The organism is Mycobacterium sp. Soil_C_30, assembly GCF_057656995.1.
This window is the reverse complement of record NZ_JBDGJH010000018.1, coordinates 1-57,671: the sequence shown is the minus strand read 5'-3', so window position 1 is coordinate 57,671 and position 57,671 is coordinate 1. Positions and strand designations below refer to the sequence as shown.

The window sequence follows — 57,671 nt, the reverse complement described above, 5'->3', positions numbered from 1 at the left end:
GGTCGGCGACCTTCTCGACTCCGGCGGCGAACGTCGCGGTGGTGAACGCCGGCCGTGGGTCACGGCCCGGCTTCTCCAGTTCGCCCAGGATGTCGGTGACGGTGGGGATACCGAACCGGTCGTCGGCGAACTCGGCGGGACGCAGCGCACGCAGGGTCCGCTCGTTGCCGATGAGTTCGGCCAGCGTGATCCCGGAGCGGTCCAGGATGCGGCGCACCACCGGATACGCCTCGGGGTGCACTCCCGACTCATCCAGCGGGTCGTCCCCGCCGCGGATCCGCAGGAAGCCGGCGCACTGCTCAAAGGCCTTGGGGCCCAACCGCGGAACATCCAGCAGCGCCTTGCGGTTGCGGAAGGCGCCGGCTTTGTCACGGTAGGCGACGATGGCCTCGGCCAATGATTCGGTGACACCGGAGACCCGCGACAGCAGCGGCACCGAGGCGGTGTTGAGGTCCACCCCCACCGCATTCACCGCATCCTCGACCACGGCATCGAGGCTGCGCGCGAGCGTTCCCGGCGTCACGTCGTGCTGATACTGCCCGACGCCGATGGATTTGGGCTCGATCTTGACCAGTTCGGCGAGCGGATCCTGCAGGCGGCGGGCGATCGAGACCGCACCCCGCAGGGTCACATCCAGTGCGGGTAATTCGCGGGCAGCGTACGCCGAGGCCGAATATACCGAGGCGCCCGCCTCACTGACCATCGCCTTGGCCGGCGCCTCGGCGCCACTGGCTCGGATATCGGCGATCAGCTCGGTGGCCAGGGCGTCGGTTTCGCGGGACGCCGTGCCGTTTCCGACGGCGATCAGGTCGACACCGTGGCGCGCCACCAGCGCGGCGAGCGTGGCTTTGGCCTGGTCCCACTGTTTCTGCGGCTGGTGCGGATAGATGGCACAGGTGTCGACCACCTTGCCGGTGCTGTCGACGACAGCCACCTTCACACCGGTACGGAAACCCGGATCCAGGCCCAGGGTGGTGCGGTTACCCGCCGGAGCCGCCAGGAGCAGGTCTTTGAGGTTCTTGGCGAACACCGCCACCGCGTCTTCCTCGGCCCGCTGGCGCAACCTCAGGCGGGCGTCAACCGAGGCGCCGACCACCAGTTTGGTGCGCCAGGCCCAGCCCACGGTGGCGGCGAGCCACGGCGTGGCCGCGGTCTTGGCCGTCATGTCGATGCCCAGGGTCTGGGCGATCATGTACTGGTAGGCATCGTCGTCGCCGCCGTCGAAGCGGAGCGACAGTGCTTCTTCTTTTTCACCGCGCAGCACTGCGAGCACCCGGTGCGACGGCATGGATTCCAGCGGTTCGGAGAAGTCGAAGTAGTCGCGGAACTTCTGCGCGGCAGGGCTTTTCGCGGCTTCCTCCGACCACGGCACGGTGCGCAGCGACCCGTCGGCCCAGAACTTCTCACGCACCGCGCCCACCAGTTCGGCGTCTTCGGCGGCCCGCTCCACCAGGATGGCCCGGGCACCCTCCAGAGCCTTGGCGGCGTCTTCGACTTCTGCGTTGACGAATTCGGCGGCCACCTGTTCCGGCGACAGTGTGGGGTCGGCCAGCAGACGGTCGGCCAGCGGTTCCAGCCCGGCTTCGCGTGCGATCTGCGCCTTGGTGCGACGCTTCGGCTTGAACGGCAGATAGATGTCTTCGACGCGGGCCTTGGTGTCGGCGCTCATCAGCGCCGACCGCAGCTCGTCGGTCAGTTTGCCCTGCTCGTCGATGGAGGCCAACACCGCCGCCCGGCGCTCGTCGAGCTCACGCAGGTAACGCAGCCGCTCCTCGAGTGTGCGCAGCTGCCCGTCATCGAGGCTGCCGGTGACTTCCTTGCGGTAGCGGGCGATGAACGGCACCGTCGATCCCTCGTCGAGCAGCTGCACCGCGGCCGCGACCTGGCCTTCACGAACAGCCAGTTCCTCAGCCAGACGGGCATTTACAGTCTTGACGGTTGCACTTGTTGTCACGCCGAGACCCTACCGAACCGGGCTGACAACCCGTGACACCCAGTCGGGGGCGTGCCGCCGGGAACACTGCGGCGGGCATCGGCGTTGTGCAGTCGCCAACACCAAATCTGGAAAGGATTTCGATGGCTACTGACTACGACGCACCTCGCAAGTCCGAGTCCGAGGACACCGAGGTCGAATCACTGGAGGCGCTGGCAGGCCGGCGCAACGACGCGGCCACGGCCGTCCTGGATGTCGACGACGGCGAGGATCTCGAGGGTTTCGAGCTTCCCGGCGCTGATCTCTCGGGTGAGGAACTGACCGTCCGGGTGCTGCCCAAGCAGGCCGACGAGTTCACCTGCTCGAGCTGCTTCATGGTCCAGCACCGGCATCGGCTGGCCCGTCAGGTCGGCGACAAGCTGGTGTGCGAAGACTGCGCCTGAGCCGGCGCTGATTCACCCGCCGATCGCCCGCAGCACGCTGATCACCACCGGTCCAGCAGCCTGCGGGCGTCGGCGCTCAGCTCGTCGATGACCTCGGCCGCCGTCCGCACCGAGCGCACCATCCCGACACCCTGACCGGCGTTCACACCCACCGCGGGCGTCATCGCGCCGGTGAACTTCGCGCGGGCCTCGCTGTCTGCGGCGAGTTCGCCTTCTCGGCCGTCCCACGCGCCGAACAGCGGGTCGCGAATCACCCGCTCGGGCAGCCCGGCCGGCCATCGATAGCCTTGCGCGATGTCGAACACCCGGGTGACGACGGTGTCGGTGCCGTCGGCGGCCAGGATCACCCGCCGCGCAGGTTCGGGAGTCAACGTCTCCGCACACGCCGCGAACGCGGTGCCGATCCACGCCCCGGCCGCCCCCGCGGCCAGCACGGCAGCCAGCGCCCGCCCGGACGATATGCCGCCGGCCGCCAGAACCGGAACGGCCACCGCATCGAGCGTCTCCGCCAGCAAGGGCAGGGTGCCCACCCGCGGCGCCCCGTGGCCGCCGCCTTCGGCACCGCGCGCGATCAGCACATCCACCCCGGCGTCCGCCGCATGCCGCGCCGACTGCACGTCACTGATCTGAGCAGCGGCCAGTACCCCCGCGTCCTGCGCGTGACGAACCCAGGTGAAGTCGTCGCCGAAGCTCACCGACAGCAGAACCGGCCGGGCCGCCAAAGCGGTGGTGAGCAGCTGCGGCTGCTGCCGCATCACCCAATCCACCAGCCCGATACCGAACGGGTGTCCGAGCCCGGCCAGTGGGCGCAGCTCAGCCTGCAGGCGCTCGACCGTTCCGGCGCTGCCCATCCCGACCATGCCGAGCCCACCCGCCCGCGACACCGCCGCGGCGAGCGCCCCACCGGCGGCCCCGCCCATCGGCGCGTTCACGATCGGCACCCGCAGGCCCAGCGAGTGCGACCAGTCGGTGGACAGCGCGGTCATGAGCTGCAGATCCGCGCCGCCAGCGCTGCTGCAAGGAACGCGGCCAGCGCCGACCAGCCCGTCACATCGGCCAGGCCGTTCTTGGCGAGCAGCACCAGCAGCACACCGGCGAGACAGATCAGCGCGCCGGCGGCGGCAGACCTGACCCCGGTGGCGCGGGCGGGCGTGTCCCACCACGGCAGCGGCCGGTGCTCCAGCGGTGACAGCAGCTGGAACAGCACGGCCATGACCACCGCGAACACCACCGCACGCAGCGCCAGCAGTCCCCAGAATCCGGGTGCCTCGACGTCGTAGGCGTCGAGTCCCACCGCGTGCAGCGAGAACGCCGCGATCGCGATCGCCGGGATGTGCCACAGGTAGAGCGTCATCGCGCCGGCATTACCCACCGCGACGGCCCGCCAGACCCGTGGCCGCGCCGCCCACCGATTCAAGGCGCCCGCCGCGGTGATGAAGAGGAACGACATCCAGGTGCAGTGCAGGCCCAGCAGCAGCGTCGGCGGTGTCACGTTGGAGGTGTGCTCCGCGCCGGTCACCACCAGAGCCACCTCGTAGGGGCCGAAGACCGCGAGCGCCACCTGCGCGGCGAAGGCAACGGCGGCCGCGGCGAATGCGGCCCGCGGGCCGATCAACCGACGGGCATACGCGACCCCGACGACCACCGGGATCAACCACACGAACAGGAAGTTGGGCACACCGGCCATGGGTTCACCGGAGCTGAACCGGATCATGTCGGTGACCATCGCGGCCACCAGCAGAGCCAGCACCAGGCCGGCGGCGGTGCGCCAGGACCGCAGGTGCGTCAGGGCCGGCACGAAGGCCAGCACCACCAGATACACCCCGAGGAACCACAGCAACGCCACCGATTCGCGGCCCAGCGCGTCGGCCGAGTCAGGGCCCAGGACCAGGCGGGCCACCATCAGCGCAGCGACCCAGAACGCCAGGTACCAGAACGCCGGGCGGCACAGTCGTTGTGCGCGGGTGACTAACCACGAGCCCCACGCCGATCCGGGGTGCCACCCGTAGGCCCCGGCTGCGCCGCCGGCCAGGAAGAACAGCGGCATGATCTGCACCACCCAGGTGATGGGTGCGATCGCGGGCAGCGCCCCCAGCAGGTTGCCGATGCGCACCCCGCTGTCGTCGATGGTGGATAACAGCAGCGCGCAGTGGCCGAACATGACCACAAGTAGTGCGCCGAGCCGGGCGACGTCGACAGCGCGGTCGCGGTCCCGCTTGGCCGGCGTGCCGGCGGTCTGTGCGGTGGTGTCGGTCAAGGGCATGGTTTCAGCATGGCGGCCGCCGGCGCCGGGCGGTTGAGTAGGACTACGCGATTTGTCCTGGTGTTCGCTCACGCCGGTTCACCCGATCATCAGGCGGTCGACCAGATGCTGACGCTGCTGGGGGCGGCCGAAGAAGAAGCCCTGCGCCATGGCGAACCCGACACCTTGCAGCGCGGTGGCCTGCAGCTCGGTTTCGACTCCTTCGATGATCACGGGTAGGTCCAGCGCCCGTGCCATCGCGGCGATGCCCTGCAGCAGCGCCGGTGGCGCGCTGCCGGGGTCCAGTGCGGTCCGTGCGGTGAAGGACGCGTCGAGCTTGAGCAGGTCGATCGGCAGGGTCTGCAACCGGCTCAACGTCGAGTACCCGGTGCCGAAATCGTCCATCGCGACCCGGATGCCGTGCCCCCGCAGTTCACGTAAGGCCGCCTCCGAAGCGGGTGTGTCGACGTCCACCACGCTTTCGGTGACCTCGAGGACCAGCTGCTCGGCGGGCCAGCCCGTCGCTGCCAGGATCTCGGAAACCGTTGCAGCATAGCCCTTTTCGATCAGTTCCAGACCGGACACGTTGACCGTAAGGGTCAGGGGCACACCGTTGCGCTGCTGCTGCATCCACTGCACGTCCATGCAGGCGCGCCGCAGCACGAATCGGTCCAGCGTTGCGATCAGATTGCTGTTCTCGGCCACGGCGATCACCTCCGCGATCGCCAGGTCGGGCCGGGTGGGTGATTCCCAGCGCGCCAGCGCCTCCACTCCGACGATCTGGTGTCCGTCGGCCAGGCTCACGATGGGCTGATACAGCACGTCGACGGCGTTGGCCGCGATCGCTTCGGCCAATTCGGCAGCCAGCGAGGGCAGGCTCGGCGATTCCAGGACGGTGCGGTTGGGGCCCCCGCGTTTGGCCCGGCGCAATGCCACGTCAGCGCGATGCAGCACCGCCACGGTGGCGTCACCGGGTTGCCAGGTGGTCACCCCCGCCGAGCAGTCCGTCGACGTCATCGTCCGCATCTGGTGGCTCAACGCGACCCCGTCGTTCTCGCCGGCTGCGGTGAGCAGAACGGCGAACTCGTCGTCGCCCAGCCGCGCCAGGACGTGCTCGGGACTCAGCGCACCGCGCCACGACTCGACGGTGTTGCGGATCAGCTGATCGCCGGCCTGGTGCCCGAGTCGGTCGTCGATGTCGTCGAAAACCTCGATGCGCAACAGCACCACGGTGGGTCGTGGGCCGCCGGCATGTGCGCGGTCGATTTCCTGGCCGAGCAACCGATCGAAACCCTGCCGGTTGGGCAGACCGGTCACCACATCGCGCTCGGATCGGGACACCAGTTGGCCGAGGCTGGCTATCACCGCTCCCATGACGATCGCGGTGCTGGCGGCAATCAGCGGCGACCACCACGGCACCTGCGGTTCAGCGTTCAGCGCCAGGATGCAGCACACCACTGCAAGGCACAGGTTTGCCACCGCTTGTGGCCACGGCAGGAAGAACGCGACAAAGGCCACGAACGCATACAGCGTGGCAAACGAGATCGTGACCGGCGCCGTCGCGGCCAGGTGCACCACCGCGGTGATCGCGGCGATGGCAATCAAGACGAGGACCTGGAATTGCCACGACCGCATTCGTGGGCCCAACATCCACGCGGCGCTGCCGCCCACCAGCACTGTCGCGGCGATGGCGTGAACCACGCCGACCATCTGGAAGTTCGACGGTTCCAGCAGGGCGAGCAACGTCACCATGACACCGCCGAAGATCAGCAGCGCCCCGGCCACCCGCGCTTCCAACGTGGGCGTCGCAATGCCCGGCCAGCGCCGCGCACCTCTGACCTTGCGCTGCAGCGCCTCAACCCGCCCCACTGTGTGATCGTAGCCTGGCAAACACATCAAGCGCCGACACAACGTTGAATCCAACGACAGTGACGTCGGATCCGGCGAGTGTCGGCGCCTGATGACCCCGGTCAGCTCTTCGCCGCCTCCAGCGCTTCATCGCAACGCGCTACCCGGCGGCGAAAGAAACTACGCTTTCGCCGCCTCCAGCGCTTCATCGCAACGCGCTACCCGGCGGCGAAAGAAACTACGCTTTCGCCGCCTCCAGCGCGGTGTTAAACGTCTTGCTCGGCCGCATCACCGCGGCGGTCTTCTCCGGGTCCGGGTAGTAGTACCCGCCGATGTCAGCCGGCTTGCCCTGTACCGCGTTGAGCTCCCCGACGATGGCGGACTCGTTCTCGGCCAGTGACTTGGCCAGCGGCGCAAAGTGTTCGGCCAGCTCACTGTCCTCGGTCTGACCGGCGAGTTCCTGGGCCCAGTACAGCGCGAGGTAGAACTGGCTTCCCCGGTTGTCCAGCTCGCCGGCCTTGCGCGAGGGGCTCTTGTCGTTGTCCAGCAGCTTGCCGATCGCGGAGTCCAGCGTCTTGCCCAGCAGCGCGGCCTTCTGGTTACCCGACTTGGCACCCATGTCCTCGAAGCTGGCGCCGAGGGCCAGGAACTCACCGAGGGAATCCCAGCGCAGGTGGTTCTCCTCGGTCAGCTGGCTGACGTGCTTGGGCGCCGAGCCACCCGCGCCGGTCTCGTACATGCCGCCACCGGCCATCAGGGGAACGATGGACAGCATCTTGGCGCTGGTACCGAGTTCCAGGATGGGGAACAGGTCGGTGAGGTAGTCACGCAGGATGTTGCCGGTGACCGCGATGGTGTCCTGTCCGCGGATCACCCGCTCGAGCGTGTATCGCATGGCCCAGACCTGCGGCAGGATCGTGATGTCGAGGCCTTCGGTGTCCTCCTCGGCGAGGTACTTCTTGACCAGCTTGCGCAGTTCGTTTTCGTGGGGCCGCTCGTCGTCGAGCCAGAACACCGTGGTCATACCCGACTGACGAGCCCGGTTGACCGCGAGCTTGACCCAGTCCCGGATGGCGGCGTCCTTGACGATCGGCATGCGCCAGATGTCACCGGTCTCGACGTTCTGGCTCAGCAGCACCTCGCCGGTGTCGACGTCGACGATGTTGGCCACCCCGTCCTCGGGGATCTCGAAGGTCTTGTCGTGGCTGCCGTACTCTTCGGCCTTCTGCGCCATCAGGCCGACGTTGGGCACGGTTCCCATGGTGGTCGGGTCGAACTGGCCGTGGGTCTTGCAGAAGTTGATGATCTCCTGGTAGATCCGCGAGAACGTGGATTCGGGGTTGACGGCCTTGGTGTCCTTGGTGCGGCCGTCGGCGCCGTACATCTTGCCGCCGAGCCGGATCATGGCCGGCATCGAGGCGTCGACGATCACGTCGCTGGGCGAGTGGAAATTGGTGATGCCGCGGGCGGAGTCCACCATGGCGAGTTCGGGCCGGTGCTCGTGGCAGGCATGGATGTCGTTGATGATCTCTTCGCGCTGCGAGGCGGGCAGGGATTCGATCTTGTCGTAGAGATCGGACATGCCGTTGTTGACGTTGACACCCAGCTCCTCGAAGAGCTTGGCGTGTTTAGCGAAGGCGTCCTTGTAGAACACCTTGACCGCGTGGCCGAACACGATGGGGTGACTGACCTTCATCATGGTGGCCTTGACGTGCAGGGAGAACATCACGCCGGTCTTGTAGGCGTCCTCGATCTGCTCTTCGTAGAAGGCGATGAGCGCCTTCTTGCTCATGTACATGCTGTCGATGACGTCACCGGCGTCGAGCTTGACCTCGGGCTTCAGCACGAGGGTCTCGCCACTCTTGGTCTCGAGCACCATCTTGACCTTGCGGTCCTTGTCGACGGTCAGCGACTTCTCACCGTGGTAGAAGTCGCCGGTCTTCATGGTCGCGACGTGGGTGCGCGACGCCTGCGACCACTCCCCCATGCTGTGCGGGTGCTTCTTGGCGTACTCCTTGACGGCCTTGGGTGCGCGGCGGTCCGAGTTGCCTTGACGCAGAACAGGATTGACAGCGCTACCGAGAATCTTGGCGTAGCGCTCCTTGATCTTCTTCTCGTCGTCGTTCTTGGGCTCGCCCGGGTAGTCCGGCAGGTCGTAGCCCTTGGCCTTGAGCTCCTTGATCGCGGCCAGCAGCTGCGGCACCGACGCGCTGATGTTGGGCAGCTTGATGATGTTGGTCTCCGGCAGCAGCGTCAGTTCGCCCAGCTCGGCCAGGTTGTCCGGGACCTTCTGCTCGTCGGTCAGCCGGTCGCTGAACTCGGCCAGGATGCGCGCGGCCACCGAGATGTCACTGGACTTGACGTCGATACCCGCCGCGGAGGCGAAGGTGCGGATCACCGGGAGGAACGCATAGGTCGCAAGCAACGGCGCCTCGTCGGTCAGCGTGTAGATGATGGTCGGCTGCTCGGCGCTCATGATGTGTGTTCTCCCACGTCAGTCTTGGTCAGATGTCGGCGAAGCGTCCGCTTGTGGCGGCTGTTGACAAACCTATCGCAGCCGGTTGGCGGCCGGTGTCGCAGGAGGTCAGCCGCGGGGTTCGCATACCGCGATGCGGGACGGGACGTGTCCTCGGCGCCCATCATTTCCCCGCCACCTGCGGCGGTGGCGCCTCGGGCAGTCGGCCGGTACTACCGTGTCGGTCGTGAAACCGCTGGCCTTCCTCACCGTGCTGCTGGTCGCCGGTTGCGGCGGGGCGTCTGCCACGACGATCACGCTTCCGCCGATGGGCGGGGCACCCGATTATCAGCTGGGGTCGGCGTACCCGCCGGCGGGCCAGGTCTCGATCGTCGCGCGCGACCGCACCGCGCCGCCGGCCGGTGACTATGCGATCTGCTACCTCAACGCCTTCCAGACCCAGCCCGGCGAGCTGTCCGCCTGGCCTGATGAGGTGTTGCTGCGCTGGCCGGACGGCGCGCCTGTCCGCGATCCCGACTGGCCCGACGAAGTGCTACTCGATACCAGGACACCCGAGCAACGTGCCCGTATCGTCGGCGTGGTCGGTGGATGGATCGACGACTGCGCCGAAAAGGGTTATCAGGCTGTCGAATTCGACAACCTGGACACCTACACCCGGTCCGGTGGTGTGCTGCGCCGAGACGACGCCGCGGCGTTGGCCCGCGAGCTGGCCGGCCGCGCGCACAGTGCGGGACTGGCCGCGGCGCAGAAGAACGCCGCCGAGGACGCGGGGACATTCCGGGCGGCGGGCTTCGATTTCGCCGTCGCCGAGGAGTGCGCCGCCTACCGCGAGTGCGCCAGCTATACCGGCGCATACGGCGCCCACGTCATTGACATCGAGTACGTCGACAATCTGCCCCGAACGTTCGCCGAGATGTGCGCCGACGCCGGCACTCCGCCATCGGTGGTGCTACGCGACCGCGACCTGGTGGGCCCCTCGACGCCGGGTCACCACTTCCAGTTGTGCCCCTGAGGCGGGGTCACGTCCAATACAGCAGCCGCGCCATCGGCAGGGTCTCTCCGACCGCGGCGGTGAACCACCCGCGCAGCTCGGCCATGGTGTCGTTCGGATAGACGTACTTGGCAGAACCGAACTTGCCGAATTTCCTTGTCCGAGTGGCCTCGTCCATCTCGAGCTTTGTCCGTGGATACCAGCCCGTCAACACGTCCTTGCTGCCGGCGGTGAAGCGGTGCGTGATGCATTCGACGGTCAGGTCCAGATCCGCGACGTCTGCCAGGGCGTCGGCCACGGCGTGCAGCAACGCGCCGTAACCGTCGCGCCACTCGGGAACGGGCATGATCGGCGCGATGGTCAACCCGACCCGGTATCCGGCCGCGGCCAATCGCCGCAACGCCGTGATGCGCTGCGGCAGCCGCGCCGTCCCGCCCTCGAACCGCCCGGCGATGTCCTCGGCGTTCACCGAAACACGAACCCGGGTCCGGCCGCCGTGCGGCAGCCCGACCAGCGGGTCCACATTGTCGTATTTCGTGGTGAAGCGCAGCCCCACCGGACCGTCCCAGTGGTGCTCACCGAAGTGCGCGATCGTGGCCGACAGCGATCCGGTCAGGTGTTCGAGGGCCAGCGGGTCGGTGTAACAGGACGCCTCGAACGTGGTGCCCTCACCGGCGCGATCCGTCGATGCCGACGTGATCGCGCCCCGGCCCACGTGCTCGTCCAGCCCCGCCAGGATCTCGTCGAGGTTGGCATACACCCGGGTGATCGGCGGCCCGGACAACGAGCCCGCCAGATAGCAGTACTGGCAGTGACCCGGACACCCCTCGGCAAGGTCGACCCGCCAGTCCGCGCTCGGCGGGATGGGCTGCAAGCGTCGTTTCGACGGCGGCGCCACCACCACCGCGAGTGTGCGTTTGGCCAGCGCATAGGTGGCTCGCTCGTCGCCGGCCCGCAGGGACGGCAACCGGTCACCGGACAACAGCTCGATGTCCTCGACTCCCGCGGCCTCGCAGCGGGAGATGATCTGCGCGCCGAACGGCAGTGCGGCGGCGGACCGGGTCACCAGGACCCGGGCCGGTCGCCACAGAGTCGGGGGACGAGCTGCCGCGGTGAGCGGTTCAGAGGTCAACTACCGGGCCACTCACCGGTCGCCCGCTCGAACAGCCGGGCGCCCTGGCGGTCGATGATGGTCTTGACCACCGAGAAGATCGCCCCCTGGATGGCGGCCGCTAGCAGGATCTCCTTGAGCGGGTATTCGGTCTCCAGCGGTTTCGGCGGATCGGGCTTGTCGCCCGGCGACAGCCGCTTCCAGATCTGCTTGAAGATGACACCGGCGAGCAGGCCGCCGGTCATCGAGCTCACCAGGCCCACCGGCCGGTACAGCAGTTTGGCCGACGTACTCGATGGCTTCTCGCGCATTGAACTTCCTCCAGAGGGTGTCGAGTGAGTGCCGCGATGGAGCGAGTACCCACTTCGCACGCGCCGACCCGTGCGCGCATCTTTGGCGAAGCTGAACGTTTCCTGGTAGTAAGTACGCAATGTCCGCACACCAGGGTCTGACCAGCCGTCGTGCTGTCGATCTGCTGCGTGTTGCCTCTTCTCTCTGTTGTCTCTGACATAGCGGCGCCCGCGCGCTCACACGCGCCGTCGGCTGCTGCCCGCATTCCTGTCACGTAGACCTACCCGGAGAAAATCAGTGAAGACCCTTGTTCTCATCGGCCTGGTGGGCCTGGCCGCACAGCTCGTCGACGGCAGTCTCGGCATGGCCTACGGCGTCACCACCACCACTTTGTTGCTCGCCATCGGCACCAATCCCGCCGCAGCCTCGGCCACCGTGCACCTTGCCGAAATCGGCACCACCCTGATTTCCGGTGTCGCGCACTGGAAATTCGGCAACGTCGACTGGCAGGTGGTCCGGCGCATCGCGATTCCCGGTGCCATCGGCGCGTTCCTCGGGGCCACAGTGCTCTCGAGCCTGTCCACCGAAGCAGCAGCGCCGCTCATGGCGATCATCTTGCTGGTGCTGGGCCTCTACGTCCTGGTCCGGTTCACCTTCCAGGGCATCCCCCGCCACAACCTCGGCAAGCCCCTGCGCAAACGGTTCCTGACGCCGCTGGGCTTCGTCGCAGGATTCGTCGACGCCACCGGTGGCGGCGGCTGGGGCCCGGTGGGCACGCCGGCCATCCTGGCGAGCGGCCGCATCGAGCCTCGCAAGGTGATCGGCTCCATCGACACCAGCGAGTTCGTCATCGCCCTCGCCGCCAGCCTCGGTTTCCTGGTCAGCCTCGGCTCGCAGGGCATCAATGTCGGTTGGGTGCTGGCCATCCTCGCCGGCGGCGTCATCGCCGCACCACTGGCCGCCTGGCTGGTCCGGCATATCCCGCCCCGGCTGCTGGGCGCCTCGGTGGGCGGCATCATCGTGCTGACCAACACCCGCAGCCTGCTGCGCAGCGACTTCATCGATGCCGGCGATGCGGTGCGGTGGGCGTTCTATGCCGTGATCATCGTGGCCTGGGTGGGCGCCTTCGTGTACTCGTTGCGCCAGTACCTCAAGGATCGCGAGCACGAATCCGCCGACTACGTGTCGTCGATCGCCGCGTCGAACTCCCCCGACCCCGACGACGACAAGGCGGCCGCCCCGGCGTAGTCGCCCAGCAGCGCCGCCAACCGCTGTTCCCGTCCTGTCAGGACGTTGGACGTGATGGCGCCGAACGCTGCGGCGTCGCGCGCGAATCTCGCGGATGCCTCCGGCAGTGCGTCCGGTCCGTCCAGCCGGAAGCAACTCGGCGCCAGCGGTCCGAACAGCAGGGCGCGCTGCAGTTCGGGCCACCGGTGCAGTCGCGGCTCCACACCGGCCGCGCGCGCAAAGGTCAAGGCCGCCAGGTTCATTCGACTCTTCTGCGGCAGCCCTCGGCGCGCGCGGTACTCGGCGACAGCGCGGCGCTGCTCGGTATCGGCCGGCGCGGGCACCGTGCCACCCCAGGTGTAGGCGATCCATCTGGCCTGCAGTTCCAAGGGAACGAAGTAGCCGCCGGACTGGTCCCACATGCCGCAGAAGGCAAGGCCCGGTAGGTCGGGGTGGAAGGTGTAGCGATCGGCGTCCAGGTGCACGTCGTCGAGATCGAGGATGTGCCGGATCTCATCGCTCAGAAAGGGCAGGTGCAACCGGAAACCGGTGCCGAACACCACGCCGTCGAACTGTTCGGTATGTCCATCGGCAAATGCCACCGTCGTGCCCGCCACATGGTCGATCCAAGGCCGCACCGTGATTCGTCCCTCGGCGACCAGTGGCAGGAAGTGCTGGCTCAGCGTCACCCCGGCGGCGAACAAGGACGGATCCGGGGCCGGGGCGCCATACTGTTCTGGACTCCCGCCGGCCTCCAGGACGATCTGCCTGAGCTGCCGGTCGACTTCGGGTGCCGGCAGCGCCTCGTTGGCCAGCGTCCCGTACCGGGTGAAGATCCGGTGATCCGACGGAACACCCGCCGCGAATTTCGGCAGCACATAACGTTGGCGCCGCTGGGTGACCACCACCCGAGCGGCGCCGTGCTGCGCCAACTCGGCGGCGATTTCGAGCGCGCTGACCGCGCAACCGGCCACCAGTACCCGCTTGTCGGTGTAGCGGGCGGGGTCGCGGAAATCGAACGTCGGGATCGTGGACTCCGAACCGGTGAAACTATCCAGGCCATCGATGGCGGGAATGACCGGTGCGTGAAATCGGCCGGTGGCCACCACAACTCGGTCGAACGCTTCCTCACCGTCCGTCGTGCCGACCACCCATCGTTCCCCCGCTCTGCGCAGGCTCTGCACAGCGGTGTCGAAGCGGATGCGTGCGGTGATGGCGAACGCGTCGGCGTAGCGGTTCAGATAGTCGAGCACGTCCTGGTTCGCCGGAAACACGGCGTCCGCCGTGGGCTCGAGGTCGCCGAAGGCCGTCAGCACGCGACTGGTGTTGGTGTGCATACCCGGCCATACGCCGCTGCGGCCCCGGTGACCGGTCCACTGGCCGCCCAGCGTGGGCGCCTGTTCGAAGAGGGTCGGCTCGAAGCCTTGGGCCAGCAGCCAGCGCGCCGTGACCACACCGCCCGGCCCGGCGCCGATCACCGCAACTCTTCCCGTCACCGGCGTATTGTCACCGCGCCGGCCGGTCGGCGTGGGCTATTCAGCGGCAGACGCCGTGTGCCTGGGTGACCTGTCGGAATCGCGTTTGGCGGTTTCGCCGCGGTTCTTGTCGCTGGATTCAGCGTGGGAGGTGGAAGCCTGGCCTGCCTTCTTCTCCGATCGAGACGATTCCGAGGATGACGCCTGTGCCCCCGGCTTCTTGCGCAACGACGTCCTCGAGGCTGGTTGCTCCCGCTCCTTGGGCGTTGCGGGCTCGCTGTCTTCGGATGCAGGCTCGTCGGCGTCGGAGGCGGGCTCTTCCCCTTCCTGAGCGTCGGGGTCTTCACGAGAAGCGAGGTTCCCGCGGTCATCCTTGCGGACCGGACGGCCGACGTCGTCGCGTCGCGGATGCGGACGACTGGTCGACGCGGCCTGATCAACAGCAGGCGTGCTGGTTTCGGCGGGTTCGGAGTTCGTCTGCGCAGCCGCGAATGGCAGCGGGGGCAACGGCCAGAGCCAGAAGTTCCACTGGTCGATGCCCAACTGCACCAGAGCATCCCAGCTGTCTTGCGCGACATTCCCCAGGCCTTCGCCGAACGGCAGCGGGCCCCAGAGCCAGTTGGCCGAGTTGACGACGAGGCTTTCGACGATGTGCTCCCCGAAGTCGTAGAAGATCATGATCTGCGGCGCCAGCCATCCCACCCACGGCACCCAGCCAACACCCCAGGTGACGAGTTCGAATCCGTACCGAACCCACGGCTCGATGGCGTGGTAGGTGTCGATGATGGCGTCTTCGAACTCATAGGCGCCCGGCGTCGGCGACGGTCCAGGGACCTGGGGCGCCACGGGAGCCGGCTGACTCACGCTCGGCGGGATCACGAACCTGTTCAGGTCCAACTCCACCAACGACTGGAAAACACCGGATCGCGGTTCCGGCGGCGGTTGCGCCACGGCCGGTGAAGCCGCCGCCAGTTGAACCACCGGAACCGGTGCAGGTTGCGGTGGGGGTTGCACGGCGGTAGCGCCTGCGATCGCCGCGACGCTCACGAGTGCGATACCTGCTGTCGCGAAGTTCTGTCCCACGATTTTCATCGGAGTCCCCTGCCCACTCGCGATTCCGTGATACCTGCAAGGGACCGCGGACCTGATCGGAGTCTAATCCCGAACGCCGGCCCTGAACTCAGATCCGGCAACTCACTGAATCGGTGAGCGCCCCTTGGCGGCGCGTTCTGCCGCTTCGAACAGTTCGTCGCGAAACGCGGGGTGCGCGATCGCCGCGAGTGCTTCACCGCGTTGTTGCACCGTCAGACCTTCCAACTCGGCGGCGCCGTACTCGGTGATGATGACGTCGACGTGATGGCGCGGCGTCGTGATCACCGCTCCCGGACCGAACCAGGGCACGATCCGCGACTGCAGTTCGCCGTCCTTGTCGTATGTCGAGGGCAGGCAGATCAGGGAGCGATCGGACAGTTCGAGCCCGGTTCCGGCGACGAAGTCCTCGGCTCCGCCGATTCCGCTGAACTGGTCACCGTTGATGGTGTCGGCGACGACCTGGCCGTGGATGTCGACGGCCAGCCCGCCGTTGATCGAGACCATATCGTGGTTGGCGGCAATCACTTCCGGCGAATTGACGATCTCGACCGGCAGGAACGCCACGTCGGTGTTGCCGTCCAGCCACGAGTAGAGCTCCGGCGAGCCGAACGCGAAGGTCGTCACGCTCACCCCGCAGTGGAGGCCTTTGTTGGCGTTGGTGACCTTGCCTGCGCGGTGAAGCTGCATGCAGCCGTCGGTGAACATCTCGCTGTGCAGCCCGAACTCACCGCCATCGCCCTCGGCCAGCAACATGGCGATCTGGCTGGGAATCGAGCCGATGCCGGTCTGCAGCGTCGAGCCGGGGCGGATGAATTCGACGGCGTGCCGCGCGATTGCCGTGTCCGCCTCGGTGGGCGGCGCACTGGGCAGCGACAGCGGTTCGTCCGTCGAGTGCACCATGATGTCGATCTCATCGATGTGCACCGCGTGCCGGTGCTCGCCGCCCACTCCGAAGGTCCGTGGATAGGAATCGGACACCTCGACAACGAGCACCCGGTCGGGATCGGCTGCCGCACGGTGGATTTCGTCGATGGTGCCACCCGCGTGCAGCGACAGTGAGCACCACCCGTCGGCGTCGGGTGGCGCCGCCACCGTTGTCATGACGCGCGGGGCCTGCCGTTCGAGCAGAGGGCCGAACCGCCGGAAATCGGCAGGTGTGAAACCGATGTTGGCGCCGCTGTCGCGCAGCCCGCGTTCGAGCGGGCCGAAAAATCCTGACAGATAGTGCACCCCGGGCCGGGAGAACAGCTCCGTGACGACGGCCAGCAGCGCGCCGTACACCCGCAACTCGGTCCAATCGTCGCGTTGTCCGAGCGCACGCAGAAACGCCGGAGGCTGTCCAGGACCCAACGGCATGCCCAGGGTGTCGGCGGTGCTGAGCCGGGCGGCGGCCTCGTCGGCGGTCAATTCCTGTGGCATGCGGTTACCTTGCCATGCACGCCGCGGACCGCAGTCACTTTGAGTGGGTTGTGGTCAGCACCGTGTCGACAGGCGAACCATCTCCGTGATCTGATGCCGCGCGGCGTCCTCGAGCGTGATGTTCTCGGTGTGGCTGAGGTGCTGAAGCCGCGCCGCTGCGTCCTGCGCACTCAGTCCCCGTCGGGCGATCATCATCCCGATCGCACGGTGAACGATGGCTTGCCGTTCCACCAGGTGCTTCAGGCCGGCCGCCGCGCCTCCGGGAGGCGTGGTGCGCTCGGCCAGGAAATCGCTGATGATGCCGGCGACCTCGGCGGGTGCCTCGATCTGCGGGAAGTGCCCGACCCCCGGAAGCACCTCGAGACGACTTCCCGCGCGCGCCGCCGCAGCTTCGTAGCCGTGCTCCACCGGAATGATCCGATCCTCCTCGCCCCAGATCAGCAGTGTCGGCACCTCAACTCGCACGTGCAACCGGCTGATCGCGCTCACGGCCTGCCCGCGGTAGTCGACGACGGAACGCAACGTCCGCATGAACGCCTGGCGGGTGGGTCGGTCGGTGAACGACGAGTAGGTTTTCCACATCTCGGCGGCGCGCGGCGACGTGAACCCCAGCGCGGCTAGCCCGGAGCGCACCGCGTTGCCGAGGCCGACGACCGGCGGCGGCGCGACGAAGGGGAACACCAACTCGAGCCCGGGCGCCGACAGTAGCCGCAGTATCCACCCCACATCGGGGCCCAATCCGCCGCTGCTGAGCAGAATCAGGCGACGGCAGTATTCGGGATGCTGGTAGATGAACTGCATGGCCACTCCCCCGCCGAGAGAGTGCCCCACCACGGTGGCCTCTTTGATGTTCAGCTCGTCGAGCAGGTCACGCAGCCCGGCGGCGAAGGCCCCCAGTGAATAGTCGGCCCGCGGCTTGTCGGACTCGCCGTGGCCCAGCAGGTCGGGCGCCACCACGCGGTGGCTGCGGGCCAGTGCGGAGAACACCGGTCCCCACGACTCCGAGCTGCCTGCCATCCCGTGGATCAGCAGCACCACTTCGCCGCTGCCGGCCTCCCGGTAGGCCAATCGATCGCCGTGCAGGTTCAGGTAGCGGACGTCGCCATCGATGGTGTCGTTCGTCATAAGAGCTCCTCATGCCGAGGCGCCGCTGAGTTCAACGTCAGGGCCTGGTCAGCAGTTTGGTGTCAGTGCGCTGAGTCGATGGCGACTCGGGCGGCTGACCACACGTATCCGGCTGTTGTGCCGGCGTGCGAAGCGGGTGGTAGGAGCATGTCGTTGATCCTCAGCCTGGGGTAAGTCGAATAGACACTGCCCAAGTCTTGAAGGAGGCCCGACGACCCGGTCCGCATACCCGACTGCGGGCCCGTCAAACGGCGACGACCGGTGTTGGTGATCCGGCCCCTGGCAGCCGCACGAATCTCGTTTGTCGACAGGACTTTTCTCGGTGACCTCGGCGATTTTCGACGAAGTCGGGAGCGTCTCCCGACAGAGGCCAATCCAGGCCTGCGCAAATGCTCACTGTGGTCCGCGCCACCGTTTTCGGGCGCGTTGCGCGGGTATTCTTGAACCAGTCCTAAGGCAGACCGCCGCGGTGTCCTCAGATACCTCGTCTGGTTCCGGATTGGGTCAGGTTCCCAGACAACGTGGAGCCGAAGCTACCTGAAAGGCCGCGATTCGCGTGGCTTCTCCGACCCTAGGGCAGATATGGCCATAACCGACGTCGCGCAGTATGCACACCTCAGCAACACCGATCTGGAGGCGCTGGGCGCTGAGCTCGACACCATCCGCCGGGATGTCGAGGCCTCCCTCGGCACCAGCGACGCGGCCTACATCCGTCGTACCATCGCGTTTCAGCGCTCGCTCGAAGTAGGCGCGCGGCTACTGCTCGCCGCAGGCAGGTCCCGCGCCGGATGGCTGGCCGGAACAGCTGCCCTGGCCTTCGCCAAGAGCGTCGAGAACATGGAGATCAGCCACAATGTCGGCCACGGCCAGTGGGATTGGATGAATGACCCCGAAATCCATTCCACCACTTGGGAATGGGACATGGCGGGGCTGTCCTCCCAGTGGCGTTACTCGCACAACTTCCGGCACCATGTGTTCACCAACGTCATCGACATGGACGACGACCTCGGCTTCGGTGTGATGCGGATGACCCGGGACCAGCCGTGGGAGCCCCGTTTCCTGCTTCAACCCCTGCGAAACATCTTGCTGGCCATCGGATTCGAATGGGGTATCGCGCTGCACGGAGTTCACGCCGCGCACACCCGAGTGGACACGGCACCGGCGAAGAAGGCTCAGACCCGCGCTGTCGTGAAGAAGATCGGCCGGCAGATGGTCAAGGATTATCTGATTTTCCCGGCGCTGAGCGGGCCGAGGTGGCGCCGCACGCTCGGGGCGAACGTCGCTGCCAATGTGCTGCGCAACCTGTGGGCGTACGTCGTCATCTTCTGCGGGCATTTCCCGGACGGGGCACAGAAATTCAGCGCGGCAGTGGTGGACAACGAAAGCAAGCCAGAGTGGTACCTGCGTCAGATGTTGGGCACCGCGAACTTCAGCGCCGGCCCGTTGATGGCGTTCGCCAGCGGCAATCTGTGCTACCAGATCGAGCATCACCTCTTCCCGGATCTGCCCAGCAACCACTACGCCGAGATCGCCGTCCGGGTTCGGGCGCTGTGCGAGAAGTTCGGCTTGCCCTACACCAGCGGATCGCTGCTGGGCCAGTATCTCCAGACCATCCGCACCATTCACCGACTCGCCCTTCCGGACCGATTCACCACCGACAGGGCGACCCCCGGCAGCGGCATCCCCCGGCCGGCGCCGCCGAAGGTGAGCCGCAGCCCCCTCGACCCCGGCCCTGCGAGTACGGTTGAACCATGTCCTGGTGCCCGGCCGGTCACCGGACGCAAGCATCGGGTAGTCACCCCGCAGCCGGGTGTTCTCGCGCGACGCGAGGTGAGGACATCATGAAAGCTGAAAAACAAACACCCGAGCCGCTGTTCACCGCCGCGGGACCATAACGGTGTCCACCATCGATGACCGGTTGCTCTCAGCCATGGGCGACCGGCGCGGGCCCGGCGCCGCCGACCGGCTGTGCGAAGCCTGTGTGAGTCTGCTGGGTATCGACGCGGCCGCGATATCCCTGGTGTTCGACGGCGCCAACGTGGGCACGTTGGGCGCCAGCGCGCCGCACGCACGCAGATACGACGAGGAACAGTTCACCTACGGCGAGGGACCCTGCTTGGACGCCGTGGCCCGCCGCGGCCCCGTGATCGTCGCCGACCTCGCCGACCCTGCCGAAAACCGCTGGCCGGCGTACGGCCCGGCCATGCTGGCCCACCAGATCCGCGGTATCTACGCCATGCCCATCGTGCTGGCCGGCGAATACGTCGGCGCTCTCGACCTGTTTCAGGCCCAACCTGCTGTGTTCAGCGGCGACCAGGTCATGGGGGTGGTGAGCGCTGCCGCGCTGGCGCAGCTCCCCCTTCTGGACGTCCTCGACACCAGCCTGGACCAGGGCGTCGTCCCCGGCAGTGACGCGTGGGCCGAGCTGAACATCCTGACCCGCGCCGAAGTCAGCCAGGCCACCGGCATGTTGATGGCTCAGCTGAACATCGATGCCCCGGCTGCACTGGTGCGGTTGCGTGCCCACGCTTACGCCACCGGCCGCAGCGCCACCGATGTCGCCCGCGACATCCTCGAACGCCGACTGCGCCTGGACCCCCACTGATGCCGGCCCAGCACTTACTGTCAGATGACGCGGCCACGGTCGCAGAACGGATTTCATCATGACTGACACCCCCCGGGAAACCCGAGTTCTGGCTGCGGTCGTATCACTGGTGGACAGCCTGTTCGACGGTTTCGACGTCGTTGACCTCCTCACCGACCTCACGTCGCGGTGCGCCGAACTCCTCGACGTCGAGGCGGCCGGGCTGCTGTTGGCCGATCCACGGCGGCATCTGCACCTGATCGCGGCGACCTCCGAGCAGTCCCGCGAACTCGAACTGTTCCAGCTGCAGTCTGACGAAGGACCGTGCCTGGACTGCTACAACACCGGTGAGGCGATCACGGTGGCCGACTTGTCCGCCGAACGGCAGCGCTGGCCGCAGTTCGTCGCAGCCGCCGCCGACGCGGGATTTGCCTCGGTGCACGCCGTTCCGATGCGGGCCGCCGGCACGGTGCTGGGTGCGCTCGGGCTGTTCGGCAGCATGACCGGTGCGCTCAACGATGCCGACCGCTTGGTTGCCCAGACCCTGGCGCATGTTGCGTGCGTGGCGATCCTGCAGGACCACACGCCCACGCCGGTGTCGGTTCTTCCCCAGCTCCAGTCCGCGGTGACCAGCCGGATCGTGATCGAGCAGGCCAAAGGATTTCTGCGAGAACATTTCGACGTGTCCGTGGAGGATGCCTTCAAAATGTTGCGTCGCTACGCGCGCGACCACGACAACCACCTCACCGAGGTCTCGCGCAGCCTCATCAGCGATCGGGAAGCGCGCCAGAGCATCCTCGCCGATATGCAGGGGGAGAACAGCCGCCCCCCGGCCTCTGGCGCTTGACCCGCTCAGCACCCGAGGGTCTGCGTAATGCACTGCAGTTGAAGATTTTTGAGTTCAAACAATCGAACACTCCGAGTCCTGCGAACCGGGTCGGAGGACCGTTCTCGCGGTGTCACGCCGCGTCCGCGGAGACGACTTGTCGATGCGGAACCCGAACCGGTTCCCCGCCTCGGGGAATAGACTTCTCTCGAATCCGCCCGTGTGTTCACTGGCGGCGGAAAGGCGCCATGACCCACCCATCCGATCCGACGCTGGAGACCTCCGACGGCACCATCTCGGATCCCACCACCCAACTGCAAGCGGCAGAGGACGACGCCGACCTGCGGGAGAGCCTCGCCGGGCTGTCGCGGGTGACGTTGGACGCGGCCGGGCTGACCGAAATGTTGACCCATGTCGCTGAGTTCGCGGCCAAGGCGATTCCGGGCGCGGAAGGCGCCGGACTGACCCTGGTACGTGACGGCAAGGCCCACACCGTGGTGGCCAGCTCCGAGTTCGTACGGCAGGTCGACGAGATCCAGTACCGGCTCGGGCAGGGTCCGTGCATCACCGCGGCCGCCGAAGGCCGCACAGTCCGCTCAGGATCGTTGAGCGGCGACAGCGAGTGGCCCCGCTTCGGGCCTCGCGTGGGCCGACTCCGGGTCCACAGCGTGCTGTCGCTGCCGCTGCGGGGCGCGGGGGCTGTCATCGGTGTCCTGAATGTGTACGCCCACCCCAAGGACGCTTTTGACGACCGCGCCGGCGAACTGGGTGAGCTGTTTGCGATCCCGGCCGGAATATCCGTCCACAATGCCTATCAGCTGGATGAAACGCGCCGTCTGTCAGCCAATCTGAGCACAGCGCTGACCAGTCGCGCGGTGATCGATCAGGCCATCGGCATCGTGATGAGCCGCAGCGGCTGTACCGCATCCGAGGCATTCGACAAGCTGCGGACCGCCAGCCAGAACGAGCACCGCAAACTCGCCCAGGTTGCCCAACAAGTCGTCGAGGAAGCGGTACGACGGGCCCGGAGCCGCCGCGCCGAGCATTGACCACGCCGTCCAGCTCCGAAGCGCAGCCGCAGCAGAATCCGCGTAGCGGATCACTCAGCGGGCCTGCGCTCTTCGAGGCGTTGATGCACCCGAGCCAGCGCCTCGTCGAAGACCTCGACCTTTTCGCTGCGCTTCTCGTTGGCCGGCTGGGCGGCGCCCCGGGCTCCCTCGGCCTCCACCCGGGCTGCGCCTTGGCGTCGCAGCAAGCTGAAGTTCTTTTCGCGCGCGGTCCGCAGCCGGATCTGCAATTCCTTGAGCTGTTTATCGTCAATGTGCGCAAGGGCTTCCGGATGACTCTCGGCGATCAACGAGGTTTCCTGGGGAGTCAGATTCACGTGGTGGTTGCTCACCGCTGATTCATACCGTCCGCCGGGCACACGGCAATAGCGAATCGCCGGGCAGATTGTTCAATCGACATACGGCGGCCATTGCGCGTTCACCGGCGGCCCTGTGGCGCGTCGGCGGCTGACGGTCCCCGCTTCATCGGACGGTACGCACCGGAGTCGGAGCCCTTCGACGCGACTCCGGTGCGTCGGGTTTCCGGCGACGCTAGAAGATGAGTCCTTGAGCTTTGGTGGTGGCCGCGGCGTAGCGGTTCTGGACGTCCTCCCAATTCACGACGTTCCAGAACGCTTTGACGTAATCGGCTTTGACGTTCTTGTACTGCAAGTAGAACGCGTGCTCCCACATGTCGACCTGCAGCAACGGGATGATCCCCAGGGGAACATTGGCCTGCTGGTCGTACAGCTGAAAGGTCAGCAGCCGCTGCCCGAGGGTGTCGTAGCCCAGGACCGCCCAACCCGAACCCTGCAGACCATTGGCGGCGGCGGTGAACTGGGCTTGGAATTTGTCGAACGAGCCGAACTGGTCATCGATGGCCGCGCCCAGGTCACCAGTGGGCTTGTCCCCGCCGTTGGGTGAGAGGTTCTTCCACCAGATCGAGTGGTTGACGTGACCGCCGAGATGGAAGGCAAGGTTCTTCTCGTTGAGGAAGATCGCCCCGTGGTCACCCTTCGCGCGCGCTTCCTCGAGTTTGGCGACCGCGTCGTTGAGCCCTTTGACATAGGTGGCGTGATGCTTGCTGTGATGGAGTTCGTTGATCTGCCCGGAGATGTGCGGCTCGAGGGCGCCGTAGTCGTAATCCAGGTCCGGCAGCGTGTATTCAGCCATGGCGGCTTCCTTTCTGGTGTTCAGTTATCGCGCGGCCCAGGTGCGGGCTGCGGCCGCTGCGCACGCGATGCTGTGCGACGTCAGCGACCTGATGGCCACCTTATGCGATCTGTCTGACGGTTCATGTGAACAGGTGATACCTTGAATGAGGGCCGGCCCTCGGTCTAAGTCGATGCAGCACATCGCTGGCTTCCTCAATCCCGAGGTGGCGTGGCTGAGGGGCCGGCCCGCACCCTGATCCTCGCTGCATCAACCGATACGACCACCGGTTCGATTCAGGCCGATTCGAAAGCCGCGAGTCGCACCTGTCTCCCCGCTGAATGCGCTGACGGGAACCATCAGAGAAACGGCCGCAGCTGCCTCGACCCCCGGCGACATTGGAGGCGGCGGCAGCCCCGTTGTGCGCTAGTTTGCTGAGTGCGCCTTCATGCTCAGTTCCCAGCCCCACTCTTCGTCAAGCAGTAGATCCGGTAAGAGAGCTCGCCACGCTCGAGGTCCTTGTAGAACATCGAGCCGTCCACCACCGCGAATTCACGGCCGAAGCGGCGCAACAACGGCGGCGAATAGCGATCGATCAGTTCACTCGAGCGGGGTGAATTCAAACGCAAGCCACGCAGCACCTCGTCGCTGATGATCTTTTTAGAAATAAGACGCAGCGGAGGCCGATTCAACCCCGATTCCCAGCTGTCGAAATTGTCACGGTTACGGAAATCGGCGTGCAGAAAGTGCCCACCGGGGCGCAGGACGCGCGCCACCTCGGCCACGAAAGCGTCGAAGTCCGGGTAGATATGGGAAGCCTCGACGTTTATCACCGCGTCGAACGATTCGTCCGGAAACGGCAAGTTCTGGGCGTCGCCCTGAACGAACGTCAGGCCGGGTAGTCGGTGTCGCTTGCGGCAATATTCTATGGCCGAAGCGTTGAAGTCCAGCCCCACGTAGGCAACGGGTTTCAGTGTCCGCACCACGAAGGACGCTCCGCCGCCATGTCCGCAGCTGACCTCCAGCACCTCCTTGCCGCTCAGATCGACCTGGCTGGCAGTCTGATGGTAGAGCTGGATGTGGTACCGGTCGGTCTCATCGGAATCCTCGAGCGGTAGACCCAAAGGCGGGTCCTCTTCGTAGCCCCAGTTCAGGAAAAAAACGTCCTCGTTGTCCACGAGCCTACGGGTCATGAACGGATACCAATACCGGAAAATCTTCTTATAGGTCGCGGTAGATCCAATCCGGTACACCGCAGCCGCGCCGAATCGGTCCATGTTCCGCAAAGGGCTGCCTCTCATATGGGGCAGTGTTTCACGCATCTGGAGGACGGCTGCGAACTTTCTCAAACCTTTCGGCCCACAATTTCGCCGTGTCCCCATATCTGTGAAACGAAGACTTTGCCCGCTTACGATCTTGAAGTTTTCTCGATCTCGCCGGCACGCCGACTGGCACAAACGATGCACCTGGGCGGCATAGCCGGCCACCCCTGCCTAGGCATCACAGTGTTTGCGAAGCACGCGTTGACGCTGCGGTTCGACACGATCAGCCGAACCGGAAGCGTCGAACGTAACCCGATCATCCCGGCGGCGTTTCATGACTAGGCCGGAGTGGGCGCCGCCTGCCGATGGACCCAGCAATGACCACGGGCGCGCTTACATCGGCGAATAAGACTGCGGCACTGCATATTTGAGGCGAAACGTCACCTCTGTTTGCCAGCTCGGGAGCGCGATGTCCTGGGCCTCACCGCAGCTGCCTCCAGAGCACCGAGCACGTACCTGATTCAGCCGTCCAGCGAGTGACAAGTCTCTCGACCCGCGCGCTCGAGCCCCGCAGGGGTGTAGTGTCGAGGGTGCTGGCACTGCCAGTCCATCCGGAAAATGGTTCAGTTTTCTGACACTGGTCTGTCGAGCATCCGCTCACGCCGGATTCATCGCTTGACCGCTCAGTCGGGATTATCTTGAATGCTCCATCATTGATTCAGCCGCTGTTCGCTCCTTTTGGGGTGCAACATTTTCCATATATGCCGAGCTTTGGCATCCTCAGCACGCATCCGCCGACTCCGTGCGGTATCGCGACCTTCAGCGCGGCCCTGTCCGACGGATTGGCAGCCAAGGGCGCCGCGGTCAGCGTGGTGCGCATCGCCGACGACGAGGTCTCCACGCGCAACAACGTCGTCGGGGAGCTCGTCAACGGTTCACCGTCGTCGATAGCACAAACAGCCGAGCTGCTGAACCGAAGTGACATCGCCATCATCCAGCACGAGTACGGCATCTACGGCGGTCCCGACGGCGACGAAGTCATCGAGATCATGGAGCGCCTGCGGGTCCCGTCGGTCGTGGTTGCCCACACCGTGCTCAAAGCTCCTACACCTGAACAACTTCGGGTGCTCGGACGGGTCGTTGCACTGGCCGACCAGATCGTCGTCATGTCGGATACGGCCCGGCGCCGGCTGCGCGAGGCCTACCCTGCCCAGCGTCACAAGGTCACCACGATTCCCCACGGCGCCGCGCTTCCGGCGACCGCCGCACTGAAACGCTGCGCCCGCCCGATCATCTTGACGTGGGGCCTCATCGGCCCGGGCAAGGGCCTCGAGCGCGTCATCGACGCCATGCCCATGCTCAAGTCGCTTCCGGGCAATCCGCGTTATGTCATCGCCGGTCGGACCCATCCCAAGGTGCTGGCCGCCGAAGGCGAGGCCTATCGTGACGCGTGCCTTGCCAGGGCGCAGCGCCTCGGCGTCGCCGATGCAGTGTCCTTCGACCCCCGGTACCGCAGTCCCGCTGAGCTGTCCATGCTCATTCTGCAGGCCAGCGTCGTGGTGCTGCCTTATGACTCAACAGAGCAGGTCACGTCCGGCGTGCTGGTCGATTCCGTCGCAACCGGTCGGCCCATCGTCGCTACGGCCTTTCCCCACGCCGTCGAGTTGCTCGGTACCGGTGCGGGGCTCGTCGTCCCGCACGACGACCCCGGTGCACTGGCAGGCGCACTCCGCCGGGTCTTGATGGACCCGCGCGCGGCAGGTTCCATGGCATCGGAGGCCCGCGGGTTGGCACCGACCATGGCGTGGCCGGTTGTGGCCGACGCGTACCTCACTGTGGCCAAACGGCTCGTCGCTGCACGCTCGGCCGGAGTGTGAGCGCCGCGACGGGCATCGCACCCCACCCGGTCTTCGGGCATCTCCTCGCGATGACGGACCACCGCGGCACGTTCGAGCATGCGGTGTTCGGCGAACGCCGCCGTGAGCACGGATACTGCACCGACGACATGGCCAGGGTTCTCATTGTCACCACCCGGGAGCCCGAAACGCCGGGTGTGTTGAACGGTCTGGCCGGTAAGGCACTGACCTTCTTGAACGAGGCGCAGTCCTACAGCGGGGGCTGCCGCAACCGGATGGACGCGGCCGGAAACTGGACCGATCAGCCCAATACCGACGACCCGTGGGGTCGCTGCCTCTGGGCTCTCGGGACGGCCGCGGCGTACAGCGACGTCAACATGGTTCGCCGGCTGGCAGCAACTCAGTTCGACCGGGCCGCCGCGGTCAGATCCCCGCACCCGCGGGCGATGGCCTTCGCCGCGATCGGGGCGGCCGAACTCGTCAGTGTCGAGCCCGGCCGGCCGTCGGCGCTGGCACTGCTGACCGACTACGCCGCCTCCGTCGCCGGACCCACCGGCGACCGTGACTGGCCCTGGCCCGAGACCCGCCTGGCCTACGCCAACGCCGTGCTGCCCGAGGCGATGATCGCCACGGGCGTCGCGCTGGACAATTCATCGCTGACTCAACATGGCCTGGAACTGCTCGAGTGGTTGCTCGACGCTGAGACCGCGGGCGGTCACTTCTCGCCCACCCCCGCCGGGGGACGCGGACCCCGTGATACCAGGCCCGCGTTCGACCAGCAGCCGATCGAGATCGCCTCACTTGCCGACGCATGCGCGCGGGCGGCCGCCGTGGACCCCAGGCCGCTCTGGCCCAAAGCCATTCACTCCTGTGCTGCGTGGTTCCTGGGCGACAACGACGCCGGCCAGGTCATGTGGGACCCGCAGACCGGCGGCGGCTTCGACGGTCTGCGTGCTGACGGGGTGAATCTCAACCAGGGCGCGGAGTCGACGCTCGCCGTGATATCCACCTTTCAGCAGGCGCGTCGATTCTCCGCTGTGTCACAGTGACTTGCGTACAAGAGGGCTTGATCACGCGCAGCCCGCAGAAGCTCGTCGCTGATCCCGCGCGTGTCATCACCCGACTTTTTGTGCCGGGCCAGGAAGGCTTCGAGGACCAGGAGTCCCGGGCGGGAATCGTGCTCAAGCGTGTCCTGGCCCTGTCCGACGACGACGTTCAGTCCTCCCTCGACGACGTGATCGTCCGCTTCGACGGCCGGCACCGTGATCTGGCCGGGACGTTCCGGCGGCACGCCCGTGAGCTCGCCGACCGGCTGAGCCCCGACCAGCACCTGTCTGACGCGCGAATGTTGTTGATAGGAGCGACTTTCACGAGCGAGTACGCCATCGAGGGAGCCGCCCTGTGCAACCCGAGCATTGTCGCTCACCCCGATCAGGCCGATACAGCGCCGGGAAGCCTGCGCATCGTGATGAGCGTGCGGGGAATCGGCGAGGGCCACCGGTCGTCGATCGGATTCCGCACCGGTGTCATCGACGCTGCGGGCCGACCCACGATCGACGAATCACCGCCCTTGGCCGCGACGGGACGTGTCCATGACGCGCTGCTCGACGCGGCGGTGTTCCGCGGCGAACTCAGCCGAATCTCCAATATCGGCGAGTCCGCGGAATACGTGTTCGACTCACTCGGCGACCGCTTCACGCGAGCCGACCTCGAGGAGCGGCTCGACAACCTGCGTGCGCACCTGAGCACCCGCGGGCATGGTGAACGCGCGGCCGGGCTGTTTCGCACGATTGCCGACCGCTTCTATGCTGTCGAATTCGCCAGCGAGACAAGCTTGTCCGAGCGCGTGCTGTTTCCGGCCATGGCAGCCGAGCACGCCGGCATGGAGGACGCGCGGTTCGTGCGCTTCGTCGACGACGACGGCGCAGTCACTTACTACGCCACCTACACCGCCTACAGCGGATCCGTCATCAGCCAACAGTTGCTCGAGACCACGGACTTCCGGTCCTTCACCTCCAGGCCGCTCGTCGGCAAAGCCGCGGCCAACAAGGGCCTGGCGCTTTTTCCCCGGCGCGTCGGCGGCCGGTACGCCGCCATGTCGCGATCGGACCGCGAAACCAACACCTTCGCCTCGAGTCACCATCTGGCCGTCTGGACCAGTGCGTCACCCTGTCAGCAACCGACTGAGCCGTGGGAGGCACTTCAGCTCGGAAACTGCGGCCCGCCAATCGAAACCGAGGCCGGCTGGCTGGTGCTCACCCACGGGGTGGGGCCGATGCGCACCTACAGCATCGGGGCTATTCTGCTCGACCTCGACGATCCGGCCCGGATGCTGGGCCGGCTCCGACGGCCCCTGCTGCGGCCCAGCCCCGACGAACAGAACGGTTATGTGCCCAACGTCGTGTACTCATGCGGCGCGCTGGTGCACGCCGATACGCTGGTGATCCCCTACGGGATCTCCGACGGCGCGATCGGCCTGGCCACCGCGCCACTGACGGAGTTGCTCACGGAGATGACGTCGTGATGACGTCGCGATGACGGAGCCTGCGCAGGCTCCCCCGCTGGATCGCACCCGTTCCTCATGGATCAGAGACTGAGTCCGAACGGGAGTCGTCGAGCACGCGGGCGCATCTCTTCGACATCTTTGAGCCTCGACGTCCGGACTGCAGACAGGAGCGATGTCACCGACAACGACGTGATCGCGAGCGTGAAGCCGGACGACACAGTGGCACGGGAAACGCTGAGCATCTTGGCGATGTCACAACCCGTCCTCGGGCCGGTTGTGAGAATCCAGGTGATGAGACGGATGCGACAAGGGTCAGTGAATGAGAGGGACTCGTCAACTACTGACGCGCCATCGCTACCCGGAAACGTTCGTCGGGGTCGATGTAGTGATCGGCGTCCTTGGCATCCTCGCCGAGGTCGATACGCGCCCAGTTGATCTCGCCGGTGAACCTGCTGGAATGAGCGGTGTAGTCGGGGCTGACCGTGGTTCCGGTCTCGCGTCCGACGTCAGTCGTTTCATCTGCTGAGAAGACGACCCCCTGGGTTTGATCGATACGGCCCGTGCCGACCTCGTTGCCGTCGTAGTAGAGGGTGGCGGTGCCGCCCTTTCCCCTGCCGCCGCCGTCGTAGGTGAACTCCATCCGCACCTGCGAGGTGCCGGTCCGGATCGGCTCTGTTGCGTCGACGCGGTACGACGTGATGCCGAGCACGTTGTAGTAGAAGGTGGCGCGGCCACCCTTTGCGTAAAGACTCCAGCCGCCGAACCGGCCACCCTGGACAATGATCACTCCCTCAGCGCCGGCGGGTGGCACCTCAACCTCTGCGGTAACGGCCCATGACTTGTTCTTGATGTCGAGGACGCAGTTCTCCGAGAGCCGCCCCATACCTCCGAACAGCAGTTGTGAGTTGCCCTTGATCAGGGTGGGCCGCCCGGCCACCTCGGGGATGAACCGTTCGGCCTGTCGGTCATCCAGCGGCAGCACGTTGTACTTCACCGCTTCGATCAACCAAAGCCGCTGTAGCTCATGCAGCTTGTCCGGATTTTCTTTGGAGAGATCCTTCGATTGCGTCCAGTCGGTATTGCCGTCGTAGAGCTCCCACACGTCGTCATCGAAGGCTGGCATGACCGCCGAAGCCATCTCCCAAGGCGTGCGGTGCTTGGTCACCGCGCTCCAGCCCTTGTGGTAAATGCCGCGGTTGCAGAACATCTCGAAGTATTGCGTCTCGTGCCGCTCCGGGGCATCGGCGTCGTTGAAGCTGTACAGCATGCTGGTGCCCTCATAGGGGCTCTGCGTCACCCCGTTGACCATCGTGGGTGCAGGTATTCCTGCGGCCTCCAACACCGTGGGCGCGACGTCGATGACATGGCTGAATTGACCTCGCTTACCGCCCTTGGCCTCAATGCCCTTTGGCCAGTGCACAATTGTGCCGTTGCGGGTGCCACCCCAGTGCGAGGCGACCTGTTTGGTCCACTGATAGGGCGTATCCATCGCCCAAGCCCAGCCGACGGCGTAGTGACCGTACGAGTTTTCACCGCCGAACTCGTCGAGCTTCGACAACAGGAACTCAGGAGTCTCCAGGTCCGCCATGCCATTGAAGTTGGCCATCTCGTTGAACGCGCCGTGCAAGGTGCCCTCCGCCGAGGCACCGTTGTCACCGATGATGACGTAGACCAGCGTGTCGTCGAGCACCGGGCCGAGCGCATCGAGCAGTCGCCCGACGTGGTGGTCGGTGTGCTCCAGGAACGCGGCGTACACCTCCATCTCGCGCTCCAAAGCCGGTTTGAGCGCCGGATCCATGTCGTCCCACGCCGGGATCTCCGCATGCCGCGGCGTCAGCACTGCATCCGGGGGGATGACGCCCAGTTCCTTCTGCCGCTCAAAGGTGATCTCGCGTTGCTTGTCCCACCCATGCGCGAACTTGCCCTTGTACTTCTCGATCCACTCCCTTGGCACCTGATGCGGCGCGTGGGTGGCCCCTGGCGCGAAGTACATGAAGAACGGCTTGTCCGGAAGCAGCGCCTTCTGCTGACGCACCCAGTTGATCGCCTTGTCGGCCAGGTCCTCGGTGAGGTGATAGCCCTCCGCCGGGGTCTTCGGCGGTTCGATCGGCGTGGTGCCCTCGTATAGGGCCGGGTCCCACTGGTTGTTCTCGCCGCCGATGAACCCGTAGAAATACTCGAAACCGCCGCCACCGGTCGGCCATGCGGTGAACGGGCCTGCCGGGCTGGTCTGCCAGACCGGAACCTCATGGCACTTGCCGAACTGCGCGGTCGAGTAACCATTCAGCTTCAACGTCAACGGCAACGGTGCCTTGGTGTTCGGCAACACCGAGGTGTAGCCGGGAGCAGCAGTTGCGGTTTCGGTGATATTGCCCATGCCGACCGAGTGATGGTTGCGGCCCGTCAGCAGCGCCTGCCGCGTCGGCGAGCACAGCGCAGTCGTGTGAAATCGCGTGTACTGCAAACCACCCGAGGCAAGCTTGTCGAAATTGGGTGTCGCGCAGGGGCCGCCGAAGGCGCTGGTTGCCCCGTAGCCCACATCGTCGATCAGTATGACGACAACATTGGGAGCGCCCTCCGGCGGTCGTACATCCCTGATCGGCGGATAGCTGGTGTCGGGGTCTTTGGCGTCGTATGTCGTCAAACCGACGTGCCCGATGTCCGGAATCGGCAGGATGTCGCGGCGCACGGAGTCTTTGTGCTGGGCGTCGGTCATGGTTGGGGTCCTTCCGCAACCGGAGACCCGTGCCTGTTGGCTGAGCGCCGCCTCCTGGACACTCCTTCCTGATGCTAGGCAGAATGTGCCAGCGGCACTCGGTTATGACACAGTGCGTCAAGTTGCATCAGCAGCGTTAGCGGGCGCAGGTGTCTCCCGGGCGCACCCCTCACTACAGTCGACAAATGCACCGCGATGCTCTGTCTCGCCGTGCGTGAGGGCGACCGTCGGAAGCCGTCAGACAGCTAAGCCGGATGGCCGACCTGCTCGGCCACTCGTCGATCGCCGTCACCGGCGACGTGTACGGGCCTACCTCGGATTCGACGCGGTCGGAGGTGGATCCCTTGGCAGGCTGCTCGGGGCGGCAGGACTTCTGATCACCGCTGCCATCCCGAGATCATTTCAACGAAATAGAGGCGGCTCCGGATCTCTCCGAAACCGCCTCTGACCTACTACTTCCTTGGTCGGGCTGACAGGATTTGAACCTGCGACCACTTGACCCCCAGTCAAGTGCGCTACCAAGCTGCGCCACAGCCCGCGGCGCTGCCGGGATCGCCGGCAGCGGTCGAAAGCTTACATCAGCGTGACCCCGGAACTGAAACCGCGAGGTCGACCGAGATTCGGGGCATACCGGTGAGGTGAGCAGAGACGACACTCCCCTGTGGCTGTTCGCCGATCAGCTGGGCCCGGCGGTCTACGGCGGAGAGCACGCTCACCGCGAGGTGCTGCTGGTCGAGGCGCATTCGGCACTGGCCAAACGTCGCTACCACCGCCAGAAGCTGCACATCGTGCTCTCGGCGCTCCGGCACGCTCACCGCGACCTCGGCGAGCGTTCGACCCTGATCCAGGCGGACACCTACACCGATGCGCTCGAGCAGTTCGACCGCCCGGTGCTGGTGCACCAGCCCACCTCGCACGCCGCGGAGAAGTTCGTGCACCGGCTCCACAAGCAGGGGCTGGTCGCCGACGTGCTGCCCACCCCCACCTTCGCGTTGCCGCGCAAGGACTTCGAGCAGTGGGCCGGCAACCGCAACCGCTTCCGGATGGAGGACTTCTACCGCGACCAACGCCGTCGCTTCGACATCCTGATGCGCGGTTCCGAACCCGAGGGCGGGACCTGGAACTACGACCACGACAACCGCGAACCCCCACCCAAGAAACAGAAGACTCTCGACGTTCCCAAGCCGTATCAGCCGCGCGAGGACGATATCGACGCTCAAGTCCGCGCGGATCTCGACGCCATGAACCTGGACACCGTGGGCGCCGACGGACCCCGGCTGTTCGCGGTCACCCCAGCCGAAGCCAAACGTGCACTGGACCGTTTCATCGAACACCGCCTGCCCGAATTCGGCCGCTACGAGGACGCGATCATGAGCCAGGACTGGGCCATGTCGCACTCGCTGCTGTCGGTGCCGCTCAACTTGGGTGTGCTGCACCCGCTGGACGCCGTACACGCCGCCGAACAGGCCTACCGCGACAAGGCGGCCCCGCTGTCGGCGGTGGAGGGCTTCATCCGCCAGATCCTGGGCTGGCGCGAATACATGTGGCACCTGTACTGGCATTTCGGCCCGGACTACACCCGCTCCAGCAACGCCCTGAACGCGCAGACCGCCCTGCCGAAGTGGTGGGCCGACCTCGACGCCGACGCGGTGACCGCCGAGTGCCTGCGCCATGCGCTGATGGGTGTGCGCGACCGCGGCTGGACCCACCACATCCAGCGGCTCATGGTGCTGGGCAACCATGCGTTGCAGCGCGGTTATGAGCCGGCTGAGCTCACCGAGTGGTTCGCCACCACCTACGTCGACGGTTTCCGGTGGGTGATGCCCACCAACGTCGTCGGCATGAGTCAGCACGCCGACGGCGGACGCCTGGCCACCAAGCCCTACGCCTCCGGCGGGGCCTACATCAACAAGATGAGCGACCACTGCGGCGACTGTGCCTACGACCCGAAGAAGCGCCTCGGAGACGATGCGTGCCCGTTCACCGCCGGCTACTGGGCCTTCGTGCACCGCCACCGGGACAGGCTGGCCAACAACAACCGCACCCGTCGTGCGGTGTCGTCGATGGACCGGCTCAGCGATCTGGAGGCCGTCGTGGAGCAGGAATCAGCGCGCCGACAGTTCTAGCCGAAACTAGGTCTTGTACTCGGCCTTCAACAGTGCCACGCTCGAATTGGCGGGGTGACCCCTGTTGTGTCGGCCTTCGGGTCTGACTTGAACACACGCGCCGTTGAGCGCTTGGAGGCACCCCGCCCCAACGTGCCTGTCAGACGGCCAGCAGCCGCCAGAGCCCGATCAGACCCACCACCACGATCACCGCGCGCAGCACACCCGGTGAGAGCCGCCGTCCGTAATGCGCGCCGAGGAAACCACCGATCAACGAGCCGACCGCGATCAGCCCCACCGCCAGCCAGCTGATCCGGTCGAAAGCCACCACGGTGTAGGCGACGGCGGCGACGACATTCACCACCAGCGACAGCAGGTTCTTGGCGGCGTTCATCCGCTGCACGGACTCCGGCAGCAGCGCACCCATGATGCCGATCAGCAGAATGCCCTGGGCCGCGGTGAAATACCCGCCGTAGATGCCCACCGCGAACGTGCCGAGCACCAGGGCCGCCATCTTTCTCCGCGACACATGCTCGAGCGATTTCCCGGACTGCTCGGCGCGGCGACGCGCCCAGCCCTGGATCCGGGGGCCGAACACCACCAGCAGCAGCGCCGCCACCAGAAGCACCGGAACAACCTGGATGAAGACCTTCTCCGGCAGGTGCAGCAGCAACCAGGCGCCCACGGCGGCACCCAGGAACGACGCCGGAATCTGCCAGCGCAGCCGCTTGCCCTGGCCGCGCAGCTCCCGCCGGTAACCCCAGGTTCCGGACACGCCGCCCGCGACCAGACCCACCGCATTCGACATCGTGGCGGTCACCGGCGGGAACCCGAGAGCCACCAAGGTGGGGAAGGTGATCAAGGTGCCGGATCCGACGATCGCGTTGATGGCTCCTGCACCCACACCGGCCAACGCGATCAGGATCATGTGAGTGACGGACACTCGGGCAACCCTATCGAGGCCGCGTCACCGCGAGCGCGCGCCCCGCTTCTCCCGCATCCGCACGTTGATGCGGATGGGGCTGCCCTCGAACCCGAACGTCTCGCGCAGCCGCCGTTCCAGGAACCGTCGGTAGCCCGCTTCCAGGAATCCGGTGGTGAACAACACGAACGTCGGTGGTCGCGACGCGGCCTGGGTGGCGAACAGCACGCGCGGCTGCTTGCCACCGCGCACCGGCGGCGGGGTGGCCGCGATGACCTCTTTGAGGAACGTGTTCAGCTGGCCGGTGGTGATGCGCCGGTCCCACGACGCCAGCGACGTCTCCAGCGCCGGCACCAGTTTCTGCACCGCGCGCCCGGTCATCGCCGAGATGTTGACCCGCGGTGCCCACTGCACCTGCGCCAGGTCCAGATCGATCTCCCGCTCGAGCAGGTAGCGGCGGTCCTCGTCCACCAGGTCCCACTTGTTGAACGCGAGCACCACGGCGCGGCCGGATTCGATCACCATCGACAGGATCCGCTGGTCCTGTTCGGTGACCGGTTGCGACGCGTCGATCAAGATGATCGCCACCTCCGCGGCATCGATGGCGCCGTGCGTGCGCACCGAGGCGTAGAACTCGTGACCACTGGCCTGCCCCACTTTGCGGCGTAACCCGGCGGTGTCGACGAAACGCCAAGTCTTGCCGCCCAATTCGATCAACGAGTCCACTGGGTCGACGGTGGTACCCGCGACATCGTGCACAACGGAGCGCTGGTCACCGGCCAACCGGTTCAGCAACGAGCTCTTGCCGACATTGGGCTTGCCGACGAGCGCCACCCGGCGGGGTCCGCCACCCTGGGAGGACGCCACCTCGGAGACCGCGGGCATCACCTCGAGCACCTTGTCCAGCAGGTCTGCCACCCCGCGACCGTGCATCGCGCTGACGGGGAACGGCTCCCCCAGCCCGAGTGACCACAACGCCGCGGCTTCGGGCTCCTGCCTTTCACCGTCGATCTTGTTGGCGGCCAGGAACACCGGCTTACCGGAGCGGCGCAGGATCTTGGCCGCCGCCTCGTCACCGGAGGTGGCGCCGACAATCGAGTCGACCACCAAGATGATGACATCGGCAGTGCGCATCGCCACCGACGCCTGCTCGGCGACCAGCTGCTGCAGTCCCTTGGCGTCGGGCTCCCACCCGCCGGTGTCCTGGACGACGAATTTGCGTCCGGTCCACAACGCGTCGTAGGACACCCTGTCGCGGGTGACACCGGGCAGATCCTGCACGACGGCCTCGCGACGGCCCAGGATGCGGTTCACCAGGGTGGACTTGCCCACGTTGGGCCGGCCCACCACCGCGACCACCGGAGGCGGCCCGGTGAACTCCTCAAGCTCCTCGGCGTATTCGGAGTCGATTGCCTCCCAATCACTTTCGTCGCTCCAGGTGCCGTCTCCGGCCAGTTCCGGCCCGGAAGGGGAGGCGTCGTTCTCGGTCATCGTGTCACACCAACGCTTTCGTGCACGAGGTCAAGAAGGTGTGCGACGACCTCGTTCTGTGTCATGTCGCTGGTGTCGACCACCAGTGCGTCCTCGGCGGCGCGCAACGGCGACGTCGCCCTTGTGGAGTCGAGGTGATCACGGCGGCGCACATCGGCCAGCACTCCCTCGTAATCGTCGGCGGCGCCGGCGGCGACGTTCTGATCGTTGCGGCGGCGCGCACGGGTCTCCGCGGACGCGGTCAAGAAGATCTTGATGTCGGCATTCGGCAGCACGACGGTGCCGATATCGCGGCCCTCGACCACCACATTGCCCGCACCGGAGGCCAGGTCACGCTGCAGCGCCACCAACCGTGTCCGCACCTGGGGCACCGCGGACACCGCCGACACCGCGCCCGTCACCTGATCACCACGAATTTCGGCGGAGACGTCTTCGTCGGCGAGGTAGGCCCGATCCTCGTCGGGGTCATAGCCCACCGACACCGGCACCTCCACCGCGGCGATAGCGGCGGGGTCGTCCAGGGACACACCGGCGCGCAGCACGCCCAGGGTCACGATGCGATACATCGCCCCGGTGTCCAGGTAGCGCGCTCCCAGAGCGCGCGCCAAACCGCGTGACACAGAAGACTTTCCGGTACCCGCGGGCCCGTCGATCGCGACGACCAAGCCGTCACTCGCTCTACTCACAGGACCCCGATCGTTCGCATCACTCCCGTCAGTCGCTGCGCTCCATCCGCTCGCTCTGCTCACAGGACCCCGATCGTTCGCATCACTCCCGTCAGTCGCTGCGCTCCATCCGCTCGCTCTGCTCACAGGCCTACCGCCTTGTACAACTCGCCAACTTCCTTGCGGGTCAGCACCCGAATGGTCTCGATCTTCTGCTCCCCCAGGGTCACGTCACCGATCGCGGTCCGCACCAGGGCCTCCACCGGGAAACCGACGTGCTCGAGCAGCCGGCGCACGATCCGGTTACGTCCTTCATGCAGGGTCACCCGCACCAGCGACTTGCCCGGGATCGTGTCGACCAGCGCGAAGTCGTCGACGCTGGCCGGACCGTCGTCGAGCTCGACACCCTCCCGCAAGGTGTTCCCCAGCCCCTTGGGCACCTTGCCGGTGACGGTGGCCAGATACGTCTTGGGCACCTCGTAGGACGGGTGGGTCAACCGGTGCGCCAGTTCACCGTCGTTGGTCAGCAGGATCAGACCCTCGGTATCGGCGTCGAGGCGCCCGACGTGGAACAGCTTCTTGTTCCCGCGGACACGGTGCTCGATGACGTCACCGATACAGGGCCGGCCCAGCTCATCGGACATCGTCGAGTACATGCCGATCGGCTTGTTCAGCGCCAGATACATCATCTCGTCGTCGAGCTGGACGCGGACGCCGTCGACGCGGATCACCGCCTCGGCGGGGTCCACCCGGGTGCCGAGCTCGGTGACTATCTGCCCGTCGACTTCGACGCGGCCGTCGGTGATCATCCGCTCCGCGACCCGTCGCGAAGCAATCCCGGCTTGGGACAACACCTTCTGCAGGCGTACGCCGTCGTCGGAATGTGAGGGGGCCATGTCAGTCCTCGTCCATTTCGATAGCCGGCGGCACCTCGAGGGTGGCCGCCGGATTGAGTTTCATGAAACGCGGCTCGGAGTCCAGCGTCTCACTGATGTCGTCGATCACGTCGACATCAGGCAACAACGGCGCGATATCGGGCAGATCAGCCAGTGAGGACAACCCCAACCGCTCCAGGAACAGTTCCGTGGTGGCGAACGTCACGGCGCCACTGTCGGCGTCGGTGCCCGCCTCGGTGATCAGACCGCGGGCCAGCAGCGTGCGCATCACCGCGTCGACGTTGACCCCGCGCACCGCGCTGACCCGTGCCCGGGTGACCGGCTGCCGGTAGGCCACCACGGCCAGCGTTTCCAGCGCGGCCCGGGTGAGCTTGGACCTGGCCCCGTCGAGCAGCAACCGCTCGACATACGGCGCGTACCGCGCCCGGGTGTACATCCGCCACCCACCGGCCGCTTCCCGCAGGTCGATGCCGCTGTCACGGGCGGCCAGCTCGTCGGCCATCTCGCGCAGCCGGATCGCGATCCGGGCACCGGGCTGGTCGGTCGCCGAAGACAACTGTTCGATGGTGGCGGGGGTGTCGACCACCAGGAGCAACGCCTCGAGCACCCGGCCGAGTTCGTCGTCGCTGAGCTCAGGAGAGGCGAATTCGGCAACGGCGGCGGTGTCGTCGAGGTCGAGGCCTGCGGGAACCTCGTCGGTCATGGCTGATCCCGTTCTTCCGCCGACTCGTCGTCCACCTGCAATTCTTGGCTTGTCGGGTTGTCTCCGGTCCACGAAACCTGGAGCACACCAAGTGCTTCTGATTGCTCAAATGCTACCGCTCTGGCCCGATACAGTTCGAGCAGCGCCAGGAAGCGCCCCACGATCTGCACGGGCACCTCACAGTCGGCCACCAACTCGGTGAAACTCGCCCACTCGCCCATCCCGCGGCGCCTGAGGAACCCCAGCATGATCTCGGCCTGCTCAGGCACCGAAACGCGGGAGTAGTGGATGTGGTCGGTGGCCACCGTCGGCACCGGTCGCGGCGTGAAGGCGGCCGCGGCGATCTGGGCGAACGCCGCGCCGTCGACACCCAGCATCACCTCGGGCAACAGTTCGGAGAACCGGTCTTCCAGCGAGACCGCCCGCGGGTAGCTACGCAGCGCCGCGGCCTCCAGCTCGGCGAACATCTGCGCCACGTGTTTGAACGCGCGGTACTGCAGCAGGCGGGCGAACAGCAGGTCGCGCACCTCCAGCAGCGCCAGGTCCTCGTCGTCCTCGGTCTGGCCGGCCGGCAGCAGACGGGCAGCCTTGAGGTCGAGCAGCGTCGCGGCGACCACCAGGAATGCCGTGGTCTCCTCCAGCGCCAATTGCGAACCGAACTGCTTGGTGTAGGCGATGAAGTCGTCGGTGACCTGGTGCAGCGCCACCTCGGTGACGTCGAGTCGGTGCGCGAAGATCAGCTGCAACAGCAGGTCGAACGGGCCTTCGAAGTTGGTCAGCTTCACCGTGAAGCCGGCCTGAGCCTCCTGCTCGGGCGTCTCGCTCACGTGCCGAAGCGGTCGATGACCTCGCGGGCCAGCGACCGATACGCCTGTGCGCCAGTCGATTTCGGCGCCCACGTGGTGATCGGCTCCCCGGCCACACTGGTCTCGGGGAATCGCACCGTGCGGGTGATCACCGTGTCGAACACCAGGTCGCCGAACCGCTCCACCACCCGCGCCATCACTTCCCGGGCGTTGACGGTGCGGGCGTCGTAGCGGGTGATCAGGATGCCGCTGATCGACAGCCGCGGATTGAGCCGGTCATGCACCTTGTCCACCGTGTCGGTCAGCAGCGCCAGACCGCGCAACGAGAAGTACTCGCATTCGGTCGGGATGATCACGCCGTCCGAGCAGGCCAACCCGTTGACGGTGAGCAGACCCAGCGACGGCTGGCAGTCGATCAGCACGTAGTCGTAGCGGTCCAGCACCGGGTACAGCGCCCGCGCCAGGGTCTGCTCGCGGCCCACCTCGTTGACCAGCTGGATCTCCGCCGCCGACAGGTCGATATTGCTGGGCACCAGGTCCAGGCCGGCGACGCGGGTCTTGATGATCACCTCGTCGATCGACACCCGGGGCTCCACCAGCAGGTTGTGCACGGTGTTGTCGAGGTCGTAATGCGGCACGCCGAGCCCCGCCGACAGGGCGCCCTGCGGGTCCAGATCCACCAGCAGCACCCGCCGGCCGAAGTCGGCGAGCGCGGCGCCCAGGTTGATCGTCGACGTGGTCTTGCCCACGCCACCCTTCTGGTTGCACATGGCGATGACCTTCGCCGGCCCGTGAGAGTTCAACGGTGCAGGCTCGGGAATGGGGCGCGGCGGACGACCCGTGAGGCCGAGCGGAAGCTCGTCAGCAGTATCGTCGGCGGACATCCGGGAAAGTCTAACCGGTCGAGACGCCTGCGCCGGCAGACCCGCAGGCAATCCACCAGCAGTTTCGGGGGAGATTCCGGAATCAGCCCAGGCGGGCAGCCGGATGCCCGCCCTCACCGGCTCAGCTCGCCGGGCTGTACCCCCGCAGATCAGGCCCGCGACGCCGATGCGCGGGACAGCCCGGCCCCGCCGACCGCCGCGAGCACGGCTTCGGTGGAGTTCGGCCCACCGATGGTGATCCGCACTCCGCCGTCGGCGTAGTTCTTGACCCGTACTCCGCTGTCGCCGAATACGTCTCGCCACGACTCGCCGGAGGCCGGCAGATACACGAAGTTGGCGTGGGCGTCGGTGCTGCGGATGCCCATGAAGCGCAGCGAGGCCTGCAGGCGTCGGCGCTCGTCGGTGATCCGCCGGATCCGCAGGTCCAATTGGGCTTCGGCGGCATAGGAGGCGGCGACGGCCACCAAACTGGTGGTTCCCATACCGAACGGCAGTTGCATCGCCCACAGCCTGGCACCGAGTGCAGCCGAACTGAACGCGTACCCGATGCGCAGACCGGCCAGCCCGTAGGCCTTGGAGAAGGTGCGCATGACCACCACGTTGGGGAATCTGGCCACCAGGTCGACGGCGTCGATACGGTGCGCGGGCGCGACGAACTCGACATAGGCCTCGTCGAGCAGGACGACGGTGTCCGTCGACACCTTCGAGAGGAACTCTTCCACAGCGGCACGCGACTCGATGGTCCCCGTCGGGTTGTGCGGCCGACAGATCACCACGGCACGGGCGTCCCGGGCGGCCTGAGCCATCGCGGGAAGGTCATGACGCCCGCAGCGCAGCAACGGGATTCGCACCGGCACGAGCCGGTTCATGGTCGACACGATCTCGTAGCCCTCGAAGGCCGGATCGGGGATGACGATGCGATCGCCGGGATCGGTGATGGCATGCAGAACGTGCAGCATCACACCGGTTGCCCCGGCACCCAGGATGACCTGCTCGTCGGGAACTCCGACGTGCGCGGCGATCATCGCACGCAGGCGCTGCGGCAGGAACTCGGGATAGCGGTTGGCCGAGGAGATGGACCGGACCAGCGCTGCCCGGACGGCGGGTAACGGTGGGTACGGATTCTCGTTGAGCGACAAGGCAAACGGATCGATCCCCAGCGGTTGCACCGGCGCCATCGGGGAGAATGCGACCGCCGTCATGGTCGCCCACCCCAGCGGATCGCCGTCGCGGCGGCGAAGTCACCGGCATGGGCGAACCCGGCCATCATCACCACGTCGCCGGGACGTACCTGGCCGTCCTCGACCGCCGCATCGAAGTTCACCGGGATACCGACGGCGAAGAGGTTCCCGCACCGGTGGAACGTGTCGCGATGCCGCTCCCGCGGGATCTCGAGCGCCTCGTTCCAGTTCCGCAGGAAAACCCGGTTGGGCTGATTGGTGACAAGCAGGTCGATGTCCTTGGACTTCATCCCGATCCGGTCGCACACCGACAGCGCCACCTCCGGGACTTCCCGGTTGCCCCGGGCCAGCACCTTCATGATCTTGGCCTCGTTGAAGCTGACGTAACCCTGGCCTGGGCCGGCCTGCCACCACTGCCGCGGCGGGTCGGCGGTCAACGACATGTCCGGGGCGTACTCGCCGAAATACCGGCATTCCACATCGAGAATCGGCGACTCGTCGGAAGCCCGGAGCAGCCCGACAGCCGCACCGTCGCCGGGGACCGAAGCCTGTGCCTTGATGCGGACCTGCTCCTGGGTGAAGATCTTGCCCGCCGCGTTCTGGGCACACGCAATGAGCGCGGTCCGACCGGCACCGGATGCCAGCAATTGCCGGGCCAGCTTGATCATCAGGATGAACGCCGCGCACCCGCCGTTGTGCACATCGATGACGAACTCGGGGTTCATGCCGAGCCGATGCGCCAGTTCCCCGCCGGCCCCGAGGATCGGTAGGTCCGGCAGCTGGGAATGGGTGAGCAGGACGTCGACGTCGGCCAGCAGGTCGGGCCCGAACCTGGCGGCCAGTCCGTCGGCCGCACGCTCCATCATGTCGACATTGGTTTCGTCACCGGCGGCGTGGTGGCGGTATTCGGGTGCCCGGAACATGAGGTTGTCGCGCAGGTCGTCGGTGCCGGCGATATCGGCATACCACTGTGCGGGCACCCGGTTGGCGGGCAGATAGGTCGCGACGTCGACCAGGCTGACAGTCGTCACGGTCTGCTCACCTCATCCAATCGGGTTTCACGGGAAGGCCGTTGTGGTGCCGGTATTCGGCGATGGCCTTGAGGTTCTTCAACTCCAGCAGGTGGCCGGCCCCGAACATGTCCCAGAAGTCGCCCACCCACACCGGTCGGCCGGGCGGCGCTGTCTCCGGATAGGGATTGTCGTCGTAGAACGGGTGGCGGCAATTGGTCCACAGCACAACAGAACCGGGCTTGTTGAACACCACCTGGGCGTCCACCACGCGCATCAGGTAGATCATCCACAGGTGCATCCCTTGGTCCCAGGCGCAGTGATAGTCCACGGTGCGCGCCGCCGGGTTGGCGACCGTGCGGGTGTAGATCATGGTCTCCGAGCCCAGTTTGTCCCTGGCCTGCCACAATCCCGGTTCGTCGGTCTCCTCGAAATCACGCAGGCTGTAGGTCCACTCCTCCAGGCACCGGGTGTCGGCCAGGTAGTCGAAGAGCTGGTCAGGAGGACAGTCGATGTAATCGTTGACGGTGCAGAAGGTGCCGAACACCTGATCGTGCGGATAGACCGACCGCATCATCTCGAGGATCAGCGGCGTCGCCTTCTCCCGGGGGCTGGTTTCGATCCGGTGCACCCCGTCGATGGGTGCGGTGGATCCGCTGTGGGTGACGATGTCGTCAAGGGCGGGCAGGGCCATGGACGGTCTCCTTCTCGGGGGCGGCGCAACGGACGGGTGGGGTTGATGGCGGAGACGCGAGAAACGGTGCAAACGGTGGGATCTCGTCGGCCGAGCACTCCACACACACCACCGACGGGCCGTCGACGGCCAGGGCTGCATTCAACGCCTGCTCCAGCTCGGAGGTAGCGGCGACGTCCACGGCATGCAGGCCGGGGAACATGGCCGCCAGACCGGCGCCCAGGTGAGCGGGCCGGAACCTGTTGTAGCTGTAGACATCGCGGTAGAAGAGCTGCTCACGGGTGACGCACATCGCGTGGGCGTTGTTGTTGAACAACACGAAGGTGATCGGCAGTTGGTACTCGACTGCGGTGTGCAACTCCATACCGTGCATGTAGAAGGCACCGTCGCCGGCGATCACCACGGTGCGGCGACCGCGCGCGAATGCCATACCGATCGCCGCGCCGAAGCTGTAGCCCATTCCGCCCATACCCAGCGCGACGACAAAGCGCCCGTCCCGCCGCACCGGCAGATGGTGCAGGGCCGCGGCGCCGGTGTTACCCGCGTCGACCACGATGTCGGTGTGGTCGGGCAGCGCGGTGTCCAGGACCGCCATCGCGTCCTTGTATCGCACGCCGGGACCGCTGTAGGCCGGGGGCGACAACTCGGTTCTGCGCAGATCGCCGTGCACCCGGATGCCGTGCGGCCGCCCCGCGCCGGTCAGCGCGCTGCGGATCCGCGTCAGCGTGGTCCGAAGGTCCTGGCTGTGTACGTGGGTGCACGCGATGAACGGGGAGGCAGCGCCGATCGACAGGGTGTGCGTGCCGGCCAGCGCCTTCTCCAGGCCGCCGCGGGCGGTCAGGGGCAGCCGGGTGCCGACCAGCAGGCACAGCGCGCTGTCGGCGATCATCGCTGCGACACCCGGGTGCCCCATGATGCCGGCCAGACCCAGTGCCGCAGACGATCCGCAACCGGGGGTTCCTGCGACGTCCTTGGCGTCCGGAACGCAAGCCACCCGCGCCCGCAGGACAGCACGCAACTCCTCGAGTTCGGCGCGGGCGTCGTCGCGCGCAACCTGCTCGCCGGCGATGATCGTCACCGGACCGTCGGCCCGGCGCAGTGCGCGCACCACCACCTGCGTCTCCCCCACCGCCCGGGGGTGGGCGCCGTTGCGGGGGTGCTGGGATACCGGGACATCGATGACACTCTGTTGAATGTCTTTGGGTAACAACAGGACCGCGGGACCGCCGGACCGGGCGGCGGCGATAGCACGCGGAAGTACGTCGGCAACCTCCGCGGGGTTGCGCAACCTCTCGCAGAACACCGACACCGTGGAGAACAGGGCCTCGGCATCCACGGCACCGTTGCGTCCGCTGGTGTCCTGAAAGCTTCCCTGCCCGTCGAGTGCCAGCGGCGGTTGCCCGATCAGAGCCAGCACCGGCACCCGGCTCGCATACGACTCCCCCAAGCCCGCAACCGCATTCAGGCAGCCACCGCCGGAGGTGGTGGCGACCACGCCCAGGCCCTGGCCGCTTCGGCTGTACCCGTCCGCCATCGCAGCGGCCGAGAACTCGTGTTTGGCGAGCACCGCGGTGATACCGGCGGTGAAGTAGGCCGCGTCGTAGAGGTCTTCGATGTTGGCCCCGTCGACTCCGAAGATGTGCCGGACGTCGGCGGCGACGAGTTGGCCCGTGAGGTAGTCGACGACGCGCCGCGTTCCCCCACGGGTGCCTGATGGTGCGACAACCATGTTTCCCCTCGCAAAAGACCCCAGCGGCAGGCGCATATTCGGGTGGCGTGAAGCCACTCAGTCAGTAGGACGTATTCGGGCCCGCTGCGGTTCAATTTTCACCGAAAATATTTCTGGCTAAATGCTTTTCGCCGTGGACCTGAGTCGCGGCACCCGTCCGCAAATTCGGCGCGGGACTTCGCGCCGCCACTATGAATTCGTTGGTGTTTCGCGATTCCAGACAGCGGAAGATCTGTCATAAAGAGAGGGTGCGTACACCCGTGGTCCGACCGCTGTCGGAATTGATGGATGCGGTCCGCGCGGGTGTCGATCCGGTGAAGTACTTCCGCACACATGCCACCGACCGTCAGATGTTCTGCCTCAGGTTTCCCGGGCTGGGCCGCGTTCGTTTCGTCAGCGGCGCAGCAGCTGCACGCGAGATCTTGACGGCTCCCGCCACGGCGCTGCTGGCACCGCGACCCAATCCCATCGAGCCGGTGGTGGGACGGGGCTCGTTGATCCTGCTGTCGGGCCAGCAGCATCGGCGGGAACGGAGTCGGCTCAGCACGCCGTTCCACAGCGCCGGGGTGAAGTCCTTCGCGGGGCTCTTCGCCGAGGTCACCCGCGCCGAGATCGACGGCTACCAGCCCGGCCAGCGCATCGGGCTGCGGGCACTGTGCACCGCGGTCACGTTGCGCGTCGCCGTTCGTGTGGTGTTCGGCGTGACGGAACCGGATCGGCAACGTCAGTACACCGACGCCATGTCCGCGCTGTTGTCCGCCAACACCGCGGCGCTGATGCTGGTGCCCGCGCTGCGGCGTGATCTGGCGGGCCGGGGTCCGTGGGCACGTCTGGTGGCGCTCCGTGACGATCTGGACCGTCTGCTGGCCGAGGACATCGACGGCCGCCGACGCGTCGGCGCCGGCGGCAACGACATTCTGGACCTGTTGTTGTCCGCCACCGATGAGGACGGTCGCCCGTTCGACGATGCCGAACTGTACGACCAGTTGCGCACGCTACTGGCCGCCGGCCATGAGACCACGGCGACCACGCTGATGTGGGCGTTCTACCACGTCTGCGCCGACGAGTCCGTCCGCCATCGGCTGATCGATGAACTGTCCTGTGCCCCAACGGAAACGGAGATCACGACGCTGCCGTACCTCAGCGCGGTGATCAACGAGACGCTGCGCATGCACCCGCCGGTGCCCATCGTGTTGCGTCGACTCGCCGAACCCCTCACCATCGCCGGTAACAGGTGTCCGGCGGGATCGGTCGTGGGGGTGGCGCTGTACGCCCTGCACCACAACCCGGACATCTGGGACCAACCCGACCAGTTCGACCCGGACCGGTTCCTCCGTAGGCGGTACACCGCGTTCGAGTACGCGCCCTTCGGTGGTGGCCACCGGCGTTGTATAGGAGCTCACTTCGCCACCGCCGAACTCGCGGTCATCCTCGCGACCGTGCTGCGTGGCGTGGACCTGCGCCTGTCCCCCGCGGAAGCCGCCCGCAAGCCCCCCGGATCGTCGGCGCGGGGAATCGCGGTCGCGCCCGACCGGGACATCGTGGTGGACATCGTCGCGCGGAACTGACCGGTGCCCGGCCCGTCAGCGAGCGCGGGGATGGGCGCCGGCCCACACTTCGCGCAGCGCGTGCACGGTCACCAATGTGTAGATCTGAGTGGTCGTCACCGACGCGTGGCCCAGCAGTTCCTGAACCACGCGGACGTCGGCGCCCCCGTCGAGCAGATGGGTGGCGAACGAGTGTCGCAGCGTGTGCGGCGACACGGCCGAGGAGATGCCGGCCCGTTCAGCGGCATCCTGCAGCACCTGCCACGCGCTCTGCCGGGACAACCGGCCGCCGCGGGCATTGAGGAAGATCGCCGGAGTGCCACGGCCGCGCCCCGCCAGATCAGGACGGCCCCGCACCAGATAGGCGTCCAGCGCGGCGACGGCAGGCCGGCCGATGGGCACCAGCCGCTGTTTGCCGCCCTTGCCCCGCAGCAGCACCGACCGGGCCTCGGTGTCGATATCGTCGACATCCAGGCCCACGGCCTCGGAGATCCGGGCTCCGGTGGAGTACAGCAGTTCCAGCATCGCCCGGTTGCGCAGCGTCAGTGGACCGTCTGAGGCATCCTCGCCTCCGGCGCCCTCCAACAGCGCGATCACCTCGTCCAGCGACAGGCTCTTGGGCAGCCGCCGGCCGGGGGTGGGCGGTTTCACCGCCCGCGCGACGTCGATCGCGGTGACCCCCTCCGCGGTGGCGAACTTGTGCAGTCCACGCACGGCGATCAGCGCCCGGGCCGCGGACACCGCCGACAACGCGACCGCTCCGGTGTCCTGGTCACCGCGGCGCAGCGCCACCAGGAACTCGCTCACATCGGCCTCTGTCACCTTGGCCAGGTCATCGACCCCCCGGGCCCTGAGATGCTCGTGATAGCGGCGCAAGTCGCGGCGATAGGAACTCAGCGTGTTGGCGGCCACCCCGCGTTCGATGGTCAGGTGGTCCAGGTAGCCCTGCAACTGGTCATCGAGCAGCGTGCCCACGGTGGTCATCTAGTGGCCCTGGCGCGCAGCGAACCGGGTAGGCCGGTCGGTCCACTCGGCGTCCACCGGACGCGTTTCGGCCACCCCTTGACGGACCGCCCACGCCGCCAGGATCCCAGCCACCGCAAGGGAATTGACGATATCGCCGGCGAACACCCGTTTCACTGCGTCGATCAACGGCACCCGTTCGGTGCGCATGTCGGCTTCTTCGTCGTGCGCCTCCGGGCGCTCGACCTCGCGCAGTCCGGTCGCCAGATAGATGCGCACACTCTCGTCGCTGAAGCCCGGCGCCGAGTCGATGTCGACGAGCACACTCCAGGTGTCGGCTTCCAAGCCGGCCTCCTCGACCAGCTCGCGCCGAACGGTCAGCGCCGGGTCTTCGCCGCCGATGTCCAGAAGTCCGGCCGGCAGCTCCCACAGCCTGCGCCCGAGCGGGTGCCGGTACTGGTACACCAACACGATCTGGTCGTCATCGTCGAGGGCGGCCACCGCGACGGCCCCATAGTGTTCGACCACCTCGCGGCGCGCCGTGCCACCGCCGGGCATGTGCACTTCGTCGGCGCGCAGCGCGAAGATCTTGCCGGTGTACAGCGTTTCGCTGGCGACGGTATCGAAGGCGTGTTCAGCCACGGGACGTCGACTCGTGGGCCAACTCCGCGGACTCCGACTGCTCGAGACCGTTGGAATGCTGTTCGGTGTCCAGCGGCAACCGTTCGGCGGCCTTGTACTTGGCGGCCGCGGCGACAAACGCCGCGAACAGCGGGTGGGGCCGGGTGGGCCGGCTCTTGAGCTCGGGGTGGGCCTGCGTCCCCACCAGGAACGGGTGGATCTCCTTCGGATACTCGACGAACTCCACCAGGTGACCGTCCGGTGAGGTACCGGAGAACCGCAGTCCGCTCTCGGCGATCTTGTCGCGGTAGGCGTTGTTCACCTCGTAGCGGTGCCGGTGCCGCTCCGAGACCTCGGTGGAGTCGTAGGCCTGCGCCACGATCGACTTCGGTTGCAGCACCGCCGGGTAGGCCCCCAGCCGCATGGTGCCGCCCAGGTCGGCTTCACCGGCGACGATCTGCTCCTGGTCGGCCATCGTCGAGATCACCGGATCCGGGGTGTCCGGATCGAATTCCGCCGAGCTGGCCTCGGTCAGACCGACCGAGCGGGCCGCCTCGATGACGATGCACTGCAGTCCCAGGCACAAACCGAGCACCGGGATGCGGCGTGCGCGGGCGTACTTGATGGCGCCGATCTTGCCTTCGATACCGCGGATACCGAAGCCGCCGGGGATCAGCACACCGTGCACGTCGCCCAGTTCGGCGGCGGCACCGGCACCGGTCTCGCAGTCGTCGGAGGCCACCCAGCGCATCTCCACCTTGGTGTGGTTGGCGAAGCCACCGGCCCGCAACGCTTCGGCCACCGACAGGTAGGCGTCGGAGAGGTCGATGTACTTGCCCACCAGAGCGATTCGCACCGTCTCCTTGGGGTCGTGCACCCGGCGCAGCAGGTCGTTCCACTGCGTCCAGTCCACGTCCCGGAACGGCAGGTTGAGCCGGCGCACCACATAGGCGTCGAGCTCTTCGCGGTGCAGCACCTTGGGGATGTCGTAGATGGACGGGGCGTCGGGGGTGGAGATCACGCCGTCGACGTCGACATCGCACATCAGGGCGATCTTGTCCTTGAGCGATTCCGGTACCTCACGGTCGCTGCGCAGGATCAGTGCGTCGGGGGTGATGCCGATGTTGCGCAACGCGGCGACCGAGTGCTGGGTGGGTTTGGTCTTGAGCTCGCCGGACGGCTTGAGGAACGGCACCAGCGAGACGTGCAGGAAGAAGCAGTTCTCCCGGCCCACCTCGTGGCGGACCTGGCGGGCCGCCTCCAGGAAGGGCAGCGATTCGATGTCGCCGACGGTGCCGCCGATCTCGGTGATCACCACATCGGGCCGGTTGCCGTTGACGTCGGGTTCGGCCATGGCCAGGATGCGGTTCTTGATCTCGTCGGTGATGTGCGGGATCACCTGCACCGTGTCACCCAGGTACTCACCGCGGCGTTCCTTGGCGATCACCGCCGAATACACCTGCCCGGTGGTGACATTCGCATGTCCGGACAAGTCGCGGTCGAGGAACCGTTCATAGTGGCCCACGTCGAGGTCGGTCTCGGCACCGTCCTCGGTGACGAACACCTCACCGTGTTGGAACGGATTCATGGTGCCGGGATCGACATTGAGGTACGGATCGAGCTTCTGCATCGTCACGTACAGACCTCGTGCGGTGAGCAGCTGACCGAGGCTGCTGGCGGTCAGGCCCTTCCCCAGCGAGGACACCACGCCGCCGCTGACGAAAACGTGCTTGGTCGCGGTTTGCGGGTGCTTGCGTAACGATGGCAAGTGCATCCTCCCGTGGCGTAGAAGCAGGGTTACTTGCCTGGGCTGATGCCCAGCTTGGGCCTGCTGACCCACGGAAGTTCACCTTAACACCGACGCCGACAAGCTGACGTCGGCGCGCCGCGTCTACTGCGTGACGGTGACCGCGGTGGCACCCTGCCCGACGCCGTACTGTCCGGGCTTGCCGCCGGCCTCCAGATCCTGGATGCCGAGCACCGCGGTGATCCGACCGGATTCCGCGCCGATGTCGTCGACGGTGCTCACGACACTGTTCAGGCTCGGGTCGGACCGGATGACGGCCACGGCCGCGGTACCGGTGGCCGAGCCGTCCCGACCGGCCACCACCACGCCGGAACCGTGCGGGGCCAGCCCGGCGGCGAACCGTGCCACCGTGGAGCCCTGGTTGCCCGCGTCGTCGCCGAGACCGGCACCGGTGACGATGACGGCCGCATCGGCCGATCCGATCGCCCCGTCCGGATACGACAGGAATCCGGTTTCACGCAGCGAGGCCAGCACGGTCTCGCGTTGCTGGTCGTTGACCCTCGGCGCCGCCGGATCACGGGGACTCAGCAAAGCGATCCCCAGCAGATCGCCGGCCTGTGAGCCCTGGTCCACCAGCGTGGTGCGCAGCTGCGTACCCGCGGGCAGCACCGACGACCCGACCACCGTGCGCAGCTTCTCGGCGGAATTGGCGTCGACGAACTCCTGGGTGAGGGCCAGCGTGGCGGTGACGTTGCCACCGGCCTGTCCAATGATCCTGGTCACCCCATCGACGTCACCGTCGTCGGCGTCGGGCGTGCGGAACACCACCACCGAGCGGTCCTTGAGCGCGTTGCCGACGATGCGTCCTGCCACCTGGGCATCAAAATCGTTTGCCGCACTGAGCTTTTCGTTCAGCGCATTCTTCTCGTCGGTCAACCCGTTGATCTGCGCCTGCATATCCCGCTTCTCGTCGCGCAGACCGGACAGCAGCGTGTCAGAGAGCAAGCCGGATCCGAGCACCACCCCGATGGCCAGCGCCAGGAACACCGCCGCCAACGAAATAGCGTGGGAGCGAAGCGAAATCACGAGGTCACCCAGTGCTGTACCCACTGCGAGAACTTGTGCCAATACTGCATAACCCAGTCGATGACCACGGTGTCGGTCTGCGAAACCATCAGCGCGACGATCACCGCCACCAGCATGGCCAGCACCAGCATCGCGATGGAGCCGCCGGAGATCCGGCTGCGGTACAGCGTGGCCACCGCCTTGGCGTCGACGAGCTTCTCCCCCACCTTCAGTCGGGTCAGGAAGGTCGACGGGTTGGAGCGCTGACGGGTGCGGTCGAAGAATTCCTCGATACTGGCGGTGTGGCCCGCGGTGACGATCAGCGCCGCGCCGTGGTGATCGGCCAGCAACAACGCCAGATCGGCAGCCGATCCCGCGGCCGGGAAGGTCATCGCTCCCACGCCCAGGTCCTGGATGCGCTCGAGGCCGGGAGCGTGTCCGTCGGCATCGGCGGGCAGTACCACCTGCGCACCGGACTTGAGCGCATCACTGCTGATCTGCTCGGGATCGCCCACGATCAATTGCGGTCGGTAGCCGGCCTTGCGAAGCAGGTCCGCGCCGGTACCCACGCCGATCAGCACCGGCTGGTACTCCTTGATGAACGGTTTCAGGGCCTTGAGATCCTCGGCCGCGCACGGCTCTTCGGCCACCACCACGACGTGCCGGCGACGCAGGTCGACATCGATGTCCGGGATGCCGATGCCGTCGATCAGCAGCGGGCTCTCGCTACGGATGAACTCGATGGTGTTGCCGGCGAACGATTCCAGATGAGCCACCAGGCCACTCTTGGCCTCGTGCATCATCTCGTTGATGTCCTCGTCGGACCGTTCGGAACCGAGCGCCAGACGCCGGTCGCCGGAGTAGACGCCGCCGTTGTGCAGCCGGATCTTGGCGCCGTCCTTGACCTTCTTGAAGACCTCGGGGCCGGTCTCGTCGATCAGGATGATGCCGTTGCCCACCAGGACTTCCGGCCCGAGGTTGGGATAGCGGCCCGAGATCGAGGGCGACGCGTTGACCACGCCCGCGATGTTCGCGTCGACCAGGGCATCGGCGGTGGCGCGGTCCAGATCCAAGACGTCGAGCACGACGATGTCACCGGGTTCGATTCGGCGCAGCAACCGATCGATATCGCGATCGACGCGGGCGGTGCCCGTGACGCCGGGTCGGGAGCTGCCGTTACGTGAGAGAAGCGCTGCCATCCGCATGGCGGTGATTCTGTAACCAGATTGTGCTGTCGGCGGGGAGGCGCGCCGTAACATCAGCCACAGAAGTCACATTCCGTCACACCAGTAACAGTTAACTGGGCGACTCGCGATCCGTCTGCGCCGCTTCCAGGAGCTCGCGCGCATGGGCCCGGCCGGTATCGGATTCACCCAGACCGGCCAGCATGCGGGCCAGCTCGGCAACCCGGTCGTCGTCGCTGAGCCGACGCACTCCGCTGGTGCCGTTCTTGCCGACCGGCGCCACCACCAGGTGGGTGTCGGCATAGGCGGCGACCTGGGGCAAGTGGGTGACGACGATGACCTGGTGGGTGCGCGCCAGCCGAGCCAGCCGCCGCCCGATCTGCACCGCGGCACGTCCGCCCACTCCGGCGTCCACCTCGTCGAACACCATCGTCGTGCCCTCGGCGGAGGCAGCAAGCACCACTTCCAGAGCGAGCATCACCCGCGACAGCTCGCCACCGGAGGCACTCTTGCCCAGAGGCAGCACCCCGCCACCCTTGTGCGCGGTGAAGCCGAACTCCACCAGGTCGACGCCGTGGGAACCGGCGTGCACCCGCTCACCGGAGGCGAGCTTCAGCGGCGCGGCGTCGTCGTCGCGGGCAGGCAGGGGTGACACCGAGATGGTGAACTCCGCATTCGACATCGCCAGCCCGGTCAGCTCGGCCGTCACCGCCTTGGCCAGCCCCTTGGCGGATTTGGCGCGTACCGCGCTGAGGTCGGCGGCGGCCTTGGCTACTCGGCCGGCCAGTTCCTCGACCTTCGCGGCCAGTGCCGTCAGCGTCTCCTCGGACACGTCGAGCTGCGCGAGCCTGGCGCGCGACTCCGCTGCCCAGCTGAGTACGCCGTCGACGTCGGCGGCGTACTTACGGGTCAGCGAGCGCAGTTCCGCCTGTCGGGCCAGCTTCGTCTCCAGGGTGCTGGCATCGCTGGGCAGCTCGGCCAGGAACCCGCCGATCTCGCGGGACACATCGCTGACCACGGTCAACGCGTCGCTGAGCTGACGGCCGAGGGCCTGCAACGCCGCGTCATCGGTCGACTCCAGCGCCCCCAGCGCGGCACCGATGGCACTGGTTGCCGATACCTCGGAGCCGCCGTCGGCATCGTCGAGCACACCGGAGAGCGCGGCCCGTGCGGTCGCCGCGGATTCGCGCAGCGCGTCCAGCTCGGAAAGCCGCCGGATGTCGGCGACCAGCGCCTCGTCCTCCCCTGGTTGCGGGTCGACGGCGTCGATCTCCTGCAGTGCGAACTGCAGCCGGTCGGCTTCCTGCGCGAGGTCGCGCGCGCGGCTGGTGCGCTCCACCAGGTCCCGCCGCGCCGTCAGCCATTCCTCACGCAGCGCCCGATAGCGGTTCAGCTTCGCCGAGACGTCGGCGAACCGGTCCAGCGCCGCCCGCTGCTCGTCGGGCCGCATCAGCCGGAGCTGATCATTCTGGCCGTGCAGGGTCAGCAGCTGGGTGGTGAAGGTACTCAGCGATTTCGCCGGCACGCTGCGTCCGCCGAGGTACGCCCGTGACGGGCCGTCGCGGCTCACCGACCGCAAGGCGATCACACTGCCGTCATCGTCGCGTTCGGAACCCGACGAATCCAGGATCTCGTCGATCTCGGCGGTCACGGTCTCGTCGAGTTCGGCTGTCGTGAACCGGCCTTCGACAACGGCACGGTCGGCTCCCGAACGCACCCGGTTGGCGTCGGCACGCGCGCCACCCAGCAGATGCAGGCCCGTCACCACCATGGTCTTGCCGGTGCCGGTCTCACCGGTGAGCACGGTCAGCCCACGGTCGAACTCGGCGTTGGCGGCACTGATGGCGCCCAGTGCCTCGATGCGGATCTCGGCCAGCACGTCGTTACTGCCCGCGCCAGCCCGTGACCGGCAGCCGGAACTTGCGCACCAGCCGGTCGGTGAAGGGCGCACTGTCCAGCCGCACCCACTTCACCGGCGTCCCGCACCGGGTCGCTTCCAGTCGCCCGCCCGCAGGCACCACCATCTGTCGGCGGCCGTCGCAGAACACCATGGCGTCGTAGCCGTTGGCTTCGATCTCCACGGCGATCGTCGCCGCGGGACTGGTGACCATGGGGCGGGCGAACAGCGCGTGCGCATTGTTGGGCACCACCAGGATCGCCTCCAGATCGGGCCACACCACCGGGCCGCCGGAGGAGAACGCATACGCGGTGGAACCGGTGGGCGTCGCGATCAGCACGCCGTCGCACCCGAACGCTGACACCGGGCGGCCGTCGATCTCCACCACCACGCCCAGCACACCCAACCGCGGCCCCTTCTCGAGGCTGGCTTCGTTGAGCGCCCAGCCGCGATCGACGATCTCCCCGTCGACCCGGACCAGGACGTCGAGCGTCATCCGGGTCTCGACCCGGTAGTTGCGGTGGATCACGTGCTCGAGCACGGCGTCGAGATGGTCGGCTTCGGCTTCGGCCAGGAAACCGATACGCCCGAGGTTGACCCCCAGCACCGGAATCCCGACATTACGGGCCAGTTCGGCAGCGCGCAGGAACGTCCCGTCACCGCCGAGCACCAGGACCAGCTCGCAGCCCTGGGCGGCCTTCTCGTCGGCGTCCACCACCTCGATCTCCACGCCCAGAGCCCGCATGTCGTCGGGTGCCAGATGCAGCGGCCCCCGGTCGACGGCCTCCGCCGAGAGCATCTTCAAACCGATGCCGTTGTCCGCCAACGTTTTCTCGACTTTGCGAGCAACCTCGGTCGCTTCCGGTCGGCCGGTGTGCACCACCAGCAGGATCGTTCGGTCGCACGTCATTGCGGCCCCTCGTCGACGGCTGTGCGGATGGCTGCGTCGAGATCGTCACCGTGCAGTGCCCGATCGGTGTCAGCACGCAGCCACAGGAAGTACTCCACGTTGCCAGACGGTCCCGGCAACGGGCTGGCCACCACCCCAACGGTATGCCAGTGAAGTTCGGCGGCGCGCTGCGACACCGCGCGCACAGCGGCCTGCCGCAGCCGCGGATCCGACACCACGCCGCCCGCGCCCACCTGGCCTTTACCGACTTCGAACTGCGGCTTCACCATCGGAACGATATCGGCGTCGGCGGCGCAGCAGCCGGTCAGCGCAGGCAACACCGTCGCCAACGAGATGAACGACAGATCGGCGACGACGGCGTCCACCCGACCGCCGATCACGTCGGGGTTGAGTTCACGGACATTGGTGCGCTCGAACACCCGCACCCGCTCATCCGACCGCAGCGACCACGCCAGCTGCCCGTAACCCACGTCGACGGCCACCACTTCGCGGGCACCGCGGTCCAGCAGCACTTCGGTGAAACCGCCCGTCGACGCCCCGGCATCGAGGCAGCGGCGCCCGCCGACATCGATACCGAACGCGTCGAGCGCACCGATCAGTTTGTGCGCGCCACGGGAGACCCAACTACGCTCGCCGGCTTCCACGTGGACAGTGGCCGTCACCGCGATCGCCGTCGCCGGTTTGGTGGCGGGCATGCCGTCGACCAAGACACGTCCGGCGCTGATCAGCTCCGCTGCCTGTTGACGTGACCGGGCCAGCCCGCGCCGAACCAGCTCGGCGTCAACGCGTGTACGCCGTGTCACGGTCTTCTCAGCCCTTCTCCACCGATTCCAGGGCGTGCACCAGGACGTCGTGGGCTTCTTCGAGGCGACGAGCGATGTCCTCGAGGTCGAGGTCTCGACCGGCGCCGTCTTGTCGCACATCGGGCACCTCGGCGAGCAGCGCATCGAGCTGCGCACGGATCTGGTCTGCGTCGGCACTCATAACGGCATTCACGCTAGCTGATCGACAGGCGTCAGCAGCGACCAGCGCCGCAGAGCCTCGGCCGCGGCGTCGTCGTCGGCGCGCACCACGAACTGTCCGTCCGTCAGGCCGGCATCCCACACCGCCCGGGCCGTCGCCCGCACCACCGACAACCCGTCGGCGCCCGGATCGGCGTCGGTGGCCCGGACGGTGACCGCCGACCCGTCGACCCGCACGTCCCAGGCGGGCTGCGCCTCGACGGCGTAGGAGGACACGTCGTCGTGCAGCGCACGAAGATCGTGGGAGATGAAGGTGGGGCGCAGCGCGGGCGGGGCGTGCACGGCGTCGCGGGCGGTGTTGACACCGGAGAGCACCATCAGGCTGGGCAGCTGTGCGGCGTTGGCGCCGGCGATGTCGGTGTCGAGCCGGTCGCCGACGACGAGAGCCGCACGAAAATCTCCGCGCGACAACGCATCTTCCATGAGTGTGGGCGCGGGCTTTCCGGCGACCTGTGGTTCGCTGTCGGTGGCGGCGCGTAGTGCGGCCACCATCGAGCCGTTGCCGGGCAGCAGTCCGCGCTCGGTGGGCAGGGTCAGGTCGACGTTGGCAGCCACCCACAGCGCGCCGGAGCGGATCGCCAGCGCCGCTTCCGCCAGGTCGGCCCAGCCGGTGTCGGGGTTGTGTCCCTGCACCACGGCCACCGGCTCGTCGGTGAACAGCCGTACCGGTCGCAACCCGACGCCGCTGACTTCCAGCGCCAGCGCCTCGGTCCCGACCACGAGCACCGGCGCACCCTGCGGCAACTGCTGGACCAGCAACCGCGCCGCACCTTGGGCGCTGGTGACGACGTCCGCAGCCTCGGCGGTGAAGCCGAGCTCGGTCAAGTGTGTGGCCACCTCGCCAGCGCTGCGCGAGGCATTGTTCGTGACGAAGAAGGTGCGGGCCTGCGCCCGGGCGAGAGCATCGACGGCGCCCTCGGTGGGTTCCGCGCCGCGGAACACGGTCCCGTCGAGGTCGAGCAGCAAGCAGTCGTAACGTTCGGCGAAGGTCGTCACGTCAGGCGAGCTCGCTGATGCGATCTTCAGCATCGGTGACGCCGTCGACGTCGGCGCTGGCCGCGTGGAAAAACCATTGCAGGGCCTCGTCAGCGCGATCCAGCGCAAGGAGCGCCTCGGCGTAGGCGTAGAACAGCCGTGCGGCGGTCTGCCCGGTTCTGGTGGGATCCAGGGGCGGGGACGCCAGCACCGCCAGCGCCTGCTCGAGCTGCCCCAGATCGGCACGGGCACCTGCCACCACGATGCGCAATTCGTCAGCGTCGTCGCCGGTGAGCGCCTGCGCCTCGGGGCTGCGCGCCAATTCGATGGCGCGTTCGGGCCGGCCGACACCACGCTCGCAATCGGCGATCAGCGGCAGCAGCTCTGATTTCGCACCCATTCGGCGGGCCGCTCGCAGTTCGGCGAGCGCCTGCGCCCAGTCACCGCATCGATACGCCGCGATGGCCACCGCCTCGCGTACCGCCGCGATACGGCCGGAGCGCTGGCGCGCTGCCCGGGCGTGCTCCAACGCGGCTTCCGGGTCGTCGTCCAGCAACTCTCCCGCTGCCACCAGATGACGGGCGATGGTGTCCGCGGTGGTCTTGTCCAGTGTGCTCAGTTCGCGGCGCACCTCGGGAGCCAGCTGCTTGGCATCGACAGTGGCGGGGATCCGTGGGCCTTGCAGACGATCATCGGCCCGGTCAGCCGGTGCACCCTGCGGTTGAGTACGGCGGGCACGGTCGGGACCCGAGCGTGCCGGCGGCTTGGACCGCTCTTTCCACCGGGGAGCGCCCTCGCGGTCGGGGCGCCCTGACCGGCGATCTCCGCCGCCTCTGTTGTCGACCACTGGTGCCTTTCAGACTCGAAAACCTCACGTCAGGATACGGGTACCGGCGTTTACGCCACAATTCGCCGCGACAAAGCCATTCTTTCGCACAAAAGAAAATGGCTTGTAATGGAAATAGAAATACCCCCCACGGGTGTGGGGGGTATTTCTGAATGTGTGTTCGGCGGTGTCCTACTTTTCCACCCG

51 protein-coding genes, 1 tRNA gene and 1 pseudogene (1 of these 53 running past the window's edge) are annotated in these 57,671 nt (G+C 66.9%); 14 read left to right on the top strand and 39 right to left on the bottom strand.

The window, feature by feature from the left end; all coding sequences use genetic code 11:
* Nucleotides 1-1,954: the 5' portion of a Tex family protein gene (locus AC3A6P_RS26565; protein WP_487695059.1), read on the bottom strand. The gene continues 416 nt to the left of window position 1, outside the view; 1,954 of the gene's 2,370 nt are visible here — the first part of the coding sequence; its start codon is at nt 1,952-1,954; the stop codon falls past the left edge of the window.
* A 122-nt stretch (nt 1,955-2,076) separates the two neighbouring features.
* Between AC3A6P_RS26565 and AC3A6P_RS26560 the strand changes: the two genes are divergently transcribed.
* Nucleotides 2,077-2,376 (top strand): DUF4193 domain-containing protein, encoded by a 300-nt coding sequence (locus tag AC3A6P_RS26560; protein ID WP_487695058.1) that lies wholly within the window; start codon nt 2,077-2,079, stop codon nt 2,374-2,376.
* Between the two features lie 41 nt (nt 2,377-2,417).
* Here the strand turns inward: AC3A6P_RS26560 and AC3A6P_RS26555 are convergent, their stop codons facing one another.
* From AC3A6P_RS26555 to AC3A6P_RS26540, 4 genes are all read right to left on the bottom strand, one after another.
* Complete coding sequence (locus AC3A6P_RS26555) at nt 2,418-3,362, bottom strand: NAD(P)H-dependent flavin oxidoreductase (RefSeq protein ID WP_487695056.1); 945 nt, start codon at nt 3,360-3,362, stop codon at nt 2,418-2,420.
* Entirely contained in the window at nt 3,359-4,639 is a 1,281-nt protein-coding gene (locus tag AC3A6P_RS26550; protein WP_487695054.1) for an acyltransferase family protein, read from the bottom strand. Before AC3A6P_RS26550 ends, AC3A6P_RS26555 begins: the two co-directional genes overlap by 4 nt.
* A gap of 78 nt (nt 4,640-4,717) precedes the next feature.
* On the bottom strand, nt 4,718-6,487 hold the full coding sequence (locus tag AC3A6P_RS26545; protein WP_487695053.1) for a putative bifunctional diguanylate cyclase/phosphodiesterase: 1,770 nt from the start codon (nt 6,485-6,487) through the stop codon (nt 4,718-4,720).
* Between the two features lie 217 nt (nt 6,488-6,704).
* Nucleotides 6,705-8,942, bottom strand: a complete 2,238-nt coding sequence (locus AC3A6P_RS26540; protein ID WP_487695052.1) for an NADP-dependent isocitrate dehydrogenase — start codon at nt 8,940-8,942, stop codon at nt 6,705-6,707.
* A gap of 226 nt (nt 8,943-9,168) precedes the next feature.
* Here AC3A6P_RS26540 and AC3A6P_RS26535 point away from each other — a divergent pair, with 226 nt between their 5' ends.
* A complete protein-coding gene (locus AC3A6P_RS26535; protein WP_487695050.1) occupies nt 9,169-9,954 on the top strand; it encodes an endo alpha-1,4 polygalactosaminidase in 786 nt (261 codons plus the stop codon).
* A 7-nt stretch (nt 9,955-9,961) separates the two neighbouring features.
* Here the strand turns inward: AC3A6P_RS26535 and AC3A6P_RS26530 are convergent, their stop codons facing one another.
* Together AC3A6P_RS26530 and AC3A6P_RS26525 are read right to left on the bottom strand one after the other, a co-directional pair.
* The gene (locus AC3A6P_RS26530) at nt 9,962-11,065 is read right to left on the bottom strand and encodes a spore photoproduct lyase family protein (RefSeq protein ID WP_487695048.1); all 1,104 of its coding nucleotides are present in this window, start codon (nt 11,063-11,065) and stop codon (nt 9,962-9,964) included.
* A complete protein-coding gene (locus tag AC3A6P_RS26525) occupies nt 11,062-11,355 on the bottom strand; it encodes a DUF4235 domain-containing protein (protein WP_487695047.1) in 294 nt (97 codons plus the stop codon). The genes AC3A6P_RS26530 and AC3A6P_RS26525 overlap by 4 nt, the downstream gene beginning before the upstream one ends.
* Nucleotides 11,356-11,474: 119 nt before the next feature.
* Between AC3A6P_RS26525 and AC3A6P_RS26520 the strand changes: the two genes are divergently transcribed.
* Nucleotides 11,475-11,552 carry a putative leader peptide gene (locus tag AC3A6P_RS26520; RefSeq protein ID WP_487695181.1) on the top strand — a complete coding sequence of 26 codons (78 nt, stop codon included), beginning with the start codon at nt 11,475-11,477 and terminating at the stop codon, nt 11,550-11,552.
* An 80-nt stretch (nt 11,553-11,632) separates the two neighbouring features.
* On the top strand, nt 11,633-12,583 hold the full coding sequence (locus AC3A6P_RS26515) for a sulfite exporter TauE/SafE family protein (RefSeq protein ID WP_487695046.1): 951 nt from the start codon (nt 11,633-11,635) through the stop codon (nt 12,581-12,583).
* Here the strand turns inward: AC3A6P_RS26515 and AC3A6P_RS26510 are convergent.
* From AC3A6P_RS26510 to AC3A6P_RS26490, 5 genes and pseudogenes are all read right to left on the bottom strand, one after another.
* A complete protein-coding gene (locus tag AC3A6P_RS26510; RefSeq protein ID WP_487695044.1) occupies nt 12,514-14,058 on the bottom strand; it encodes a flavin-containing monooxygenase in 1,545 nt (514 codons plus the stop codon). The genes AC3A6P_RS26515 and AC3A6P_RS26510 overlap by 70 nt on opposite strands.
* A gap of 36 nt (nt 14,059-14,094) precedes the next feature.
* Entirely contained in the window at nt 14,095-15,129 is a 1,035-nt protein-coding gene (locus AC3A6P_RS26505) for a hypothetical protein (RefSeq protein ID WP_487695040.1), read from the bottom strand.
* A 102-nt stretch (nt 15,130-15,231) separates the two neighbouring features.
* On the bottom strand, nt 15,232-16,548 hold the full coding sequence (locus tag AC3A6P_RS26500; protein ID WP_487695038.1) for an acetyl-CoA hydrolase/transferase family protein: 1,317 nt from the start codon (nt 16,546-16,548) through the stop codon (nt 15,232-15,234).
* 54 nt (nt 16,549-16,602) lie between these two features.
* Nucleotides 16,603-16,779, bottom strand: coding sequence for an ANTAR domain-containing protein (locus AC3A6P_RS26495; protein WP_487695179.1), 177 nt, complete (start codon nt 16,777-16,779; stop codon nt 16,603-16,605).
* 45 nt (nt 16,780-16,824) lie between these two features.
* Nucleotides 16,825-17,673: pseudogene (locus tag AC3A6P_RS26490) on the bottom strand (alpha/beta fold hydrolase); the annotation flags it as partial.
* Nucleotides 17,674-18,255: 582 nt separating this feature from the next.
* Here AC3A6P_RS26490 and AC3A6P_RS26485 point away from each other — a divergent pair.
* The 4 genes from AC3A6P_RS26485 to AC3A6P_RS26470 all read left to right on the top strand — a co-directional run bounded on the left by AC3A6P_RS26485 (nt 18,256) and on the right by AC3A6P_RS26470 (nt 22,132).
* Nucleotides 18,256-19,518, top strand: coding sequence for a fatty acid desaturase family protein (locus AC3A6P_RS26485; protein WP_487695037.1), 1,263 nt, complete (start codon nt 18,256-18,258; stop codon nt 19,516-19,518).
* Between the two features lie 85 nt (nt 19,519-19,603).
* On the top strand, nt 19,604-20,278 hold the full coding sequence (locus AC3A6P_RS26480; RefSeq protein ID WP_487695178.1) for a GAF and ANTAR domain-containing protein: 675 nt from the start codon (nt 19,604-19,606) through the stop codon (nt 20,276-20,278).
* Between the two features lie 58 nt (nt 20,279-20,336).
* On the top strand, nt 20,337-21,104 hold the full coding sequence (locus AC3A6P_RS26475) for a GAF and ANTAR domain-containing protein (RefSeq protein WP_487695035.1): 768 nt from the start codon (nt 20,337-20,339) through the stop codon (nt 21,102-21,104).
* A gap of 227 nt (nt 21,105-21,331) precedes the next feature.
* Nucleotides 21,332-22,132 carry a GAF and ANTAR domain-containing protein gene (locus AC3A6P_RS26470; protein ID WP_487695033.1) on the top strand — a complete coding sequence of 267 codons (801 nt, stop codon included), beginning with the start codon at nt 21,332-21,334 and terminating at the stop codon, nt 22,130-22,132.
* A 50-nt stretch (nt 22,133-22,182) separates the two neighbouring features.
* On the opposite strand, the gene AC3A6P_RS26465 is transcribed toward AC3A6P_RS26470, so the two are convergent.
* The 3 genes from AC3A6P_RS26465 to AC3A6P_RS26455 form a co-directional block, all read right to left on the bottom strand.
* Nucleotides 22,183-22,482 carry a hypothetical protein gene (locus AC3A6P_RS26465; RefSeq protein WP_487695031.1) on the bottom strand — a complete coding sequence of 100 codons (300 nt, stop codon included), beginning with the start codon at nt 22,480-22,482 and terminating at the stop codon, nt 22,183-22,185.
* A gap of 199 nt (nt 22,483-22,681) precedes the next feature.
* Nucleotides 22,682-23,302, bottom strand: coding sequence for a superoxide dismutase (locus tag AC3A6P_RS26460; protein ID WP_487695030.1), 621 nt, complete (start codon nt 23,300-23,302; stop codon nt 22,682-22,684).
* A 431-nt stretch (nt 23,303-23,733) separates the two neighbouring features.
* Nucleotides 23,734-24,558 carry a phthiotriol/phenolphthiotriol dimycocerosates methyltransferase gene (locus AC3A6P_RS26455; RefSeq protein ID WP_487695029.1) on the bottom strand — a complete coding sequence of 275 codons (825 nt, stop codon included), beginning with the start codon at nt 24,556-24,558 and terminating at the stop codon, nt 23,734-23,736.
* Nucleotides 24,559-25,304: 746 nt separating this feature from the next.
* On the opposite strand from AC3A6P_RS26455, the gene AC3A6P_RS26450 reads away from it, so the two are divergent.
* From AC3A6P_RS26450 to AC3A6P_RS26440, 3 genes are read left to right on the top strand one after another with little or no spacing between them, the layout of a single operon-like run.
* Complete coding sequence (locus tag AC3A6P_RS26450) at nt 25,305-26,420, top strand: glycosyltransferase (RefSeq protein ID WP_487695028.1); 1,116 nt, start codon at nt 25,305-25,307, stop codon at nt 26,418-26,420.
* Between the two features lie 50 nt (nt 26,421-26,470).
* Nucleotides 26,471-27,448 (top strand): glycosyltransferase, encoded by a 978-nt coding sequence (locus tag AC3A6P_RS26445; protein ID WP_487695177.1) that lies wholly within the window; start codon nt 26,471-26,473, stop codon nt 27,446-27,448.
* A gap of 20 nt (nt 27,449-27,468) precedes the next feature.
* On the top strand, nt 27,469-28,923 hold the full coding sequence (locus AC3A6P_RS26440) for a glycoside hydrolase family 130 protein (protein WP_487695175.1): 1,455 nt from the start codon (nt 27,469-27,471) through the stop codon (nt 28,921-28,923).
* A 319-nt stretch (nt 28,924-29,242) separates the two neighbouring features.
* Here AC3A6P_RS26440 and AC3A6P_RS26435 read toward each other — a convergent pair whose 3' ends face one another.
* The gene (locus AC3A6P_RS26435; protein ID WP_487695026.1) at nt 29,243-31,621 is read right to left on the bottom strand and encodes a sulfatase-like hydrolase/transferase; all 2,379 of its coding nucleotides are present in this window, start codon (nt 31,619-31,621) and stop codon (nt 29,243-29,245) included.
* A 254-nt stretch (nt 31,622-31,875) separates the two neighbouring features.
* Here AC3A6P_RS26435 and AC3A6P_RS26430 point away from each other — a divergent pair, with 254 nt between their 5' ends.
* The gene (locus AC3A6P_RS26430) at nt 31,876-31,998 is read left to right on the top strand and encodes a hypothetical protein (RefSeq protein WP_487695025.1); all 123 of its coding nucleotides are present in this window, start codon (nt 31,876-31,878) and stop codon (nt 31,996-31,998) included.
* Between the two features lie 84 nt (nt 31,999-32,082).
* On the opposite strand, the gene AC3A6P_RS26425 is transcribed toward AC3A6P_RS26430, so the two are convergent.
* Nucleotides 32,083-32,159 (bottom strand) — tRNA-Pro (locus AC3A6P_RS26425).
* Nucleotides 32,160-32,259: 100 nt separating this feature from the next.
* Between AC3A6P_RS26425 and AC3A6P_RS26420 the strand changes: the two genes are divergently transcribed.
* Nucleotides 32,260-33,747, top strand: coding sequence for a cryptochrome/photolyase family protein (locus AC3A6P_RS26420; protein WP_487695024.1), 1,488 nt, complete (start codon nt 32,260-32,262; stop codon nt 33,745-33,747).
* A 139-nt stretch (nt 33,748-33,886) separates the two neighbouring features.
* Here AC3A6P_RS26420 and AC3A6P_RS26415 read toward each other — a convergent pair whose 3' ends face one another.
* From AC3A6P_RS26415 to AC3A6P_RS26365, 11 genes are all read right to left on the bottom strand, one after another.
* Nucleotides 33,887-34,654, bottom strand: coding sequence for a sulfite exporter TauE/SafE family protein (locus AC3A6P_RS26415; protein WP_487695173.1), 768 nt, complete (start codon nt 34,652-34,654; stop codon nt 33,887-33,889).
* A 39-nt stretch (nt 34,655-34,693) separates the two neighbouring features.
* The gene (gene der, locus AC3A6P_RS26410) at nt 34,694-36,103 is read right to left on the bottom strand and encodes a ribosome biogenesis GTPase Der (protein ID WP_487695172.1); all 1,410 of its coding nucleotides are present in this window, start codon (nt 36,101-36,103) and stop codon (nt 34,694-34,696) included.
* Nucleotides 36,104-36,135: 32 nt separating this feature from the next.
* Nucleotides 36,136-36,825: a (d)CMP kinase gene (gene cmk / locus AC3A6P_RS26405; RefSeq protein ID WP_487695023.1), complete on the bottom strand. Its 690-nt coding sequence runs from the start codon at nt 36,823-36,825 to the stop codon at nt 36,136-36,138.
* A 122-nt stretch (nt 36,826-36,947) separates the two neighbouring features.
* The gene (locus AC3A6P_RS26400; protein ID WP_487695022.1) at nt 36,948-37,700 is read right to left on the bottom strand and encodes a pseudouridine synthase; all 753 of its coding nucleotides are present in this window, start codon (nt 37,698-37,700) and stop codon (nt 36,948-36,950) included.
* Nucleotide 37,701: 1 nt separating this feature from the next.
* A complete protein-coding gene (gene scpB / locus AC3A6P_RS26395; RefSeq protein ID WP_487695020.1) occupies nt 37,702-38,403 on the bottom strand; it encodes an SMC-Scp complex subunit ScpB in 702 nt (233 codons plus the stop codon).
* A complete protein-coding gene (locus AC3A6P_RS26390) occupies nt 38,400-39,230 on the bottom strand; it encodes a segregation/condensation protein A (RefSeq protein ID WP_487695018.1) in 831 nt (276 codons plus the stop codon). Before AC3A6P_RS26390 ends, scpB begins: the two co-directional genes overlap by 4 nt.
* On the bottom strand, nt 39,227-40,093 hold the full coding sequence (locus AC3A6P_RS26385) for a ParA family protein (RefSeq protein ID WP_487695017.1): 867 nt from the start codon (nt 40,091-40,093) through the stop codon (nt 39,227-39,229). The genes AC3A6P_RS26390 and AC3A6P_RS26385 overlap by 4 nt, the downstream gene beginning before the upstream one ends.
* 149 nt (nt 40,094-40,242) lie before the next feature.
* A complete protein-coding gene (locus AC3A6P_RS26380) occupies nt 40,243-41,295 on the bottom strand; it encodes a pyridoxal phosphate-dependent aminotransferase (protein ID WP_487695016.1) in 1,053 nt (350 codons plus the stop codon).
* Nucleotides 41,292-42,305 (bottom strand): 3-oxoacyl-ACP synthase III family protein, encoded by a 1,014-nt coding sequence (locus tag AC3A6P_RS26375; protein ID WP_487695014.1) that lies wholly within the window; start codon nt 42,303-42,305, stop codon nt 41,292-41,294. The genes AC3A6P_RS26380 and AC3A6P_RS26375 overlap by 4 nt, the downstream gene beginning before the upstream one ends.
* A 7-nt stretch (nt 42,306-42,312) precedes the next feature.
* On the bottom strand, nt 42,313-42,978 hold the full coding sequence (locus tag AC3A6P_RS26370; protein WP_487695012.1) for an SRPBCC family protein: 666 nt from the start codon (nt 42,976-42,978) through the stop codon (nt 42,313-42,315).
* On the bottom strand, nt 42,959-44,707 hold the full coding sequence (locus tag AC3A6P_RS26365; protein ID WP_487695011.1) for a thiamine pyrophosphate-binding protein: 1,749 nt from the start codon (nt 44,705-44,707) through the stop codon (nt 42,959-42,961). The genes AC3A6P_RS26370 and AC3A6P_RS26365 overlap by 20 nt, the downstream gene beginning before the upstream one ends.
* A gap of 248 nt (nt 44,708-44,955) precedes the next feature.
* Here AC3A6P_RS26365 and AC3A6P_RS26360 point away from each other — a divergent pair, with 248 nt between their 5' ends.
* Nucleotides 44,956-46,275 (top strand): cytochrome P450, encoded by a 1,320-nt coding sequence (locus AC3A6P_RS26360; RefSeq protein WP_487695010.1) that lies wholly within the window; start codon nt 44,956-44,958, stop codon nt 46,273-46,275.
* A gap of 15 nt (nt 46,276-46,290) precedes the next feature.
* Here AC3A6P_RS26360 and xerD read toward each other — a convergent pair whose 3' ends face one another.
* From xerD to AC3A6P_RS26305, 11 genes are all read right to left on the bottom strand, one after another.
* Nucleotides 46,291-47,238: a site-specific tyrosine recombinase XerD gene (gene xerD / locus AC3A6P_RS26355; RefSeq protein ID WP_487695008.1), complete on the bottom strand. Its 948-nt coding sequence runs from the start codon at nt 47,236-47,238 to the stop codon at nt 46,291-46,293.
* A complete protein-coding gene (locus tag AC3A6P_RS26350) occupies nt 47,239-47,859 on the bottom strand; it encodes an NUDIX domain-containing protein (RefSeq protein WP_487695006.1) in 621 nt (206 codons plus the stop codon).
* Entirely contained in the window at nt 47,852-49,612 is a 1,761-nt protein-coding gene (gene pyrG, locus AC3A6P_RS26345) for a CTP synthase (RefSeq protein ID WP_487695005.1), read from the bottom strand. The genes AC3A6P_RS26350 and pyrG overlap by 8 nt, the downstream gene beginning before the upstream one ends.
* Nucleotides 49,613-49,729: 117 nt before the next feature.
* Nucleotides 49,730-50,671: a copper transporter gene (locus tag AC3A6P_RS26340; RefSeq protein ID WP_487695004.1), complete on the bottom strand. Its 942-nt coding sequence runs from the start codon at nt 50,669-50,671 to the stop codon at nt 49,730-49,732.
* The gene (gene steA / locus AC3A6P_RS26335) at nt 50,668-51,855 is read right to left on the bottom strand and encodes a putative cytokinetic ring protein SteA (protein ID WP_487695002.1); all 1,188 of its coding nucleotides are present in this window, start codon (nt 51,853-51,855) and stop codon (nt 50,668-50,670) included. Before steA ends, AC3A6P_RS26340 begins: the two co-directional genes overlap by 4 nt.
* A gap of 91 nt (nt 51,856-51,946) precedes the next feature.
* Nucleotides 51,947-53,713, bottom strand: coding sequence for a DNA repair protein RecN (gene recN / locus AC3A6P_RS26330; protein WP_487695000.1), 1,767 nt, complete (start codon nt 53,711-53,713; stop codon nt 51,947-51,949).
* A 4-nt stretch (nt 53,714-53,717) separates the two neighbouring features.
* Entirely contained in the window at nt 53,718-54,641 is a 924-nt protein-coding gene (locus tag AC3A6P_RS26325) for an NAD kinase (protein ID WP_487694999.1), read from the bottom strand.
* Entirely contained in the window at nt 54,638-55,444 is an 807-nt protein-coding gene (locus AC3A6P_RS26320) for a TlyA family RNA methyltransferase (RefSeq protein ID WP_487694997.1), read from the bottom strand. Before AC3A6P_RS26320 ends, AC3A6P_RS26325 begins: the two co-directional genes overlap by 4 nt.
* Before the next feature lie 7 nt (nt 55,445-55,451).
* Nucleotides 55,452-55,625, bottom strand: a complete 174-nt coding sequence (locus AC3A6P_RS26315) for a hypothetical protein (protein ID WP_487694995.1) — start codon at nt 55,623-55,625, stop codon at nt 55,452-55,454.
* A gap of 8 nt (nt 55,626-55,633) precedes the next feature.
* The gene (locus AC3A6P_RS26310) at nt 55,634-56,659 is read right to left on the bottom strand and encodes an HAD-IIA family hydrolase (protein ID WP_487694994.1); all 1,026 of its coding nucleotides are present in this window, start codon (nt 56,657-56,659) and stop codon (nt 55,634-55,636) included.
* Nucleotide 56,660: 1 nt separating this feature from the next.
* A complete protein-coding gene (locus tag AC3A6P_RS26305) occupies nt 56,661-57,485 on the bottom strand; it encodes a tetratricopeptide repeat protein (protein ID WP_487694992.1) in 825 nt (274 codons plus the stop codon).
* Nucleotides 57,486-57,671: the final 186 nt, after the last annotated feature.

Bases quoted from the DNA above. Each gene is read 5' to 3' on its own strand.
- AC3A6P_RS26525 (WP_487695047.1), bottom strand. From the start codon at position 11,355: ATGCGCGAGAAGCCATCGAGTACGTCGGCCAAACTGCTGTACCGGCCG.
- AC3A6P_RS26385 (WP_487695017.1), bottom strand. From the start codon at position 40,093: ATGTCCGCCGACGATACTGCTGACGAGCTTCCGCTCGGCCTCACGGGT.
- AC3A6P_RS26450 (WP_487695028.1), top strand. From the start codon at position 25,305: ATGCCGAGCTTTGGCATCCTCAGCACGCATCCGCCGACTCCGTGCGGT.
- AC3A6P_RS26435 (WP_487695026.1), bottom strand. From the start codon at position 31,621: ATGACCGACGCCCAGCACAAAGACTCCGTGCGCCGCGACATCCTGCCG.
- AC3A6P_RS26445 (WP_487695177.1), top strand. From the start codon at position 26,471: ATGACGGACCACCGCGGCACGTTCGAGCATGCGGTGTTCGGCGAACGC.
- steA (WP_487695002.1), bottom strand. From the start codon at position 51,855: ATGCGGATGGCAGCGCTTCTCTCACGTAACGGCAGCTCCCGACCCGGC.
- AC3A6P_RS26560 (WP_487695058.1), top strand. From the start codon at position 2,077: ATGGCTACTGACTACGACGCACCTCGCAAGTCCGAGTCCGAGGACACC.
- AC3A6P_RS26505 (WP_487695040.1), bottom strand. From the start codon at position 15,129: ATGAAAATCGTGGGACAGAACTTCGCGACAGCAGGTATCGCACTCGTG.
- AC3A6P_RS26500 (WP_487695038.1), bottom strand. From the start codon at position 16,548: ATGCCACAGGAATTGACCGCCGACGAGGCCGCCGCCCGGCTCAGCACC.
- AC3A6P_RS26370 (WP_487695012.1), bottom strand. From the start codon at position 42,978: ATGGCCCTGCCCGCCCTTGACGACATCGTCACCCACAGCGGATCCACC.
- scpB (WP_487695020.1), bottom strand. From the start codon at position 38,403: ATGACCGACGAGGTTCCCGCAGGCCTCGACCTCGACGACACCGCCGCC.
- AC3A6P_RS26460 (WP_487695030.1), bottom strand. From the start codon at position 23,302: ATGGCTGAATACACGCTGCCGGACCTGGATTACGACTACGGCGCCCTC.
- AC3A6P_RS26550 (WP_487695054.1), bottom strand. From the start codon at position 4,639: ATGCCCTTGACCGACACCACCGCACAGACCGCCGGCACGCCGGCCAAG.
- AC3A6P_RS26400 (WP_487695022.1), bottom strand. From the start codon at position 37,700: ATGGCCCCCTCACATTCCGACGACGGCGTACGCCTGCAGAAGGTGTTG.
- AC3A6P_RS26415 (WP_487695173.1), bottom strand. From the start codon at position 34,654: ATGATCCTGATCGCGTTGGCCGGTGTGGGTGCAGGAGCCATCAACGCG.
- xerD (WP_487695008.1), bottom strand. From the start codon at position 47,238: ATGACCACCGTGGGCACGCTGCTCGATGACCAGTTGCAGGGCTACCTG.
- AC3A6P_RS26455 (WP_487695029.1), bottom strand. From the start codon at position 24,558: ATGGACCGATTCGGCGCGGCTGCGGTGTACCGGATTGGATCTACCGCG.
- pyrG (WP_487695005.1), bottom strand. From the start codon at position 49,612: ATGCACTTGCCATCGTTACGCAAGCACCCGCAAACCGCGACCAAGCAC.
- AC3A6P_RS26555 (WP_487695056.1), bottom strand. From the start codon at position 3,362: ATGACCGCGCTGTCCACCGACTGGTCGCACTCGCTGGGCCTGCGGGTG.
- AC3A6P_RS26485 (WP_487695037.1), top strand. From the start codon at position 18,256: ATGGCCATAACCGACGTCGCGCAGTATGCACACCTCAGCAACACCGAT.
- AC3A6P_RS26430 (WP_487695025.1), top strand. From the start codon at position 31,876: ATGGCCGACCTGCTCGGCCACTCGTCGATCGCCGTCACCGGCGACGTG.
- AC3A6P_RS26365 (WP_487695011.1), bottom strand. From the start codon at position 44,707: ATGGTTGTCGCACCATCAGGCACCCGTGGGGGAACGCGGCGCGTCGTC.
- AC3A6P_RS26540 (WP_487695052.1), bottom strand. From the start codon at position 8,942: ATGAGCGCCGAGCAGCCGACCATCATCTACACGCTGACCGACGAGGCG.
- AC3A6P_RS26470 (WP_487695033.1), top strand. From the start codon at position 21,332: ATGACCCACCCATCCGATCCGACGCTGGAGACCTCCGACGGCACCATC.
- AC3A6P_RS26380 (WP_487695016.1), bottom strand. From the start codon at position 41,295: ATGACGGCGGTCGCATTCTCCCCGATGGCGCCGGTGCAACCGCTGGGG.
- AC3A6P_RS26520 (WP_487695181.1), top strand. From the start codon at position 11,475: ATGTCCGCACACCAGGGTCTGACCAGCCGTCGTGCTGTCGATCTGCTG.
- AC3A6P_RS26480 (WP_487695178.1), top strand. From the start codon at position 19,604: ATGGGCGACCGGCGCGGGCCCGGCGCCGCCGACCGGCTGTGCGAAGCC.
- AC3A6P_RS26325 (WP_487694999.1), bottom strand. From the start codon at position 54,641: ATGACGTGCGACCGAACGATCCTGCTGGTGGTGCACACCGGCCGACCG.
- AC3A6P_RS26475 (WP_487695035.1), top strand. From the start codon at position 20,337: ATGACTGACACCCCCCGGGAAACCCGAGTTCTGGCTGCGGTCGTATCA.
- AC3A6P_RS26315 (WP_487694995.1), bottom strand. From the start codon at position 55,625: ATGAGTGCCGACGCAGACCAGATCCGTGCGCAGCTCGATGCGCTGCTC.